Below are 56685 nucleotides of genomic sequence, written 5' to 3'. Positions count from 1 at the left end.
AATTTCAATCCACGCCCCTCGCGGGAGGGGCGACATTTTCCTTTGGAGTAACAAATCTACAATTATCAGATTTCAATCCACGCCCCTCGCGGGAGGGGCGACTGCAAAACAAACAAAGCCAGCGGGAGAATATTTCTGAAAGCTTGGTAAACATTCACATCAAAATGCAAATAAATCGCAGATCTGCAAAGCTTCTCCCTGCAAACGGATTCGATTTCATGCGCGAATACCCCGCGGATTTGATGTGCGCTTGCGATTCGCGTCAGAATGCCATCAGATCTTCCGGGCTGTATGTTTGTTTCGCTCCGTAATGTTCAATGCGATTTTTATAATTGTTCCCCAGATGATAAATCCGCAGGCTGTCTTTCTTTACGTCCATAACAGCAAGCAGCTGACTTTTTACAATACATAATTCCGCAGGAGACAGCAGGCATTCAAAAACGGAATTCTGTACACGCTGCCCGTAATTCACACAGATTTTTGCAACCTTGCGAAGCCGCTTGCTCCCTTTGGCATCCTCGGTATTCACATCGTAGGTAATCAGGACAAGCATCGTCTACCTCCAGACAAACGGTGGGTACTCGTCGATATCGCCGCGAATATATTTGGCCAGCAGCATCGCCTGCACATAGGGTAGCAGGCCCCACTCCACCTTCTCCTGCAAAAACGGATGGACGATTTCTTCTTTCTTTTTCTGTTGCCAAAGAGATAAAAACTTTTTTCGTCCATCCTCCGTGAGCAGGATACCTCCGCTTTCCTTTTCCAAAAAATCTTTGCCGCAAATACTCTTTTTATTGATGCTTGTCAACACAAAGCGGTCGGCGAAGGGGGCGCGGAATTCCTCCAGCAGATCGAGTGCAAGGGAACATCTGCCCGGCCTTTCCGTGTGGTACACGCCGGCATACGCGTCGAGGCCGACGGCCTCCAGTGCGCTGACGCACATGGAGGTCAGCAGACTGTATGAGAAAGACAGCATTGCGTTAACATTGTCCATCGGCGGGCGGCGGGAGCGTCCCCGGTAGAAGAAATCCTCTTTTTGCTGCAGAATCATCTCGTCAAAAACAGAAAAATACAGGCTGGCGCACTCCCCCTCCAAACCGCGGAGCGTGTCGGCGCCCGGGGCGCGGTAAGCATTCACCTTTCCGTTTTGAAGGGCCGAGCCGACCTGCGCAAATTTTTCGGTATCGATCCGCAGGGCATGGTCGCGCACGGCGCGGCTGAGAACCGCGCCGCAGTTCGCGAGCTTTGCGGAGATGATGTTTTTTGCGATGGCCAGCGAGCGCTCCGGATCGTCGCAAACCCGGTACTGCTCGCGGCGCAGAAGGATATTCCCATACGATTTCCCGGTCACCTTGGCCAAAAAGCGTCCGCTCGGTTTGAGAAAGACGAGGGATTTGTTCATCTCGGCACATTTGCCCATCAGCGCCGGGCTGGCACCGACATACCCAAATGCCATGATGCCGTCGATCATGTGCAGCGGCAGACGGCCCAACGTATCGCCATCGCTTTGCACCACAACATTTTCTCCATCCAGAGCAAGGTAGGCGTTTTCCGTTGTGATGTACAGTGTATTTAAAAGCTTTTTCATTGACCCGCCTCCCCGATTCCAAGCGTGCCGTCCAGATATTCCTGAACGGATTTGATCCTGCTCAGCTTCGGCAGACAAAGATTTTTCAGCGAACAGGCATTGCAGCCTTTTGTCATTTTCCCCTTGGGCACATACCCACGCTCGAAATAGCCGTGCATTTCGGCAAACATCGCCCGAACCCGCTCCTTACGTTCCCCCGTGATTTCCACACGCTGCCGACGTTTTGTTTTCCCATAGAAGATAGCCCCGGCGGGGATTTCGCAGCCGAGCATCTCCTCCAGGCAAATGGCCTGCGCCGCCAGCTGAAGGATGTCGATCTCGCCGTCCTTGGGCTCCCCGTGCTTATATTCCACCGGATAAACGGTGTAAAGCCCGGTTCTGCCGTGCAGCGGGATTCCCTTGGCAGACTGCCGGAATTCAACGATATCGCATTCGCCGCTCGCGCCAAGGCTGCGGGAAAAAATCGGCATTCCGCGCGATAAAAAGACGTCTTTTCTGCTCTCGGAGGAATAGCCGTCGTGGCAGTTTGCGTGCAGCAAATCGCCCTCAACCGTGCGAAGATTTTCTTCCCAAAGCTGCTCAATATGGATCAGTGCCCACTGCCGGCGGCAGAACGCAAAATGCTGGATTCCCGACAGCATCAGAAAATCTTCTTCCTCATACCCGGTCATATCCCGTCGATGATGTCCGGCACGAGGCCGTCCAGCGGCAGAAGCGTGATCTCGTAATCCCCTGCGCTCTTTGGGGAGGCGACTCCGTCCTTCAGCGCAATCTGCACCGAATTGTGTACTTTTGCGGAGGAATACTGGCCGATCTTGTTGTTATGCTGCCACCAGTAAAGCCGAAGCACCTCCATGCTGCCGTCCGGCCTGGCGGAAGAGCTGTCGTTGATAAAGAGGGTGCGCAGGCATTCCTTGATGGTGTCGGCATCCTCCTGCGTAAATCCTGTTTTTTCCGCCAGCTGTACATTGATCGCGCCCTTGATCTGATACAGCCCGAATTCCACCATGTGCTTCGAGCCCATGGTGTCGGAGCTTTTCTTGCCGTCGTCGGTCGGCTCACTGTTCACGCTCTTGGTGATCTGCATGCTGTTGATATCCACCGGGGAAACGCTGACCGCCTGACGGATCGAAACCGGACCGCGCACGCCGACCGAAACGCTGTCCTTCTCCTTGTCCTTGCTCTTTTTATACGCGAACACCTGCCCGAACGCCCGAACGTCGAACCATTTGGCGCACGCCTGCGCGGCATAGTCCTCCTTGGAGGAATATGAGGTGATGGTTCGGCCGGCCCGCTCGCTCAGGCTGCCGAACCCGTCGTCGCAGCGCTCCTCCGACTGAACGAAAATGCTTTTGCCCATATCCTGCAGCCGGTTGCGGATTTTCCGTTTGATGCAGACGTCGGAGATTTCCCCGTTGCCGGTATAGGTGGTGCGCGGGCGGTTGCCGTTGAGCGGGTCACCATTGGGGTTTGCGTTTGTCACGGAAATGAGCGCCACAAAATCGATTTTGTTTTCAAGTGCCTTCATCTTTCTTCCTCCTTATTGCTGCCTTTGTCTTGTCTTGGTTTTCTGAATTCCGCCCGCTGCAGGTAATAGCCGATCAAATACAATTCGCCGAGAGGGCGGTTCAGCTGCTCCTGACCGGACTCGGAGATTTTTTCCGCGATCTCCGAAATCAAATCTTTATAGAAGTTTCTGGAGCCGGGGGTCATTCGATGAAAATAGGGATTCAATTGATCCTCAAGTATTTGCCAGGTGCTCATGGGGTGGTTCACAAACGCGCTTTGTAAACGGATCGCGTTGGTATCGCGCGTTTCTCCCTGAGCGAACGTGCTGTGCTCCGCCTGCTCCAGCACGGCCAGCAAGCGCCCGAACAGATAGCTGCGGTCGGTGTTTTCATAATCAATCGCCATGTCGATATGCACTCCCTTTTCTCTGTCAGAATAATATTTCACAACCAGCGCACAGGCGGTGGAAAGAATTCGCTCGCGGTTGCCGGTGGAATAAGCCTGCGGCGTCGATGCGCGGCGAACCACCGCCTGCATGAGATCCCGCGGCAGCGGCTGCCTGTCCAGCATACAGTGCAGAATCCGCTGCGACTGCTCCTTCATCAGCTTGTCGCTTGTTTCCAAAAAGGCGCCCTGTTCCGTGCCGAACGCGCACCGCACAATCTGTTTGTTCGGCGGAGTCAGCACCGTGGTATAGGGCTTTTTCCCGCTGGTAAAGCGCGTAAAAAACCAGCGGCAGGTGCCGTACCAATCGGCCAGCCGGTCGTAAAAATCGGAGCCCTTCAGTTCGTTGTAATAGGTGACCGAAAGACGTCCGGTCGTCGCGGCATCCAGACCGATGACCACGATTTCATCGCTGTTATTCAGCAGATTACGGTAGCCCTCCAGGGTTTGAAACAGGCGTTTTTTGTATTCCGCTTCGGTATAGGCGCGCGGCTCGTCGTCGTCCTCAAGGCCGAACGGGTCCTCCAGATCAATCACCTTTTTCCCGTTCGGGTTCCAGCAAATGTAGGTGCGCTTGTCCTGCGTGCCCGCTGTTACGCCCTGCTGAGCGGCAAGCCAGGTCAGGGCACTGTGTGCTTTCTGGGTGGCCGTGTACCCGACTGTGCACGCCTGCGCGGAGGTGGCAAACCGCCCGCGATACGTAAAATTAGTCTTGTCATTTGAGGAAATCAGCTTTGCGCCGTAGTTGGCGGCCACAATCCCCTTCGGGTGATTGACAGAAATCGTATCGACTTCGCCGGTGACATAGCAAAGGTCCCGCTCCCCGGACTGGGAAGAAGCGTAATACTGAATGTAGCTGTGAAGCAGAGATTCATCCTGCCACACGGCGTCCGGCTCGGCGCCGATCACCCGAAAGCGCACCAGTGCTTTTTCATAAACACTGCCGCTCACCTTTTTACTCAGGAGCTTCCCATCCTCGGCCTCCAGAAGCTTCGCCAGAATCAAATCACGCGTCATCCGCCGTTTTGCGGCGTACTCATAGACGGCCCGCACTTTGGGGTGGGAAAAGGGCGATTCCGCCCAGTCTTTCAGCGCGGCAAGATATTTTTCAAACTTTTCCGCTGCCTTTTTCGTTTCCTTTGGTGAAGAGAGATACTCCCCGAAATCCCCTGCGACATAGGGAAGCATATCGCATAGTGCATGCGGGGCAATTACACTCGCACGCGACGCGGAGCTTTCCGTTACCGGAATGATCGTTTTGGCGTCTTCCCTTTCCACCCGACGAGCGCCGCAAAATTCGCCGTCCGGCTTCACCCATACTTCGAGCTGCGCGTTCGCCGTCATGTGCGCCACCAGAGAAAGCGGCACGCCCTGTGCCGCTTTCCCGGCCATTTTTTCGTTCGCTTCGTAGGTCTGGTACAGCGTATTCATCCATGCCACTCAAATCACCTCGGATTCTATCGGCGCAAAATTATTTTTCTCCGCTCCGAACGGCTTGATCTCCATCTGTCGAATTGGGCGATGAAGGCAATCCCACGGCGGAAGAAAATCGATGACGCCCTGCTTCATCACCGCGCGCCACAGCCGCACGGTCAGCATTCCTCTGGTTTCTTCGGAATACGCTTCGTCGGCATAGGTGATCCCGTGGTACATCATACCAAAATCGAGCTGCGGCGTATCGTCGTAAAAGCCCGCCCCCTCACCGAAAACGCAGGGGCGCACATCGGCCTGGCACTCGCGCGTGCCCAGAAAAATGTCGCGCCGGCCGCCGTGCTCGATCATGCGCTTCGCGATGCTGTGATGCTTGTTTTCGTTGCGGTCCTCCGCGAGCTCCGGCCGATTTTCGTTCCAAATGAAATGCGCCCGTACCTGATAGCGGCAATCCTTTAAATAGGTATAATACGATAAATCGTTGCCGGTTTCATTGGGGCCGTGCTGGTACTTGATTGGCCGGATGCCCTTTGTTTCGGTCTGTATCTGGTTCATGACCCGCACGGAATCGATCACCCAAATGAAGGTCGGTTTCCAAAACACGCTTTGCAAAACGCCCTTCAGCGCCTCGTAGGTGGGCACCTGATAGGTGAATTTTTCGCCCCCCACGCGGGTGATGGGGTCGGAAAACAGAGCGTAATCCCCCAGAACTTCAAACTCGACAATGTTTTTGTGCTGCACCCGAATTCCCTCCTTAATAGATAAAGTTCTCTATCACCAAACCTGTTTTGTCATTGTAGCACTGCTTATTTAAAGCGGTAAATCGTTTGTCGGGCGTCAAAGACAGCATCCCGTAGTCGCTCAGCTTTTGAATTTGATATTGAAACACCTGGATTGTGTAGGGCTTTGCCCTCTCGACACAGCGTTTCAGAAAAGCAAGGTCATAGGCGGATTTTTCAGCAAACAGATCCGCAATCAGTTTGCTGGCCTCATCGTTATACGGCACAATCACATCGGTCGTAGTTTCATCAAACACCTGGAACAGATGCCCGGCGGTTAAAAACGCCTGATTCAAAAAATATTTGCCTTGAAACTCCGGCCGTTCAATATGACGCAGGTTGACCGCGAGCAGATCAAACAGATCTTCGGTCGTACCGTCCGGCAGGCGCTGCGGGAACCCGAATTTTCCCTTGATGTCCGCATCCTGAAACAGGAACCGGTAATACTCCGCGACGCTTTCGCCGCTGAGCAGGTCGCGCTCATACCGGTCGGGGTTTTGGGCAAACCGGTGCAGCAGCTGCAGAGCGCACCGCTGCGCCGCCGCGATCTCCCGCAGCATCCCCAATTTTTCGGCTTCCTGATTCAGATTGACGACGTAGACCGGGCGAATGCCGCCGAAATCGTTGCTGCGGTTGCAGCGCCCCGCGGCCTGCGCAATATTGTCCATTCCAGCCGCCGCGCGGATGACGCTTTCAAACGAAAAATCCACCCCCGCCTCCACCAGCTGAGTGGAAACGCACACCATTTTTTCTCTGCTTTTCAAAGCGTCGTTGATCTTTTTCAGCGTATCGGTTCGGTGCGCCATGCACATGGAGGTGGAAAGGTGGAACACCCTGCAATCATCACAGCGGTGCGCAAGCTCCCGATAAAGCCGGAGCGCGCTTTCCTTGGTATTGCAGATCACCAATAAGGACGACACGCGGCTGAGTATCTCCGCGGAAAAATCGGCCAGCTCCTCCACCGACATACCGTAGGGAGAGGTTTTGTCGATGATTTCGGTTCGTTTGAACACCACAAACGCCTCCGGTTCATACGGCACGATCTCCACGGGGCTTGCATATTGCAGCGGAAAATCCGTCTGCTCAAAGCACGGGGTCGTCGCGGAGGACAGCACGATCGTCGCGCCGCACCCATAGGCCAGAAAGTTCAGAGCCATCGTAAACAGATTCATCGTTTTTGGGGGCAGCGACTGCACCTCATCGATGACGATCACCGCCTGAGATAACGCGCTCATACGGCGTACCGCGCCTGTTTTGTCTGAAAACAGGGTATTCAAAAGCTGTACCAAGGTGGTGATCACGATGGGCGATTCCCAGGTATCGGTTAAAAGCTCGTACTGATTTAGCTCTTCCTTGGTATCGAACAGTTTGACGACATTGGAATGGTGCTCCGTCAGGCTGCTTTTGTCCTGTATGTAGTCCCGGATGACGGCGCTGTTCTGCTCTAAAATGCTCAGCAGCGGAATGACGAACAGAATGCGCTTTTTGTGAAACGCTTTGGCGTGGTGGAGCGTATAGCGCAGGGCCGACAGGGTTTTGCCGGCCCCTGTGGGCAAAGTCAGCCGGTAGATGCCGTCGCCGTGCTGCCGCGCAAACACGCGGCACTGCTCCGAAAACCCGCTTCGCGCCGCGTTGATCGGCGTCTGTGTCCGAAAGCAAGAAACCTTTTGTTCAAAAAAGGAGATCTGCTCCGCCCAAAAGCGGCTGGAGCCGCCGCAATACTCCTGCGGCATTCCGGTCATGAATTCCGCCGTATCCCTGCGGTCGCCGTCGATCACCGCAGACAAAACCATGCGGGCCGCCAGTCCCATCAAAAAGCTGACCTGCGTCCGGTTTTTTCTGAAGCGAGCCCGAAACGCTTCAAACAGCGCGGCAATCTCCTGCTGTGCCAATAAAAACAGCCGGTCTATTTCTTCGGCCGGCGCACACTCAAGGAGAAAGGCGCTCACCGCTTCCTCATAGTCAATTTCCTTTGGGTCCTTCTCCAGCCGGTGCTCAAACCCGCTGGTGTTCTGAGGCGTGACGCAGTCGAACTGCCCGTGGTGCGCCCCGACGGCATATACAATGATTTCACAGGTGACTGTGCCCATCCCCTGCGGCCGGCCCGCATGATACTGTTTCAACAGATAAATACACCCGCAGAACGTATGGTTCACGCTGCCGCGAGCCACCTCTTCCCCCGCGGACGCACGCAAAAGATATTCCTGATAGTTTGCCGTGCATTTTCCCATGTCGTGCAGCAGTCCGGCCAAATAAGCCGTGTTCGGCAGGCCGATCCCTCTCAGCTTTTCGGCGGCATAGCCCGCCACATGCAAGGAATGCTCGGCCACGGTTTGCTCCATTCTTTCGCCGTTGATTTCTGTAATATGGGCCAGATGAGATTTCATAGACGCCTTCCTTTCCATCCCGCCTCCTGATTTCACCCGCTGAACAGGGCGGATGCCCGCTTCTGGTATGAAAGCTCCTTTAAAGCACCGCATGAAGATACCAAATATTTACATTAATGTTATTTTACTGCCCACATGATTATAAATCAACCAAAAAAAGAAAAAATATTTTGTTTTTATATCTTTTGTGATAAAATTAGAGTAAAAAATACAATTAAAAGCAAAATTAAAATACAGAAAAGTTGATTTTACTCAAACTTTAGTTCTATCCTGTTTTCTTCAGAACGCACAAAATCCCCGTTTGCCGGTCAAATCCTGCCTGGCAAACGGGGTTGCTGCGCTACGCGCCGGGGAATCCACCGGCAACGTTATTTTTTATCAAACGCCGGGTTGAACGCGTAGAAGTTTCTGCTGTCCAGATGATCGGTGGTGATCCGCAGACCTTCACCAAAGCGCTGGTAATGAACAACCTCTCTCTGACGCAGGAAGCGGATGGGGTCGATGACATCGGGATCGTCACAGAAGCGAAGAATGTTGTCGTAGGTAGTGCGGGCCTTCTGCTCTGCTGCCAAATCCTCATGCAGATCGGTAATTGGGTCGCCCTTTGACGCAAATGTCGACGCGGAATAGGGTACGCCGCTGGCGTCTACCGGGTAAATTCCCGTGGTGTGATCGACGAAATAGGAGTCGAACCCGGCCTCCTTGATCTGCTCCGGAGTCAGGTTGCGGGTCAGCTGGTAAACGATGGTGCCGACCATTTCGAGATGACCAAGCTCCTCCGTCCCGATATCCGTTAAAATTGCTTTGAGCTCAGGGTACGGCATGCTGTACCGCTGGCTCAGGTAGCGGAGAGAAGCGCCGAGCTCCCCGTCCGGCCCGCCGTACTGTGTGATGATGATCTTGGCCAGAGCGGGGTTGGGGGTTTTAATCTTCACCGGGTACTGCAATCTTTTTTCATAAACCCACATTAGTTGTCAGCCTCCTCTTCAATTTCCCATGGCCACGGGCCAGTGATCCAGGCCCATCGGCTGGTCTGGTTGCTGGTTTCTCCCATCGGGCCGTAGGCGTCCTCGTAATTTTTGGTCAGTTCATCGATCTTCTTGCGGGTGTCTTCCAGTTTCTTTGCCGCCTCGCAGTTGTTGGGGTGTGTGTCCAAAAAAATGTGAAGCTCCCACGCCATAAATCGGTACGCATTGATCTGGCGCATCAGTCGTTCCTGATCTGTCATTTCAGAACACCCCTCTTCCCCGTAAAGGGTTTATCCAGATCCGGGAAAATCGTGCCCTGATCAAATCCCTTTTCAGCCGAATACGTTGCGTCGAATTGCTGGAACGGTATATATGCCATAGCGACCACCGTCTGGGCCGGCAGCGGCGAAACCGCAACGGTCAGTTCGCAGCTCTGCATATTCTGCATGCTCTGTACACCCCGCACGCTCTGCATGCTCTGCGCGTTCGGCATGCTTTGCGCGCTCTGCACGATCTGCACATTCGGTGTGCTTTGCGCATTTGGCGTGCTCTGCGCACTCTGTACGCTCGGCGCATTCGGCGCATTCGGCGTATTGGGCATGCTCTGTGCGCTCTGCGCATTTGGCGTGCCTTGCGCACTCTGCGCGCTTCGCGTCCCCTGCGCATTTTGCGCGCTTTGCGCGTTCTGCATCCCCTGCGCGTTCTGCGCACTCTGCATATTTTGCAAATTTTGCATATATTGCAGGTACTGCAGGTTCTGGTTATCTGTCATTCTTCTCGTGTTCCCCTTTCTCATAATCTAAAGCTTATCCCATACCAGAATATGCCGACAGAATATTCCGAGTGCCTGTTCTCTTTTGAAAATCAGGCGCGATCCGATTCTGCCGCCTGGTGCGGACTTTTCAAAACAGCGGAGGGCATCCCAAAATCGAGATGCCCTCCGCTGTTTATTCTTTTTGCAGCATTTCTTCATAAACCATTCGTGAAACGGTGCCGATGATCTCGCGCCCGTCCCTGTTGGTTGGGTTATCCCTGGTCAGCACCACAATCAGACAGGGCCGTTTCGGCAGCAGAACGATTCCCGCGTCGTGCTCCAGAAAATCCGGATCGCCGCACTTGTGCGCAATTTCCACTTTCTGCGGCAGATACCGCTGCAATCGGCCGCACTGCTGCCGCCGCCGCAGGATGTCGGGTATCAGGCGGCTGGAGGAGCGTCGACGCACCAGGTGAGAATCGGACTGTTTTGCGGCAGATGCCCGTCACATTAAGGGGGCAAACAGATTCAGTACGCTGTTGAGCGCGCGCACATACCATCTTCTGCTGCGGCACTCGGCGTGTACCACCTGCCTGCACTGTAAAAGGGACATGAGGTATTCGTCCCGCATGCTGCCGATGGCCGGGCACCGGAACAGCCAGGCGCCACACTCAAAGTGCATATAGAAGCTGCGGTAATCAAAATTGATCGTCCCCACGATTCCATACTCGTCGTCGCAGACAATCGTTTTCGCGTGATTAAAGCCGGGAAGGAACTCGTAAATCTTTACCCCGTTTCTCACCAGCACCTCATAGTTGGCGCGGGTTACCATGTAAACCAGCTTTTTGTCGGGAATATGCGGCGTGATGATACGCACATCCACCCCACTTTTGGCCGCGTTGCACAGCGCCGTCAGAACCTCGTTGTCCGGGATCAGATACGGCGTGTTGATATACACATACTGTTTCGCGCGGCTGATCAGATTCAGGTACACGTTGCGCCCCACCGGCTCCCAATCCAGCGGATTGTCGCTGTACGGCAGAACATAGCCGCCTTCCTGCGGTTCGCCCGGCTCCTCCTGCACGGCACGGAATTTCTCGTAATCCTCCGTGATCTTCCGCTCGAACCCCCACAGGGAGAGAAACATCACCGTAAAGTTCCACACCGCATCCCCGCGGATCATGATGGCGGCGTCTTTCCACTTGCCAAAGCGCGGTGAAAGATTGATGTATTCATCCGCAAGGTTTACGCCGCCGGTAAAGGCCACCTTGCCGTCGATCACCACAATTTTGCGGTGGTCGCGGTTGTTCATCAGGGTGGAGAGGAACGGCACAAAGCTGTTGAACACGCTGCATTGAATCCCCATTTTCTCCAGGCGGCGGCTGTATTTAAACGGGAGCGTGAACAGGCAGCCCATGTCGTCGTACATCACGCGCACCTCCACTCCCTGCCGCGCCTTCTGCGCGAGAATTTCCAGAACGGTATCCCACATCACGCCCTCACGGATAATGAAATACTCCAGAAAGATGAAGCGCTCCGCTTTCTTCAGCTCTTCCACCAGCGAACGGAACTTTGATTCGCCGTTCGGGAAATAGACCGCGGAGCCGTTGCGGCAGGCCGGGCAATTGGAATAGCGCTGCAAATACCGCACCTGCGCGCCCGCATCCGGATTCTGCTCCATAATTTCCTCCAGAATTTCGGGGTTCGGCCTCAAATACGAGCGAAAGCTCTGGTTTTCCAGCGAAACGCTGCGGCGGATCATGCGGTTGTGGCGGCTGCGCCCGAACATGAGATAAAACAGCCCGCCAAAAATCGGGAACAGCAGAATCGCCACGCTCCAGGCCAGCTTATAGGTGGGGTTCAGCTCGCTGTTGTTGAGAATCCACAGCGTCACCACAATGCTGATGATGTTGCAGAAGCCGTAAAACCACACATAATAATTGCTGAACTGCGTGATCATCAGTACCAGTACCGCAATCTGTACCAGAATGGCCAGAGCGATCATGGAGGTGCGGCTGAGCAGACTTTTGAGTACCTTCTTCATACGGTCCTTCCTTTGCAGAGAACAGGTTTGGGCAGGAACTTTCTTGTCAAACGGGTGGGGATACGCTATAATAAAATTCTACGGCAGGCTCAGGCCGCGGGCTGAGCCTGTGCGCACACTGCGGGAAAGCCCGCAGAGAAAAATGACTCGCCCTCTCGCGAACAGAAAAGCTTCTGAAAAACAGAAGAAAGCCCACCCCGGCACGAGGGACAAGCCCGCACGAGCGGAAACCCCACGCGGGGGCACCCGCTGAAAACTACTCTTTCAGACGAAGATCGAAAGAAAGAAAGCCCGTTCCGGCATAAAGCAAAACAAGCTGACGTTTTATAAGAGGATACTGATAGAGAATCCTCGGTTACTAAAAAGGCAACTTCAAATACTGCCCAAAAGAGATTTATTCTGCTATAATAACAAAACGGCAATGATCTGTCCGCCCGGCGGGGATGTCCCCCGGCGGGCCTGAAATAAAACTTCAAATTCAGGGGAGCACAGAGCCCTGGCTTTTAGAGGAGGCCATCTGATTGAAAGACTATGCCTTGATTACAGACGCGACCTGCGACCTTCCCGCAGAGGTTTTGGAAAAGCTGAACGTTCGGGTCATCCCGATGGAATTTCAGATCGGCGGAACCCTGTATCAGCATTATCCTGATGCGCGGGAAATGAGTCTGACCACTTTTTACGAGCGAATGGCGGCGGGAGAAATTCCGTCCACCTCGCAGATCAACCAGCTCACCTATTTGAAATATTTTGAGGCCATATTGGAGGCCGGTATGGACGTTTTATACCTGAGCTTTACCTCGGGCCTGAGCGGTACTTACCAGTCTTCCCTCATTGTGGCGGCGGAATTGGAGGAAAAATATCCCGGGCAGCGGGTCGTCTGCATCGATTCGCTGTGCGCTTCAATCGGCCAGGGGCTGTTTGTGCTTTTGGCCGCTCAGAAAAAGCAGGAGGGCCTGACGATCGACGAGATGGTCGCCTGGGCCCGGCAGAGCCATCTGCACGTTGCCCAGTGGTTTACCGTGGACGACCTGAACCACCTGCGCCGCGGCGGACGAATCTCGTCTGTCGCCGCGCTGGCGGGCTCGGCGCTCGGCATTAAGCCCATACTGCACGTGGACGGCGAGGGCAAGCTCGTCGCCGCCATGAAAGTGCGCGGCCGCAGAAAATCGATGGACACTCTGATTGAGCGGATCGCCCAAACCGGCATCAACCCTGCAGAGCAGGTTATTCTGGTGGGGCATGGCAACAGCGAAAAAGACGCCCGGCAGTTAAAGAGTGAAATCCGCGAGCGCTTTCGCCCAAAAGAGATCATCCTGTGCGAAATCGGCCCGGTGATCGGCGCGCACGTTGGGCCCGGAATGCTGGCTGTTTCTTTTTGGGCCAGCGAAAACTGACAGTCCTCCACGCCGGGATCATGCGGACCTTTGCGCCGCACCCGGCGTGTGATTGATCCATAATTTGTCAGGAGGATTCTGAAATGCAAAAGAAAGAAATCGCCACGAACAAGGCCCCGGCGGCCATCGGCCCCTATTCTCAGGCTGTGCGGATCGGGGATACGCTATGGACAAGCGGCCAGATTCCGATCGATCCCGCCACCGGCGCTCTGGTGCAGGGCGGCATCCGGGAACAGGGCACCCGCGTATTTGAAAACCTGAAGGCTGTTCTGGAGCAGGCCGGAACAGATTTCTCCAGGGTAGTGAAGGTCAATGTCTTTATCACCGACCTGAACGATTTTGCGGCCCTGAACGAGCTGTATGCCACCTATTTTGATAAGCCCTATCCGGCCCGCTCCTGCGTGCAGGTTTCCGGCCTGCCGAAGGGCGCTCTGGTCGAAATCGAGATGGTCGCCAGTGTGTAACGGTTATTTTTCAAAGCGGATGCCGCCGAAGGCATCTTTCAGAACAGCTGCGGAGAGCTTGAATTTTTCAAGCTCTTCTTCTGTGAGCGAAACCTCCAGGATCCCGGCGACTCCCTCCCGGTTGACGAAGCAGGGAACGCCGATGTACACATCGCTTTCCCCATACTCGCCGCGCAGCAGGGTCGAAACCGTCAGGATGCTGTTTTCGTCGCCGAAGATCGCCTTGGCGATCCGCACCATCGACATGCCAATTCCATAATACGTTGATTTCTTCGCTGCGATAATCTTCTGCGCGGCGTTTTTTACTTCTTCGCCGATATTCTGCAGATCCTCGAGGGAAAATTTCCCGGGCGATTCCTCCACGATTTTCAGAACCGGCTTGGTACCGACCATCGCCTGCGACCACGGCACAAATTCGCTGTCGCCGTGCTCGCCCATCACATAGGCATGTACATTCCGTGGGTCTGTTCTCAGGTAGCTGCCGAGAAGATAGCGCAGACGCGCGCTGTCGAGCGTGGTACCGGAGCCGATCACCCGGCGGGGATCGAACCCGGAAAGCTTCTGGGTCACGTGGGCCATGATGTCTACAGGGTTTGTCGCGATGAGGAAAATTCCGCCGAAGCCCGAATCCACCACCGGGCCGATCACGGAGCGGAACACCTCCGTGTTGCGCTGCAGAAGATCGATGCGGGTCTCTCCCGGGCGCTGCGCCACGCCCGCGCAGATCGCCACAATATCCGCATCCCTGCAGTCCGAATAGGTTCCGGCATAGATTTTCATGTGGGAGCCGGAGAACGCGACGCCGTGGTTCAGATCCATCGCTTCCCCTTCCGCACGCCGGGTATCGATGTCGATCAGCACCAGCTCGTCGCATGCGGTCTGATTCAGCAGCGCATACGCAAAGCTCATTCCGACAAAGCCCGTACCGATCAACACAATTTTTCTGATGTCATTTTTCATAATAATCCCTCCTGCCGGATACAGACCGCAGCCGCCGCCAACACAGCACCGGCGGCTCTTCTCCGCGCCGTTCTGATGCCGGCCCGCACTCAAAACAGAAAATCATTCCGCCCCTTTTCCGCCTTCGGCAGAAAAAGGACATTCCTTCTTTGTGATTGCAGCGGCATGGAAACGCGCGGCACTGTGGTACCTGCGGTTCATTTGTTCTATTGCAGTATACCACCTTTTCCCAGTTTGGAAAAGAGGGAAAGCAACGGGCACCTTCTCCGGCTAAAAATTGAACTTTTTTAGTATATCCTCCTTTTTGCTCTTTACAAAGAACATTTGTTCGTTATATAATAGCTTCACGGCCGAAAGCGCTCTTCCTTTTTTTATTTTGATTATATAAGAGTTGGTTTTCAGCGGGTGCCCCCGCGTGGGATTCCGCTTGCGCGGGCCTGCCCCTCATGCCGGGGCAGGTACTTCCTTTCGTGAAAGGACGAAAGGAAGCAAAGGCCTTCCAAAGGACACCTTTGGAATCCGTTCGGGGAACGGCCCCTGAGAGCACAAACGAAAGCCACTGAAAAGGCACTCCGCTGAAAATGCCCATTCTCCAAGATTTTTCTGGAAATAAGCTATGCAGTCCCTACTGTCGGCGGGCAATTTCAGAGTGCTCTCGTCGGCCCGGATTTTTTTCGTGTGGCTTTGCCGCGTTTATATTTCGCAGCTTATCTGCGGGTACCTCTGCGGCGGAGCCGCAAAGAAATACCAGTTACTTTAAAAAAACAAATCAAAAGCAAAACTACGCATCATAGCGGCAGACAGAGAAGGAGAGATCGCCATGCAGACACTGAAAAAACTGAAAATACTGTCTGACTCCGCGAAATACGACGTGGCCTGCACCTCCAGCGGAGTGGACCGAGGCGCTTCGGAAAACGGCGGAATGGGCAACGCGATGGCCAGCGGAATCTGCCACAGCTTTTCGGCAGACGGGCGGTGCATTTCTCTGCTAAAGGTACTGATGACGAACAGCTGCGTTTACGACTGTAAATACTGCGTCAACCGCAGGAGCAACGACGTGCCGCGCGCCACCTTCCAGCCGCGGGAGCTGGCGGATTTGGCGATGAACTTTTACCGCCGAAATTATATTGAAGGGCTGTTTTTGAGCTCCGGGATTCTGAAAAATCCCGATTACACCTGCGAGCGGATGATCGAGGTGCTGCGCATCCTGCGCGAGGAATACCATTTTAACGGGTATATTCACGCCAAGGCCATCCCCGGCGCGGACAGCCTTCTGGTCGGGCGGCTGGGCGCTCTGGCCGACCGCATGAGCGTCAACATTGAAATGCCGTCGCAGAAAAGCCTTGCGCTGCTCGCGCCGGACAAATCCAAAACGAATATTTTAAAGCCCATGGGCTTTATTACGGGGAAAATTAAGGAGAACGCCACGGAGCTGGTTCGCTACCGCCATACGCCCAAATTCGCGCCGGCCGGACAAAGCACCCAGATGATCATCGGCGCGACGCCGGACAGCGATTTTCAGATTTTAAAGCTGACGGAAGCGCTGTACCAACGCTACGAATTAAAGCGCGTTTTCTTTTCGGCGTATATCCCCGTGTCAAATGACCCGCTGCTGCCTGCGCTGACAGTAAAACCTCCGCTTTTGCGCGAGCACCGGCTGTATCAGGCGGACTGGCTACTGCGGTTCTACGGCTTTGCAGCCGACGAACTGCTTGACGAAACACACCAGAGCTTTCACCCGATGCTTGACCCGAAATGCAACTGGGCGCTGAATCATTTAGAGCTGTTCCCCGTGGATGTGAACCGGGCCCCCTATGAAATGATTTTGCGGGTGCCGGGGATCGGGGTGAAAAGCGCGCGGCGGATCACTGCCGCACGACGCAGCGGAACCTTGCGGACAGACGACCTGAAAAAGCTCGGAGTCGTCATGAAGCGGGCGCGGTATTTCGTCACCGCCGCGGGGCGGGGCGAACGCCCCCCTGCGCTGACCCGTGACGCCGTGCTGCGGGCGCTGGTATCGGATTCCTGCCGGGAACTGTACGAGCCCCAGGGGGAGCAGCTTTCACTCTTTCCCGCTCCGAAGCCGCAGCTCTGGGGAGAGGAGGCGATGCAATGTCTGCCGGGACCCCGCTGACCCGCGATTACCGTTACGACGGCAGCTGGGACGGCCTGCTGTGCTGCCTGTTTGAAACGTACGAGCGCAGGGAGCTGCCGCAGGCTGTATACTCGCATGAGGATGTACAGCAAACCCTGTACCCCGCTGTAGAGATCGTCACCGATCCAAATAAGGCCGGCCGGGTCAAGCACGCGATGCTGCCCAAAATCGGCCCCAGCGCAAAGGAGCTGGCGGAACACGCCTTCCTCACCTGCCTGCCGCAGAAAGAAGTATGGATTCTGCGCTTTCTGCGCCTTGCGTTTCGCCACGGCCCGCCGGTGATGAACATGCTGACGCAGCCCGCCGTGCACACCTTAAATAAGGCTGTGCTTCATCTTCAGCACGAAAGCCACCAGTACCAGGGCTTTGTGCGCTTCTCTGTCTCGCAGGGAGCGCTGTGGTCGGTGATCGAGCCGAAAAACCAGGTGCTGCCGCTGCTGGCCCCGCACTTTTGCCAGCGCTTTTGCAACGAAGCCTTTTTGATCTACGACAAAACCCATGATCAGGCACTGGTTTACCAAAACGGGCGGCACGAGATTCTTCCCCTTCTGGCCTTTGAGCCGCCGGAGCCGGACGAAACCGAGCTGCGCTACCGCAAGCTGTGGCACACCTTTTACGACGCCATCGGCATTCGCGACCGCGAAAATCTGCGCCTGCGCATGACTCATATGCAGAAGCGCTACTGGAAGCACCTGACCGAAATGCAGTACAATCCGTTTCGCTCCGGGCATGCGGAGCCGGAACAGAGCGGCGAAGCACAGAACTTTGCACGGAGTTCTGGCGTTCTGCCGTCGGACTCCGGCTCCATCATGCCCTGATAAGTCTAATATCCGCACAGGGTTCCAGGTCTTGCCTTACCAATCAGGAACTATGGATTTTCGAGACAAAATTGTGCGGAGCAAGGAAAAAAGGCGCGGGAAACGCTCGTATTCCGAGCCGTTTTGATGCTGTGCGGCGCAAACTAAACCGAAAGTAACAGGTTCCTTCATTGGCCAAGCAGGACTTCTTTTTCCCACTGTTTTTGCGGCAGCTCTTGCTTTTCCCGCCGCAAAACGGTACGATACTAAAGCGGGGCTTATCCCGAATACCGGAACCGAAAGGGAGTAAAACATGAGCCAGCTGGAACCGGAACAAAAGAGAATACGGGCGGCCCTGATCGGGGCGGCCTTTATGACCGGCGCGTCATCCATCGGGCCGGGCTTTATGGTGCAGACCTCGCTGTTTACCGCACAGTACGGCCAGAGCCTTGCGGCGGTGGTCGTCGCGATGATCGTCATGGACACCGTCGCAAAGCTCAACATCTGGAGCATATTGGGCATTTCGGGCCTGCGGGGGCAGGAGCTCGCCAACCGGGTGCTGCCCGGCTCCGGAAATGTGATCGCCATTCTGGTCACCTTTGGCGGCTTTACCTTTGCCATCGGCAACGTGGGCGGTGCCGCTCTGGGCCTGAACGCCGTGTGCGGGCTGCCGCTGCAGGCGGGCTACCTGCTTTCAAGCGGCCTTGCGGTTTCCCTATTCCTCATCAAAAACGCGTCGAACGGCATTAACTGGGCCTCTCAGGTATTGAGTGTGATGGTTCTGGTCATTCTGCTGATCATGGCGTTTCAGACGCACCCGCCCATGAACCGCGTGGCCGACGGCCTGCTTTTCCCCGAGCAGCCGGTTTCGCTGCTCGTTCCCCTGATCACGCTGCTGGGCGGCTCCACCGGCGGTTATATTGCCTATTCCGGCGCGCATCGTTTTCTGGATGCCGGTATCTTCGGCCGGGAAAATCTGCGCGGCATTCAGAAAAGCACCCTTCTCACCTGCGGGATCACCGGTCTTTCGCGCATTCTGATCTTCCTGGTGGTGTTCGGCGTCTGCGCCGCGGGCGGCAATGCGGCGACCTACGCAATTGAAGCGGCGGAAAACCCAGCGGCCCAAGCGTTCCTGCTGGGGGCCGGCGAGCTGGGCTCGCGGCTGTTCGGCGTCGCGCTCTTCTGCGCGGGCATCACGACGACCATCGGATCGTCGTACACCTCGGTATCCTTTTTAAAAACGCTGTACCCCGTGGTCGACCGAAATGAGAAATGGTTCATTACTGGATTCATCGTGCTGGCCGCGGTGCTGATCGCAGCGATCGGCAAGGCCACCGCGCTGCTCGTGATTGCCGGGGTCATCAACGGATTTGTGCTGCCGATGACGCTCGCCATCACGCTGTGGAGTATTCGCGACAAGAGCATCGTCGGGGAGGACTACCGCCATTCCCGCGTGCTGACGGTCACGGGAATCGTGATCACGGCGATTACTGCATACGCGGCCTTTCGGGCGCTCCCCTCTTCGCTGGCGATGTTCTATTGAGCGTGGCAGGGGTTTCTGCTTCGCTGCATCTCATTTTTTAAAACGCGGGCCATCGAAAGCTTTGTGATTTCCAGATATTTTAACAACATAAAAAACGCTGCCGTTCCAAAGGAACCGCAGCGTTTCTGTCTTTATGCTCAGATGGACACCTTCATGGCGATCCGGTACAGCTCCGTATCAAATCTTCGGAGCATTTCCAGCGCCTCGGTGATGTCGAAATCCACGATCAGGCCGTTGCGCATTGCGACAACACGATTGCTCTCGCCGTCCAGCAGCAGCTTCACCGCGTGATAGCCCATCTGCGTCGCCACCACACGGTCGCGCAGGGAAGGCGAACCGCCGCGCTGTACATGGCCGAGAATCGTCGCGCGGGTTTCAATGCCCGTATGCTTCTCTATTTCTTTCGCGAGTTCTTCCACATGGCACCCGGCGCCCTCCGCCACCACAATGATAAAGTGGCGCTTGCCGATGCGCTGGGTATACTGCATCCGCTGATAAATATCGCGCTCAAAATCATACGGCTGCTCCGGCACCAAAATCGCCATGGCGCCAACCGCAATGCCGGTATTCAGCGCAATATCCCCGCACCGCCGGCCCATTACCTCAACCACGCTGCAGCGGTCGTGAGATTCCGTCGTGTCGCGCAGGCGGTCAACCATCTCCATCGCGGTGTTCATCGCGGTGTCGTAACCGATGGTGTACTCGCTGCACGCAATATCATTGTCGATGGTTCCCGGCACGCCGATACAGGGAATCCCGGCCTGCGTCAGGTCACGCGCACCGCGGAACGAACCGTCGCCGCCAATGACAATCAGGCCCTCAATGCCCAGCTTGCGGCAGTTTTCCGCCGCCTTCTGCACGCCCTCCGGCGAATTGAACTCCGGACTGCGGGCAGTGTAGAGAATGGTTCCGCCGTTGTGAATAATGTCGGAAACACTGCGCAGGTTCATCTCTTCCACATCGCAGTTCAGCAGGCCGTTATAACCCCTGTGCACCCCAAAAACACCCATTCCGCTTGTGAGTGCGGTTCGAACGACGGAACGCACCGCCGCGTTCATTCCGGGCGCGTCACCGCCGCTTGTGAGTACAGCGATTTGCTTCTTCCCCATCTTTCAGACCCTCCCGAATCAAAATGACATTGTGGTTTTTCTTGCGATTATTCTTACGATACATTAATTATACCATTCCCACGCGGGCGGCACTATGGAGGATAATACCCATAATATGGATAAAAGTTGCATTATTGCACCAACGCAACGTTTTCCCCTCCCAGCAGCTCGCGCAGCGCGCCGAGCAACACCTCGTTGATGCTGACGCGATACTGCATCGGCGCCTGCATCAGCTTTTTGGTATCCTCAAAATACAGGTACAGCGGCGTCGCGCCGTCGAACACCGCGATATACCGCATCGCTTTCCGGTAGCAGAAGCTCTCTTTCGACGGCAGCTTCAAATACAGGCCCGGGCGGCTGGAACGCCGTTTTTCGGCGGGCTGCGCGTTCGCTGCCGCGCGCGGCGCGGAATCGCCGTTCGCCTGCGGCGGCGGGGAAAGCGTATCGCACACCAGCTTTGCGTCCTTTTCTTCCGTCAGGCTCAGCCGGCCCTTTGCCACCACCACATTCCCCTCGGCTACCAGCTCCCCGTGCCGTTCCAGCACATTCGGGAACACCAGAAGCTCGATCGAACCGAACATGTCCTCCAGCATAACAAACGCCATTCGGCTGCCGTTTTTGGTCACCTTCAGCTTCACCGAAGAGATGACGCCCAGCAGTGTGAGAACCTCGCCGTCCTGGTGGCGGCCCGTCTGCTCGTTTGCATCCTCCAGCAGCTCACCGGTGGGCGTTGCGCCAATCTGCTCATACATCTGCAGGTATTTTCCCATGGGATGACCGGAAAGATACATCCCGGTCACTTCCTTTTCCATGACGAGCTTGTCCGCGTCGGAAAAATCCGGCATGGGGTCGATGGAAAAGGCCGGTTCTTCGGACTGCAGCTGCGGCGTATCGAAAAAGCCGAGCTGGCCGTCCACGTTCCGGCGTTTGTCGGAATCGAGCGTATCAAGCACGGACTGAATGCTGGAAAGCATCTGGTTGCGGTTGTAGTCCAGCGAATCCAGCGCCCCGCATTTGACCAGACTCTCGAGTGCGCGGCGGTTCAAATCCTTGCCGTACATGCGCTTGCAGAACTGGTAAAAGGACTCGAAGCTGCCGTTCGTATCCCGCTCCTGAATCAGGCTGCGCAAAAAGCCGTCGCCCAGATTCTTGACCGCCAGCAGGCCGAAGCGGATGTCGTGCCCCGCGACGGTAAAGCCGCGGCGGCTCTGATTGATGTTTGGCGGCAGCACGCGGATGCCCATTCGGGAACACTCGGCGATATACGCGACGATCTTGTTCGTGTTGTCCAGCACGCTGGTGAGCAGCGCCGCCATATATTCGCGCGGGTAGTGGCACTTGAGCCACGCGGTCTGGTACGAAATGGTGGCGTAGGCCGCCGCGTGGGATTTATTGAACGCGTAGGAGGCAAAGCTCTCCATCTCGCCGAAAATCGCCTTGGCGGTCTCTTCCTCCACGCCGCGGCGGATGCAGCCGTCCACCTCCACCGTGCCGTCCTCCGCCACAAGGCCGTACAGGAAAATGGAGCGCTCCTTCTCCATGACCGAGGCCTTTTTCTTCGACATGGCGCGGCGCACAATATCCGCGCGGCCAAAGGAGTACCCCGCCAGCGTGCGGAAAATCTGCATCACCTGCTCCTGATACACGATGCAGCCGTAGGTGACCTTTAAAATATCGGCAAGCATCGGGTGGCGGTAGGTGACCCGCTCGGGATGATGCCGGTTTTCAATATACCGTGGGATGGATTCCATCGGCCCCGGGCGGTAAAGCGAGATGACCGCGATCAAATCCTCAATATTTTCCGGGCGCAGCTGCATGATCACGTTGCGCATGCCGCCCGATTCAAACTGGAACACGCCGTCCGTTGAGCCGGCGGTGAGCATTTCAAACACCTTGGGGTCGTCAAACGGAATCTTTTCGATCGAAAAATCCGGGTCGCTCCGGCGAATCGCTTCCTGCGCGTCATGGAGCACCGAAAGATTTCGCAGCCCCAGAAAATCCATTTTCAAAAGGCCCAGCTCTTCCAGCGTGGTCATGGTATACTGCGTGACGATAGACTCCCCGTTTTTCGCCAGCGGAACATATTCGCTGACGGGGTGATCGGTAATCACGACGCCCGCCGCGTGCGTGGACGCGTTGCGGGGCATTCCCTCCACCATTCGGGCCATATCGATCAGCTCGTGAATCTGGGGATCGGTATCGTAGCGCGTACGCAGCTCGGAGGAGGAGGCAAGCGCCTTTTCCAGCGTGACGTTCGGCCCCATCGGAACCAGCTTTGCCACCGAATCCACCACGTTATAGGGAACCGCCATCGCGCGGCCCACATCGCGAAGGGAGCCTCTGGCCGCCATGGTGCCGAACGTGACGATCTGCGCCACGTGGTCGGCGCCGTATTTTTGCACGACATAATCGATCATTTCGCCGCGCCGCTCGTCGCTGAAATCGATATCGAAATCGGGCATGCTGACGCGCTCCGGATTGAGGAACCGCTCAAACAGCAGCTGATAGCGGATCGGGTCGATTCCGGTGATGCCGACGCAGTACGCGGCAAGGCTCCCCGCACCGGAGCCTCTCCCCGGCCCGACGGGAATTCCGACAGATTTCGCATACCGGATAAAGTCGTAGACGATCAGGTAGTAGTTGACATATCCCATGCTCTCGATCACGCGCAGCTCATATTCCAGCCGCTCGGTGACGGCGGGGTCCGGCTGCTCACCGTACAGGCGGCGCAGGCCGTCGAAGCAAAGGTTGCGGAAGAACTGCACATTGTCTTCCCCGTTCGGCGTTTGGAACGCGGGGAGCTTGGTGTGGCCAAACTCAAATTCCACCTGGCAGCGCTCGGCGATGACAACCGTATTGTCGCACGCCTCCTGCGGGAACAGCGCGCGCATTTCCTCCTCGCTTTTCAGGTAAAACTGATCGGTGGCGAACTCCATTTTGTCGGGATCCTGAATCGTGTGGTTCGTCTGAATGCACAGAAGGATCAGGTGCATCCGGCTGTCCTGCTGCCGGATATAATGACAGTCGTTCGTCGCGACCAGCGGAATACCGGTCTCTTTGGACAGGCGCAGCAGGCCGTCGTTGACGATTTTCTGCTCGCGGATACCGTGATCCTGCATCTCGAGATAAAAGTTCCCCTCGCCGAAAATGCCGCGGTACCGCAGAGCGGTTTCCCGCGCGGCGGCGTAATCGTCGTTTGTCAGCTGGCGGGGAATCTGCCCGGCCAAACACGCCGAAAGCGCGATCAGCCCCTCGCTGTGCGCCTCCAGCAGCTCCAAATCGACCCGGGGCTTGCTGTAAAAGCCCTCCGTCCAGGACTGGGAGACAATCTGAATCAGATTCTGGTACCCCGTATTGTTTTCGCACAGCAGCACCAGATGATACGGCTCGTTGTCGAGCCCATGCACCTTATCAAAGCGGGTGCGGCGCGCCACATACACCTCGCACCCAATGATCGGGTGCAGCCCGTTTTGTTTTGCGGCACGGTAAAAATCCACCGCGCCGTACATCACGCCGTGGTCGGTAACGGCCACCGCCGTCTGCCCCTGACCCTTGACCGCCTCCATCAGCGGCCCGATACGGCAGGCACCGTCCAGCAGGCTGTATTCCGTATGCAGGTGCAAATGCACAAATCCCATGTGCCTGTCCTCCTTTCTGAAGACTTTTTATGCGAGCTTCGCCGCATTTATTTTTCGCAGCTTATCTGCGGGTGCCCCGCGTGGGGATTTTGCTGGCGCGGGCTTGCCCCTCGCGCCAGCAAAAACCTGCGGTACAGCCGCAAAGAAAAAATTACCGTTTAAAAAGCAAGCGCAAAAAGCACTCTGCCCACCCCAGCACTAGAGGTTCAGCCTCCATACAATCCGACGGTCAAAGCAAAAAAGCCTTGACCGTCGGGAATCACTTCAATTTTTCGGCTTCCTCCATCAGCCGCCGAAGCCGATGATTGACCCCCGACCGGCTGACCGGCGTTTGGAACAGCTGCCCCAGCTCCCGCAGAGAAAGCTCGGGGTTTTTCAGCCGAAGCTCCGCCGTTTCCTGAAGCTCCTCCGGCAGAACCGCAAGCCCGACCGTATCGCGGATTTTCCGAATCGCCTCCACCTGGCGCACGGACGCGCCTACGGTCTTATCAATATTCGCCGTTTCAAAATTGGTTTTGCGGTTGACGTTGTTGCGCACCTCTTTGAGCATGCGCACCTGCATCAGCTCCATGGCAGCGCCGCCCGCACCCAAATAGGCCAGCAGGTCGGCGATCCGGTCGCCGCCCTTGATATACACCACAAACGCGCCCTTTCGGTTGATGAGCGCCGGGTGAAAATCCATCCCCTCGCGCAAAAGCGTCATGATATCCTTCGCAAGATTCATATAAGGCAGGATCAGCTCCAAATGGTAATCCTTATTCGGGTCCGACACCGTGCCGCAGGACAAAAACACGCCCCGCAGAAACGCCGCTTTGCAGCATTCATTCTCCAGATTGGCCAGATTCACCCGCAGGCTGATCTCCTTCCCGCTGTGACCAAACGCGGAAAGCACCTGACGGCGCTGGCTTTCCTCCTGCACGATCAGCGCGTAGCTGCGGCGGCGATACGAAACCGCCGTGCGCACCTCCACAATCGCGCCTGTGATCTGAGCCGCAAGCTGCGCGGCCCGGCGCGCCACCATGGGGTGCTCCGTCACAAGGGAAACCGAAACCGGAGAAAAGCTTTTTGCACACAGCAAAAGGCCATAGCATTCCGCTTTTTCACAGCAGGACTGTTCCGGCTCGATTCTGCACATTTCCGATTTTGCATCATACGAAAACGACATGGCGCTCTCCTATTTATGAATGTCTCTATGGTTGACGCTGGCCCGCTTCCCGTTTTCCAGAAGGTGATTGTACAAAAGCTGCGCAAGCGCCACCGAACGGTGTCGGCCGCCGGTGCAGCCGACCGCGATGACCAGCTGGCTCTTGCCCTCGTCGCAGTAAAGCGGCAGCATGTAATCGATCATATCGAGAAACCGGGTGACGAATCCCTTCGTCTGATCCCACTTCATGACGTACTCGCGCACCGGCTCATCCAGGCCCGTCTGGCGCTTTAATTCCTCCACGTAAAACGGATTCGGCAGGCACCGCACGTCAAACACGAGATCCGCTTCCGGCGGGAGACCGTATTTAAAGCCGAACGAAACGCAGTGAACCATCAGCGCCGCGGAGGCATCGCCCAGAAACAGGCTCGAGATCCGCTCCTTGAGCTGGGCCGGAGACAAAAACGATGTGTCGATAATGTAATCGGAACACTCCCGCACCGTCTTTAAAATCTGGCGCTCCATCTGCACGGCCTGCTCCAGAGAGCCAAGGTATTCCTCGGCCAGCGGGTGCTTGCGCCGCGTTTCCTTAAAGCGGTTGATCAAAACGGAGTCGCCCGCATCGAGAAACAGAATCTTATATTTCTTTCCCTCTTCACGCATCAGCGCCAGCGTTTCGGAAAGGCTGTCGAACAACGTGCCCCCGCGGATATCCGTTACGGCGGCAACGCGCTGAAACCCTTCCTTCGCCTGACTGCAAAGGTCGTAAAAGGTGGGGATCAGCTTCGGTGGAATATTGTCCACGCAGTAAAATCCGATGTCCTCCAGCGCGTTGACGGCTCTGGACTTTCCCGCGCCGGAAAGCCCGGTTACAATAATAAATTCCATTTGAAATTCCCCCTCGCTTCCTGCTCATCCGCCGCAAAGCGATGGACCCTTGGCGGCCCTCTCCCCTCCTTCGGCGGGGAGAGAAACCAGAGCTCCCACTGCTGCATCACAGATTGGCATCACACCCCGGTTACTGCCCGATTTTTCGTATCTCACACTCCAGCTCTACGCCCGTTTGCTTGAAAACGGTCGATTGAATCACGGAAATCAGCCGCAGGACATCTTCACATGTGGCGTCGCCCTGATTCACAATAAAGCCCGCGTGCTTGCTGCTGACGGCCGCACCGCCGACACTCCGGCCCTTAAGGCCGCACTGCTCGATCAGAGTGCCCGCGAAATGATCCGGCGGGCGTTTGAACACGCTGCCCGCGCTGGGCATTTCCAGCGGCTGCTTGGAACGCCTGCGGCCGATCAGATCGTTCATCTTTGCGCGGATTTCCTCCGGGTCACCGTCACGAAGCTGCAAATTCAAAAACAGAATCGCAGACTGATTATCGCTGTACGCGCTGTGCCGGTAAGAGAGCTCCAGCTCCGCCCCCGCCAGCGCACCGAATTCGCCGCCGTGCGTCATATGCTCGCAGGATGACAGGATATCCTTCATTTCGCCGCCGTATGCTCCGGCGTTCATAAACGCGGCGCCGCCCGCCGTGCCGGGAATCCCCCACAGGAATTCCGCGCCCGAAAGCGAATGCTGCAGCGCAAAGGTGCACAGCGCCGAAAGCGGAGCGCCCGCGCCGCACCGCACCTGCTGCGGCTGGGGCTGCGTGATCTCATTGAATTCGCCGGTCAAAGCGATTACCATGCCGCGGATTCCCGCATCGCTGACCAGCATGTTCGAGCCGTTCCCGATCACCAGATACGGCACCTCCAGCTCATTGGCGCGCCGCGCCATCTGACTGAGACACTCTCGGCTGCCGGCAGAAACAAACAGATCCGCCGGGCCGCCGATGCGGAACGTCGTGTGCCGGCTCATTGGCTCGTGAAAAGAATAGGGGCAGCCAAGCTGCTGTGCCATTGCACCCAATTGTTCGATCTGATCCATAGATGCCTCCTAGTGATTATTGACCGCAGGAAATACCGGAGCCCTCCGCTCCGGCATCACAAATCAAAATCAAGCTTTTTTTCGGTCGGCTCCAGCATTGCAGAATCCAGGCCAAGGCTGCTCAGCAGCTCCTGCGCGGCATTGTAGCCCATCTTTTTCTGACGGTTGTTCATGGCGGCCACCTCGATGATCACCGCAAGGTTGCGCCCCGGCTTCACCGGAATCGTCAGAATCGGCACCCGAATGCCCAAAATCTCCGTGTAATCATTCTCAAGACCCATGCGGTCGTAATTCTTGGAGCTGTCCCATTGTTCCAGACTGATGACCATGTCGATTTTCTCGGTGACCTTGACGGCGCCCATACCGAAAATGCGCCGGGCATTGATAATGCCTATGCCGCGCAGCTCGATAAAATGACGAATATTTTCCGGCGAGGTGCCCACCAGAGATTTTGCCGACACCCGGCGGATTTCCACCGCGTCGTCGGCGATCAGGCGGTGGCCGCGCTTAATCAGCTCGATGGCTGTTTCGCTTTTGCCGACGCCGCTGTCGCCCACCAGAAAAATGCCTTCGCCGTAAACCTCTACCAGCACGCCGTGACGCGTGATGCGCGGGGCCAGCTCAACGTTGACATACGACACGAGCGCGGCCATCAGGTCACTTGTCGGCTCGGAGGAACTGAACACCGATACGCCGTAAATCTGAGCCGCTTCCAGCAGCTCGGGCATCGGCTCAATATCGCGCGCCACAATCACCGCCGGCGATTTTTTCGACAGCAGCTTATTGAGGGAAACCTGCCTCTCCTCCGGCGAAAAACTGCTCAAAAAAGCCGTTTCCGTATTGCCCATGATCAGAATGCGGTGAGAATCAAAGTAATCCAGAAAGCCGTTGAGTTCCAAACCCGGGCGGTTCACCTCGCGGGAAGAAATCAGCAATTTTTCCGGGTCGATCGGCATATAAACAGGACGAAGGGAAAGCTCTTTTATCACCTTGGAAAGCGGAACCGTATATGTTACCTGTGAACCATGGTTGTCGTAGCCGCTCATCATTTATCACTCCTATATTTTCTGCCGTCTGAACGAAAGACCCTGCCGCGGCCTCTGCCCGTTTCAAACGTCGGGAATTCTGCCGTAAACCAAATTCGCTTTTGCCGCGCTCTTATTTGTTAATATTGTTAATGTTATTATAGCTTAAAAACGTGCAGAATTCAATGATTGCGCGCCTGAAACTCAATTTGCCCAAACTGGCAAAAGAAATGACTGAACATGGAAATTTTATGTTATAATAATCTCACGGCGAAAGCAAAGCTTTTTTGCGGCTTCGCCGCGGGGAAAATCCTTTTTTCGTCAGTTCGCCCCGGCATGAGGGGCAAGCCCACGCAAGCGGAATGCCCACGCGGGAGTACCCGCTGAAAACCAGCTCTTTCAGACCAAATAAAAAGCACCCGCACCTGAAACAGAAAACTTTTCTTTCAGTCAAGACAAATTTATTCTGCTATACTAATAATAAAAAGGGGCCACAATCGCACGTCTGAATGCAAATTATCGGCTTCTTCAAAAAACGGAATGCACTTTTCCTGCAAAACGATACAGCGGCATGGCTGCGGAGCGATCTGTCTGTGCAAAAGGCGCTCGCGCCCTCCGCTTTATCTTGTGTTGAAAACCAGAGTTTTGATGATTTGCGGATCGGTCAGAGCCGACGGATTTGCCGGGCGGCCCGGCTGACCGGAACGGGAGGAATTATGAAAATCGCCATTTTTACTGAAACATATCTGCCCCAGACCTCCGCGGTAGAAACGCAGGTTCTGCTGCTCGCCCAATCTCTCATCCGCCTGGGGCATGAGGTATTGGTGGTCAGCACCGACGTGGAATCGGAAGAATGCTATCTGGAGCAGCACACCCTGTTCGGGCCGGCCAAGCCCTCCGACACGATCTATGGGCAAACGGGCCAGCGGACCAAGCTGAACCGGTTAAAAGAGTTCATCGATGATTTTGATCCGGATGTGATCCACCTGTTTACCTTCTGTTCCGTGGGCGGGCTTGGGCTGAAATACGCCCTCTCACACGATCTGCCGCTGATCACGACGGTGCAGAGCACTCACGACATCAGCGAGGGCTTTTACGGCAGGGGACTCCGCCGCCTGCTGGGCAAACGGCTGTGCCAAAGCACATACCGCAAAGCATTGGCCTTTTCGGATTTGGTAACGAGCCCCTCGCAGAAAATCCTGCGCAACATCCGTCCTCTGTGCAAACACCGCCAGCTGACCGTTTCGCCCCTTTGTATCGACACCGAGCAATTGCGTGAAAAATCGCCGGAGGGCGAGAAGACGGAGGCGATCCGCCGCCGTCTGGGAATCACCGGGAAAACTGGGGTTCTGTTTGTCGGAACGCTGGGGAAAGATAACGGAGTGGATGCCCTGCTCGACCGCTGGGCTGCCTTGAGCAAGAGCCAAAACAAGCTGCATCTGGCAGTCGTCGGCACAGGCCCGCAGTTTGACGAGCTGAAGAACAAGGCCAATCTGCTGGGAATTTCCTCTCGGGTCACATTCGCCGGCGAGGTTCCGCGCGAAAAGATTCCTCTTTGCTACCAGGTTTGCAGCGCGTTTTTCAGCGCGTCCGAATCCGACGCCATGAAGGCCGCCCCGCTCGAAGCCATTGTCAGCGGGCTGCCGGTCATCCTGCCAAAAAACAGCGCCTGTGCGGAGCTGCTGGTGGACGGAGTCAACGGCTTTGCATATGATTCGGAAACCGACATTGAAAAAATCCTGCGCAATTTCGCCTCTCTTTCCCCGGAAAAAGAAGCGGCTATGAAAAAGCTGGTGGCCCGTACGATGGGTGACCTGACTCTTGAGGAGCAGGCCAAAAGCTTTTTGAGCTTTTACGCGCTGACGCAAAAGCACCATTACAAAACAGCAGAAAAGCTGGAATGAATCTGCGAAGCCGTCTGAAGCCGAGCCGAATGACAGCAAGGGAAAAATACTGGTTCCATAATATGCGGCAAACTATTGCTTTTACCGGTATGATCTGGCAGCAAAAAGAGGAACAGCACCCTTCATTCTAAATCAAAAAGTCGAAGCAGCCAACCCCTTTTGGGGTGACCGCTTCGACTTTTTTGCAGGGGTGTTTTGCACAGCCCCTTTTCATCTGTTGTGTAAGCTCAGCGGGAAGATGCCGCCGCCTGCTGTTTCTTCTGCTGCTTGTGCTTCTGCCACATGACATACAGCGGGCCGGCGATGCAGATTGAGGAATAGCAGCCGGTAATGATACCCACCATCATCGGCAGAGCAAAGGTCTGCACGGAATCCAGATTGTACATCACGCTGACGATATACACTACCGCGATTGCGGCAAAGGTGCAGGCCGCGGTGTACAAAGAACGGGTCAGGGTCTGGTTGATGCTGGTGTCTACCAGAGTGCCGTAATCGGCCTTCGGGCCCATCAGCTTGCGGTTTTCACGGATACGGTCGTAAATGATGATCGTATCGTTCAGCGAATAACCGAGAATGGTCAGCACAACCGCAATGAAGTTATCATTGATCGGCATGCGGAAAATGACAAATGTGAAGTACACCATCGTCACATCGTGCAGCAGGGCGATGATCGCCATGGCACCCGCCGAAGCACCGCCGATCTTCTTAAAGCGGAACGCAATGTAGACGATCAGCAGCAAAGCCGCAACCAATACGGACAGCAGGCACTTGAAGAAGAAATCGCGGCCCATCACCGGGTTGACGGAGCTGGATTCCACCACGGCGAACTTCGCGTTCGGGTATTCCTTGGCCAGCGCGGCGGCCACCGCCTGCTGGCGCTCAACCGTCAGAGATTCTGTGCCGGAGAAGGAAATCGACACATTATTGATGGCTTTGCCGTCGTTTGCGGACTTAACGTCCTCGTTGATGTTAACGGTAACAGGCTTGTTCGTCGTAGACTGAACGATATCCTGCACCTTCTCCTGATCGATGGTGCCGGTATAGGAATACTTGATCAGCGCACCGCCGGTGAACTGAATGTCGAGCTGGGTGCCGAAAATAATGTTGAAGATCAGACCGATCGCCATCAGGCCCAATGAAATCGCAAAATAAATTTTGCGGTTCTCGTAAAAACGAATGTGAAAAGTTTTCATTTATCGGCACCTCCATACAGCCACTTGCTGCGCGCGAACCGGAACCCGGAGATCGATTTGGTCATCAGGCGGGTTGCGGTAACACCCATGATAAAGTTGCCGATCGTTCCGATCAGCAGGGTATATCCAAAGGAATAGATAGCCCCTGTGGTGGAGGAACCGAACAGAGCCGAGAACAGGTTGGTGGGCCCGAATACCAGCATCAGAATCGCGGCGACGATAATCACGGTGATGTTGCCGTCGAAAATCGCCCAGAAGCTGTTGGCGTTGCCCTTCTGAATCGCTCCGTCCAGCGTTTTGCCGGCCCACAGCTCTTCTTTGATTCTGGTGGCGGTGATGATGTTCGCATCCACGCCCATGCCGATGGAAAGGATGATGCCGGCGATGCCGGGCAGCGTCATCGTAAAGCTATTGAGGAAGGGGAAATATCCCGAAACGGCCGCAAACGACAGGGCAACCTGTCCCATCAGCGCGATCACGGCGATCAGACCGGGCAGGCGGAACATGAACAGCATGAACAGACACACCAGTGTAAACGCGATCACACCGGCCCAGCGCATGGCGTCCAGCGAGCTGCTGCCGAGGGACGGGCTGATCGTCTGGAAGTTGGTGGTCGTCAGCTTGAACGGCAGAGCGCCGGCACTGATCTTCGCGGCCAGGGAGGAAGCCTCCGCGGCTGTGAAGTTGCCCTCGATCGTGCATTTGCCGTCCGTAATCGCCTCTTTCACGTTCGGGTCGGAAATCATCACGTCGTCCATCCAGACCGAGATGGTTTGTCCGACCAAACGCTCCGTTGCCTCAGCAAATTTGGCAGATCCCTCTTTGCTGAATTCCAGCGCCACGAGATACTCGGTTTTGCCGGAATCGGGATTCTGATATACCTGCGGCTGAGCCGACACAACATCGTCGCCCTGCAGGATGATCGTATCCTTTGTCGTGCCCTTGGGCGTTTTATAAACCGGTTGACCGTCGGAGCCGGTTTCGGTGGTCGTGTATTCGGCCCCTTCGCGGAAGGTGAGCAGCGCGGTCGCGCTCAGCTCCTGAATGGCCGCTTCAGGGTCAAAATTCTGTTCGCCGCTTTTCCAGGGGAACCGGACAATAATACGGTCGTTATGATCGTCGGTATAGATCTCGTAATCCGTAATATTGTTGTTTACCAAACGCAGTTCAATCGTCGACTTTGCCGCGTTGAGCTGCTCCTCGGTCGCTCCTTTTCCGGTATCGGGTGTAAAGGTCGCCTCTACCCCTCCGCGGATGTCGATGCCCCATCGAATGTCGCCCGCACCTTTTACATATGTAGTGCGATTGTCCCCGTTTTGCGCATATACCCCAAAAATGGCGGTGTAGGTAAAAAGCAGGATCAGGAGGGCGACGACGAAAAACACCGGTTTTCCTACTCGCTTCATGCAAATATCCTCCAATAGCATTAAGGTTTCCGCGGCTGCGTTCCGGGTGGAACCGCAGCCGCGTACATAACAAAGCTTATTATAGGATGATACCCGCAAAAAGTCAATGGAAAAGCCTTGGATTGCCATTCGTTATCCTGACGATTTTGCGGAAGAGTGGCTTATTCTGCGGCAGAGCCCAGCAGCTTTTCCAAAGCGGCCAGCCGGGTGCTGACGCAGAACACAGCGATGGCCTTTTTCATCTCTTCCAGAGACGGATACGTGGGGGCTACGCGGATGTTGGTATCCTTAGGGTCTTTGCCGTAGGGGAACGCCGCTCCCGCGCCGGTGAGAACCACGCCGGCCTCCTTGCACAGCTGAACCACACGCTTTGCACAGCCTTCCATCACGTCGACGCTCACAAAATAGCCGCCGTTCGGATTCGTCCAGGCGGCGATGTTTTTGTCGCCCAGCTCGCTGCCGAGCGTGTCGAGCACCACCTGGAATTTTGGCGCGATGATCTCTTTATGGCGCTTCATCTGCGCATGGATGCCGTCCAGATCGCGCAGGTACAACAGGTGACGCATCTGGTTGAGCTTGTCGGGGCCGATGGTCTGAAAGGAAAGATGCTTTCTGAAATCCTGATATGTTTTTTCTCCCGCTGCCATTGCGGCAATGCCCGCGCCCGGGAATGTAATTTTGGAGGTGGAGCAGAAAAACACCGGCAGCTCGGTGTTCCCGGTCTTTTCGCATTCCGCGTACAGATCAAGCAGCACGTCGGGGGTGTCGGTCAGGTCGTGAACGCAGTACGCGTTATCCCACATCACGCGGAAATCCGGCGCGGCGGGCTTCAGCGCCGCGATGCGGCGAACCGTGTCGTCGGAATAGGTGATTCCCAGCGGGTTTGAATACTTCGGCACGCACCACATGCCTTTCACGGTGTCGTCTCCGGTGACAAGGCGCTCGACCAGATCCATATCGGGGCCGCCGTCGACCATCGGAACCAGAATCAGCTCAAAGCCGAAATATTCCGTGATGGCAAAGTGGCGGTCATACCCGGGGGAGGGGCACAAAAACTTGATTTTCTCCTGCTTGCCCCAGGGCTTACAGCCGGAAAAGCCGTGCGTCATGCCGCAGGAGATGAAATCGAACATCATATTGAGGCTGGAGTTGCCGCCGATGATGACGTTCTCGGGGCGCACCTGCATCATCTGCGCCAGAATTGCGCGCAGCTCGGGCACGCCCTCGGGCATACCGTAATTGCGCAGATCGTCCCCGGTGGAAGCGATCATGTCGGAGTCTGACGTGAGCACGTTGAGCATATCCATAGAAAGATTCAGCTGTTCGGGAGAGGGCTTTCCTCTGGCCATATTCAGCTTCAGACCCTGTGCCTTGAAAGCATCGTACTGTTGCTGAACCTTTTGCTTTTCCTGTTCCAGTTCCTGTCTGGACAATAAACCATATTCCATTTGAGCATCTCCTTTTCCAAACCTGCATAAATGATATTGAAAGCATTATCATTCTAATATATTCAGATTAAAAACGCAAGTTAAATTTATCTTTCCTGCATTTTTGTTATATTGGGCAAGTTTTTCACAAAAAAGTAGAGCAAATTGCTTTTTTCGGGAACTTTCCTTCTCATATTGAGCTTGTGTAAAAATAATGAATCACACAGTTATGCCCCTTCCATTAAAGACAGAAGGGGCATAACTTTTTTCACTCTAACATTATAGAGCGTTCGTATTAAAACTCCGCGGAACCGGTGGTGCGCGGGAAGGGAAGAACATCCCTGATATTGGAGACGCCGGTCAAATACATCACCAGACGCTCAAAGCCCAGGCCAAAACCCGCGTGTTTGGCCCCGCCGTAGCGGCGCAGATCGAGATACCACCAGTATTCCTCCTCGGAAAGTCCCGTTTCGCGCATGCGGCGCTGCAAAAGCTCCAGCCGTTCCTCTCTCTGGCTTCCGCCGATGATCTCGCCGATGCCGGGCACGAGCAGATCCATGGCAGCCACGGTTTTGTCGTCGTCGTTCAGGCGCATGTAGAACGCCTTGATCTCCTTCGGGTAATCCGTGACGAAAAGCGGTTTGCCGAACACCTGCTCGGTCAGGTACCGCTCATGCTCGGTCTGCAGGTCGCAGCCCCACGAAACGGGGTATTCAAACCGGCTGTTTTCGCGCTCGAGCAGTTCCACCGCCTGTGTGTACGTCACATGGGCAAAGTCCGATTCCGCCACATGGCGCAGGCGCTCCAAGAGGGCGGTATCGACAAAACGGTTGAAAAAGTCCAGCTCCTGCGGGCAGGAATTCATCACAGAACGAATCACATAGCGGAGCATGTCCTCCGCCAGGTGCATATCGTCCGAAAGATCGGCAAACGCGATTTCCGGCTCAACCATCCAAAACTCCGCCGCGTGGCGCGCCGTATACGATTTTTCGGCGCGGAAGGTGGGGCCGAAGGTATATATTTTGCCGAACGCCAGCGCCATGCATTCCCCCTCCAGCTGGCCGGACACGGTCAGCGAGGTGTGGCGCTGGAAGAAGTCCTCGCTGTAATCCACGGAGCCGTCCTCACACAGGGGCGGATTGAGCGGATCGAGCATGGTGACATGGAACATCTCCCCCGCCCCCTCGCAGTCGCTGGCGGTGATCAGCGGGGTATTGGCGTAGACAAAGCCACGCTCCTGAAAGAAGCGGTGAATGGCAAAGGCCGCGACAGAGCGCACGCGAAACACAGCGCTGAACAGATTGGTGCGCGGGCGCAGATGCGCGATGGTACGCAGAAATTCCACGGAATGGCGTTTCTTTTGCAGGGGATATTCGGGCGCTGAGGGCGCCTCCACCGCAATCAGCGACGCGTGCAGCTCGCAGGGCTGCTTTGCCTGCGGCGTCGGCACCAGCGTACCGGTCACACAGAGCGCCGCACCCACGTTCTGCTTTGCGATCTCCGCAAAGTTTTCAACCTTCTGCGCCTCAAACACAATCTGAAGCCCCGCAAAGCTGCTGCCGTCGTTCAAATCAATAAACCCAAGCGCTTTGGAATCCCGAATGCTCTTGACCCAGCCGCAGACGGTAATTGTTTTTTCTGCGTATTCCTGAGGATCGGCAAGAACTTTCGCAATTTCGATTCGTTCCATTCCATCCATACCTCCTGATTTTTTCATGATTCGTCCCTCTGTCATCCAAGCTTTCAAAAAACCCGGACGGCAGGAGGGCGCGTATGATTTTCGTTATTACGGACGCAGAGCGCCGTTACAATATTTTTCAAAGGAAAGACCTGCACCACAAACTTCTCTGCGGTTATAATAGCATATTTTGGGGCAGAAGAACAGGTTCTTTTCTCGAACTCCTTTTGCGGGTGTTATTTTGTGCGGCTTTGCCGCATTTATTTTTCATCGCTTATCTGCGGGCAATACAACCTCCCTTACGCATTTGCTTCCTTTCTTTTCGTCAAGAAAGGAAGGGCCGCCACGGCCTGAGGGGCAGGCTGACGATAAATGAAATTATCCCGCAGTGAAGCCGCACCGGAAAGCCGCCCTATCCTTTCGGAATAAAAGACGAAACGCTCGGTCTGAGGAGCGAACCGATCAAAAGAATTCCCTTATGGGGCCACTCACGGAAAAATGATTTTCTCATATCAAGATAAAAATGGAACCGGACTTCCTAATTATAAAATCAATTGTATATCCGCATGGCGAATAAAATACTCTGCGTTTTCAAAAAAGACAAAAACAAATAAAAAATTTTTGCCCGATATTGAAAAATAGACTTGATTTTTGTAATAAGTTTCGCTATAATAACATAGTCGCCAGCCCGGCAGCGGGCTTGAATGCCATACGGAGAGGTATTCTAATGGTAAGGAGCCACATTGGAAATGTGGTGTGCCGCAAGGCATTGTGCGTTCGAGTCGCATCCTCTCCGCCACAATAAATCCAAAAGTGAGATTCCTTTCAGCGGAATCGTGCTTTTGGATTTTTTTTGCTTCAGCTCAAATAATCGAGTGATCTCTCCCGAAAAAACAATCGTTGGGATTCGCAATATGAATACGTTTAGAATATTTTTATACAATTTTTACTGTTTGTATTTTAATCTGCGGCAAAAGAGAGGCTTTCAAAGAAACGAAAGCCTCTCTTTTGTTATGGAGGATATGAAAAAGAGTTACACACAGGCATCGCCAAACTCTCTGCCCGAAAGGGGAATGGAGTTATTTCGGCTGCTTTCCAATATAAGCGAGAATTCCTCCGTCCACATATAAAATGTGTCCGTTTACAAAATCGGAGGCGGAGGACGCAAGGAACACCGCCGGCCCGATCAAATCGGACGGCTCGCCCCAGCGGGCCGCCGGTGTTTTGGAAATGATGAAGGAATTGAACGGGTGGCCGTTTTCGCGCAGCGGGGCCGTCTGCGGCGTGGCAATATAACCCGGGCCGATCCCGTTGCACTGAATATTGTATTCTCCGTACTCCGACGCAATGTTTTTGGTCAGCATTTTCAGGCCGCCCTTTGCGGACGCATACGCCGAAACGGTTTCTCTGCCGAGCTCGCTCATCATGGAGCAGATGTTGATGATTTTTCCGCCGCCGTTTTGAATCATGCCCGGAATAACGGTTTTGGCAACGATAAACGGCGCGGTCAAATCCACGTCGATTACCTCACGAAATTCGGCGGCGTCCATTTCACACATGGGAATGCGTTTGATGATGCCGGCGTTATTGACCAGAATATGGATGGGGCCCATGTTTTTCTCAATATCGGCGATCATCTCTTTCACCTGAGCCTCGTCGGTCACGTCCGACACATAACCCACGGCGTCGATTCCCGCCCTGGCGTATTGCTCCTTCGCCTTCTCCACCGAATCCGCATGGATCCCGTTAAACGCGATTCTGGCGCCGGCCGCGGCCAGCCCGCCGGCAATCGCAAAACCGATGCCATAGCAGCCGCCGGTGACAAGCGCAACCTTTCCTTTCAGGGAAAACATCGTCTCTATTTCCATTGCTGCATCTCCTTTTATTTCAGCGCGGTGATGTCCACCGTATCCATATCGTCAAAGGCCTGATTCTCGCCGCCCATCGCCCAGATGAAGGAATAGTTGCAGGTTCCGCAGCCGGAATGGATACTCCAGCTGGGGCTGATGACCGCCTGCTCGTTCCGCATCACCAGATGCCGGGTTTCCGTAGGGGTGCCCATAAAATGGAACACCGCATTGTCCTCCGGAACATCGATATAGGTGTAAATCTCCATGCGGCGCTCGTGGGTATGCACCGGCATGGTATTCCACACACTGCCCGGCTCCAGAATCGTCAGACCCATGGAAAGCTGGCAGGTTTTCAGTACATCCGGGTGAATAAACTGGTTTATCACTCTCCTGTTGGCGGTCTCAAGGCTGCCGAGCGGCTTCTTTGCCGCGTCGGCAATGCCGATAAACGTAGTTTGATAGGCGCAGTGAGCCGGAGCGCTCACCATGAAGTATTTCGCGGGGTTCGCATCGTCCTCGCTGGAAAAGGTAACGTTGCGAGTGCCCATGGTGATATACAGGCAGTCCTTGCAGCCCATGGTAAAACGCTGGCCGTCGGCTTCGATCACACCCGCCCCGCCAATATTGAAAATGCCGATCTCCCGTCTCTCCAAAAAGAATTCGGTGCCAAAGCTGGCCCAGACGTCAATCCCTTTGTCGATGGGCAGCGTTTCCCGCACGGGCATGCAGCCCAAGGTCACCATACGATCCACATGGCTGTACACCGCAACCACCTCGTCCGGCACATACAGGTTATCAATCAAAAATTCAGACCGCAGTTCTTCTGTTGTATACCTCCTGACGTCTCTTTGATTGGCCGAGTAACGAATATCCATAAAAAACTCCCTTTCTCCGGGTAATTTTGCAGATCCAATTGCGTCGTTCCCACACTTTCAAGCTGACGGGCTTTTTGCCCGTGCAGACGAAAGAAGAAACCCGGGCAGAAATCACCCCGAAAAGCCCTTTCTTCCCATGGAGCCGCTTCAAACCGCAGGAACCGACAGGACTTTGTTTTAGAAATCAATCGAAAAATCTTGTATACTTGAATACAAGCTGACCGGAAACATTCGCCTGTGATCATCATATACCACCCCTAAGATCTCTGTCAAGAGTGCAAAAAGACAAATCGAGCTCATCGTTTTGTTTATTTCCCTAAAAATATGGAGTAAAAACTAATAAAATAATCTTACTTGTCCATTTCTACCGCTGCAAGCATTCTTTTTTCTTCTGAAATAAAAAGGCAAGGGTTTCATGAAATCTTTATGAAAACCCGTTCTTTTTATAGATTCATTCTCGCCCCGCTAACAAATTAGATAAAAAATTTAAAAAAAATAAAAAAGTATTGACAAATAGGTTCTATCGGGTATATAGTCATATCAGAAATCAAACGAAAAATCACTTCTGGTGTTGCTATCTTGCATTCAAGTATACAAGTGTTGATCATCAATACCAGGAAACGAGGGAAATCTTGAACACTTATTTGAAATCGATGAGCAGCGACGACATTTACCACGCGCTCAAAGACGACATTTTGAACCTGAGGCTCAAGCCGGGCCAGATGATCAGTGAAAATGAGATCGCGAACAGCTACCATGTTTCACGCACTCCGGTAAAAACCGCCTTTTTACGTCTGAAGGGAGAAAAATACATCGAAATCCTCCCCCAGAAGGGCAGCTTTGTCACGCTGCTGGATATGCAGTACATCAAAGACATCATTTACATGCGCTATGTTCTCGAGGTGGACGTCATGAAAACCATTCTGGAACAGGGGCCGTACGACGATTTGATGCACGAGCTGAAATCCAACCTGCAAAAGCAGCTGATGATGATTGAGCACGATAATCCCAATCCCCAGAATTTCTACGATATTGACAGCCAGTTTCACTACCTTCTCTTTCAGAAAGCGGGCCGCACAAAAATGTGGGATATTATTCAGGACTGCCAGGTGTATTACACCCGTTTTCGCATTCTGGATACGCTGACCACCTCCCGCTATCTGCAGCTGTACCAGGAGCATATTGAACTCTATAAGCTTCTGGAGGAAAAAGACCTGGGCGCACTGCAAAAGCACATGTACGAGCATCTTCACGGGAACCTGAAGGTGCTCTCCCAGAAAATCGACGGCGAATTCAAAGAGTATTTTATTCCGAGCGACCAATCAAAGCCTTGATAAACCGGATTTGACAGGCTTCGGAACATTGGGCTGGGGCCTGTTCAAAATACGAAACTGTCATTTAACATTTAAGGAGGGTCTGTCATTGAATAAGAAGTTTTTATCGGGCGTACTGTCTTGTGCGCTGGCCAGTTCCATGCTTTTGACCGGATGCCAGGGTGCGTCCACACAATCCAAAGCGCCGGAAAGCACCGGTGGAGCCAGCAGCGCCGCTGCTGCCGGGCAAATCACCAGCGACCCCGTAGAGCTGCGTTTCTCCTGGTGGGGCTCCGACAACCGCCACAAGGCCATTCAGGAAGTGATTGCGCTGTACGAAAAGAAGCACCCCAACGTGAAAATCAAAGCGGAATACGGCGCGTGGGACGGCTGGCAGCAGAATATTCTGACCCAGCTGGGCGGCCAGACCGAGGCGGATATTATTCAGGTGAACTACAACTGGGTGCATTCCTTCGGCAAGGGCAAGAACGTATTTTTAGACCTGAACACCGTCAGCGATTACCTGAAGCTTGACAACTGGGATTCCAACTACCTGAAGGCGATGGAGGTCGGCGGAGAGCAGGCGGCCGTTCCCCACGGCATGACAGCCCGCGCTTTCCTTTACAGCAAGCCGTTATTTGAGCAGTCGAAGCTTTCTTACCCCACTACATACCAGGAGCTGATGGATGCCGGTAAGGTCATCGGCAAAAACAACACCGCTACAGGCGCGGAAAACAAGTATGTACTGCTGAACATCGGCAAGGAATGCCCCGACCTGTTCATTGCTCAGATGCTCTACAACAAGACCGGCAAGGTCATGCAGGTAGCCGGCAAGGTGCAGTATACCGAGCAGGAGGTTGCGGCCGCGCTGGAGCAGTACAATGCGTTCGCAAAATCCGGCGCCATGCCCACCTTCCAGCAGCAGAACGCGATGGCCAACGAATCCAACCCCGATTGGACCAGCGGCCGCGGCGGCAGCATTTATGAGTGGATCGGCACCATGGACAAATACCTGAATTCCTACAAGGGCGGCAAAGCCAAAGAAGAAATTGCGGTTGCCCCCTACCTTGTGGAAAAAGCGGGTGAGACCCCGAACATCTATGTAAAGCCGAACCTTGGCTATGCGATTTCAAAGAACAGCAAAAACCCGCAGGTAGCGGCGGATTTCCTCAACTTCTTCTTCACGGATGAAGAGGCCGTAACCGCTCTTGGCACCAGCATCGGCATTTCCTCCAACTCGGCGACTCTCGCGATTCAGGAAAAGGCCGGACTGCTCAAGGGCATCATGAAGGACGGTTACGACATGCTGGCAAAATACCCGCAGACCGTTCTCGACCCCTATTTCGAGGATTCCAACGTGCGCGGCGCCCGTTATGCCGCTCTGGAAGCATACCGTTCCGGTAAGCTCAGCTCCGCCGAGGCTGCGAAGCAATATATCAGCAAGCAGCAGGAAGAGCTGGATAAACTCTTCAAATGAGGGCCGGTAGAAAAAGGAACTTCGCGCCCTATCTGATGCTCATACCCTGGGTGATTGGGTTTATCATCTTCAAGATTTATCCCATCGTCATCTCCTTTGTGTACTCGCTGATGGAATACCCCATTCTGGGGGACCCGGAATTCATCGGGTTCGACAACTACGTCCATATCTTTACGAACGACGACGTGTTTGCGTCCTCCATCGCGGCGACACTCAAATATGTTTTGATCGGTACCCCTTGTGTTCTCGTCACTTCTTTCTTTGTGGCATATATTCTGAATTTCAAACTCAAAGGCGTAAACCTGTTTCGCACCGCATATTACATTCCCTCCATTTTAGGGGGGAATGTAGCGGTCTCGATTTTGTGGATTCAGCTTTTCGACATCAACGGGCCGGTCAACATGCTCTTGGGCATCTTTGGCGTGAATCCTATCTTTTGGCTTACAGACGAAAGCTTTGCGGTGATTACACTGATTCTGCTGAAGACCTGGCAGTTCGGCTCTACCATGCTGATCTTTCTGGCGGCGCTCCAGAACGTTTCCCAGTCTCTGTATGAGGCGGCGAATCTGGACGGAGCCACAAAGCTGCAGCAGCTGTTCCGCATCACGCTTCCGATTATTACCCCCATGCTGCTGTTCAACATGGTAAACGTGCTGGTAAAGGCGTTTCAGGAATTCAACTCCGCCTATCTGATTACAAAGGGCGGCCCGAACTATACAACCTACTTTTTGAACGTATACATTTACGATCAGGCCTTTATGAACGGAAATTACGGCTATGCCAGTGCTCTCACCTGGATTTTACTGATGATTATCGGTGCGCTGACGGCCCTGGTATTCTCGTCCTCAAAATACTGGGTCTACTATAATGATTAAGGGGGACGGAACATGAATCGAGTCAGTCGTTTTTCACTCAACGCGGCATTCCGGTACGGCGTACTGATCGTGATCGGCGTTTTTCTGATCTACCCTCTTCTCTGGATGGTAGGCTCCAGCTTTAAAGAGAATCTCGATATTTTCGGCACACTGGCAATTCTGCCGCCGAAGGGGCGAGGCACGCTGGAAAATTTCAAATCGGCCTGGCAGATCAAAAGCGACCACACCCTGCCGTTTTATTTTGGGAACACAATGAAATTTCTGATTCCCAAAACGATTTTTACCATTGTTTCTTCCACAATCACCGCCTATGTGGTGGCCAGAAAGAAATTCGTGGGCAAAAAATTTGTGTTCACGGCAATCATCATCACCCTGCTGATGCCCGAGCTTGCATTCCGCATCCCGCTGTACCTTTTGTTCCGGGATGTCGGTCTGCTGAACACCTTTGCGGCCTTGTATGTGCAGGATATTTTCGCGGCGGGCACCTGCTCCTTCTTCATCTTTATGGAGATTCAGTTTATGCGTTCGATTCCGAGAGAGCTGGACGAAGCGTCCGTCATCGACGGCTGCAGCGACCTGCAAACTCTGATTTACGTGATCGTACCGATTTTAAAGCCCATCATCATCACGGTCGGCCTGCTCTGCTTTATGTGGGGCATGAACGACTTCCAGGGCCCGTTGATTTACCTGCGCACCCCGGATAAAATGGTGATGTCGATGATTTTGAAGCAGCAGCTCGACGGCGACACCATGGTCGTTTACGGTAAGCTGTTCGCGGCTTCTTTCATGGCGCTTCTGCCCATGATCGCCATTTTCTTCGCCGGCTCCCGCTACTTTGTAGACGGCGTTGCCAACTCCGGCGGAAAAGAATAAGATCCCTTATATGATACCGTGATTTTCTCCCCCGCCCCCGGCGGGGGAGAAAAAACGGTTTTCCGCCCCAGTCAGTCAAATCGCCGCACCCTTTTTCTGAAGAAGCTCGCGGAGGCTGTTACAGACAAATTCAAAACAGGAGGAACAACCATGAGATTCATCCGATTTTTGGCACAAATGGTCGACTGGCTCGTCAGCCTGGCCGCTCTGGTGGTTTCATTCCTTATCGTTCTGCCCGTTCTGAAGCAATTGCTGCACAACACCGTCCTCTCGGCGCTATTGACGCTGCTGACGGCAGTTCTTCTCGCGGTTGCCATACAGATTCCGTTCTGGAACGTGAATCAGACGGCAGGGAAGGCCTTCTTCGGGCTGGAGATTCAATCCAGCAACGCGGACCGCCCCCTCACTGTTTCAATTATAGTGCAGCGGGAAATTTTCTGTAAGCTGATGAGCTGTTACCTGATCTGCCTCCCCATGCTGTGGGGAAGCCCGGGCGGGCACGAGGCAGCCACGGAAACACAGGTGGTGCGCAGAAGAAAATCTTCCGCCTGTTATAAAAAGTAGAGGTATTTGGTATGCTGAACGTACTCACCACTACTCCCTTCGGCTTTGTGCTGGAGCTGGAGCAGGACGGCTGCTTCTTTACCCCGCAGCCCTATACCCTGTTGGTAAACGGCACGCCCCGCCTAACCGGAAGCGACCCGGTGATCAGCCTGTTCGGCCTGAGGCCCGACACGGAATACCGGGTGGAAGTCCGCGGCCTGGGGGAGCCCGCCGCCGCGGTGATCCGCACCGAGCGCTGCGGGTTTGCCATTCATATCAAAGACTATAACGCCGCAGGAGATGGCATCCGCAACGATACGGCGGCCATTCATGCGGCGATTTATTCCGCTCCGCCGGGCTCCGTCGTGATCTTCCCGCGCGGGGAATACCTGGTGGAGCATATTTTTCTCAAGAGCGGCGTAGACCTGTATCTGGAGGAGGGCGCCGTTGTGCGCCAGAATCCGAACCGGGACGCTCTGGCCATTGTAAAAGGCTACCAGAAAAGCTACAATTACACCGACGCCGTGATCAACGCCTCGTGGGAGGGGAACCCGCTTGATTGCTTTTGCAGCCTGATCTACGGCAAGGATGTTCGGCAGGTGCGGATTTACGGAAACGGCGTCTTAAACGGCGGCGGGATGGAAGGCGGCTGGTGGAACGAGCCCAAGAAAAAGAACCGGGCATTCCGCCCGCGGAATATTTCTCTGGTGAATTGCAGTGACATTGCCGTCTGCGGCCTCACCAGCCGAAACAGCGCCGCGTGGAACATCCACCCCCTGTATTCTAACAACCTGTCCTTTTACGGCCTGACGATTCAAAGCGACCCCCATTCCCCGAACACGGACGGCCTGAACCCGGAAAGCTGTGAAAATGTGCAGATCGTCGGCTGCCGCTTTCAGGTGGGCGACGACTGCATCGCCATCAAGTCCGGCAAGCTGTTTCTGAGCCGCCGCCATCTGCGCCCCAGCAGGGGGATCGCCGTGCGGCGCTGCCTGATGGAGGAGGGGCACGGCGGCGTGGTGATCGGGTCTGAAATTTCATGCGGCGTTCAGAATGTTCTGGTGGAAAACTGCCTGTTTCGCCGCACCGACCGGGGCTTTCGCATCAAAACGCGGCGCGGGCGCGGGAGCACCTCCGTAGTGGACGGCGTTCGCTTTTCCCATGTGAAGATGGAGCAGGTCTCCCACTGCTTTGTGGTCAACATGTTCTACCACTGCGACCCGGACGGCCACAGCGATTTGGTGCAGTGCAAAGATGCCCTGCCGGCAGGGCCGGAAACGCCCGCCGTGCAGAACATCACCCTCTCCGGCATTTGCGCCGACGGAATTGCGGGGAGCGCCGTTTTTCTGTACGGCCTGCCGGAAAGCCCCATCCGCAATGTGAAAATAGAAAACAGCCGGTTCCGGTTTGCAGAACAGCGGCTGCTGGAATGCCCTGATATGATGGACGACCCCGTTCTGATCCCCAATCTGGGGATTTACGCCAGACATGTGCGGGGGCTGACTTTTAAAAACAATCAAATGGAAGGCACCCACGTGGACGAAATCGAACGGGAGGAGAAAGCATGATGGGATACCCTGAGGTAATGGATTTTTTGGAAGATCTTCTCCGGCGTTCCTCCCCCACGCGCCCGGCCTGGAACCAGGAGGCCCTGCTGGAAAACCGCGAGCCAGGCTGGAACTACGTTGACGGCTGCATGCTCAAAGCCGTTCTGGACCTGTACCGCGCCACCGGTGAAAGCCGCTACGCGGAGTTTGCGGAACAGTATATGGACGCTCTCATCGACACGCGGGGTGTGATTTCAGGCTACCGCCCGGAGGATTACAACTGCGATCATATCAACGAGGGCAAGGTACTGTTCGACCTGCTCGACCTGACGGGCAAGGCAAAATACCGGGGAGCCATCGATCAACTCTATTCCCAGCTGCGGCGTCAGCCGAGAACGGCGGAAGGAAACTTCTGGCACAAAAAAATGTACCCGAATCAGGTCTGGCTCGACGGCCTGTATATGGTACAGCCGTTTTACATGGCCTATGAGCGACGGTTCCATGAGAACCGGAACTATCGCGACGTTTTCACCCAGTTTGAAACCGTGTTTCACCGGATGCGCGACGCTTCGAGCGGCCTTTTGTACCACGGCTACGACGAATCGAAAAAAAGCTTTTGGGCAAACCCCGAGACTGGGTGCAGCCCGAACTTCTGGACCCGCTCGCTTGGCTGGTACGCCATGGCGCTGGTCGATACCGCCGAGCAGATGGACGAAATGTTTTTCTATGAGTACCAGACGCTTCAGGAACAGCTTCGCCTGTTGATCGATTCCCTGCTGCGCTTTGAAAACCCCGAAACCGGGCTGTTCTACCAGGTGACGGATGCCGGAAACCGCCCGGGCAATTATCTGGAAACCAGTGGCTCGTGCGCCATAGCCTATGCCATTCTGAAAGCGGTTCGCCTGCAGTATTTGCCGGAATATTATTTTGAGGACGGCAAGCGGATTTTTGAAGGGGTTCTCAGACATAAGTTTATCAAAAACGGGGACGGTTACGAGCTGAAGGATATCTGCCTTGTGGCGGGGCTTGGAGGATACCCCAGCAAAGGGGACTACAAGGTGCGCGATGGCAGCTTTGCCTATTACATCTCCGAACCAAAGGTGAGCAACGACGCCAAGGGAGTCGCCCCGTTCCTGTTCGCCTTTGCGGAGCTGCTAAGAAAGGAACGGGAGAGCGTATGAAAATCGGCGTAAGAGCGCATGACTTCGGGCGGATGAGCCCCGAAGATCTGCCATCCTGCATTCACAAGGCGGGGTTTGAGGCGGTGCAGCTCGCACCCACCAAGGCCATTCTCGGCATTCGCGGCTGGGGCGACATCACCCCCGCCGATCTGACCGCCATTCAGACCGGCTTTGCGCGCAATCAGGTAGAGATCAGCATTCTGGGGTGTTACATTGAACCCGCCCTTCCCGACAAACAGGCCAGAATGCAGCAGGTGGAAAACTTTCTGCTGGCCCTTTCGTATGCGAAAGAGCTCGGCGTTCCCTTTGTTGGGACGGAAACCACCCGCCTTGACCCTTTTACCGAAGAAACCTTACGCCCGGAGCGCTACCGAAACCTGAAGGACAGCGTGCTGAGAATGGTGGAGCACGCGGAACGCCTGGGTGTGCAGGTGGCGATCGAGCCTGTGGCCGACCACACGCTGAACACTGCCGGGCTGACCCGCCTGCTGCTCGATGAAGTGGGCTCCGATTGCCTGAAAGTAATTTTTGACCCCGTCAATTTGATTCTGGAGCACACCGCCGAACGGCAAACGGAAGTGTATGAGGACTTTTTCCGGCTGCTGGGCGAGGAAATCGCGGTGGCCCACATCAAGGACATTGTATTCGATCACGGCGAAAAGGTCTGGCGCAATATCGGCCAGGGCAGCATTGACCTGAACTGCGTATTCCGGTGGCTGCGGCAAAACAAGCCGCAGATTGCCGCGCTGCGGGAGCATGTTCACCCCGAGAGCAGCGGAATCGATCTTGCCGCTATGAAACAGCTTGCAGGGATTTCTTCTTGATTCCTCCATAGAAAGAACATCGGCCACAGCTTCCCCTGTGGCCGATGTTCTTTCTTCTTAACAAACTCCAAAACCAAAAGCGCGCGGGAAGCCGCCCTGCTGTTCCCACTTTTCCGCAAAGCCGCATGGTAACAGACAAATTCCAAGCCCGCCTTTTGCGGCCCGCGCGCCTTATGTTTTTTGTTATGCAAGTGTGGTGCCGCCCTCAAATAACACGACGTCGTGGATCGGGTCGACCTCCGGCCGCTCTTTCTGTTCGATCTGATAGACCAGAGAACTTACAATCGACTGCGAAAGCGCGGCGTAATTCTGGCACACCGTTGTCAATCTGGGGTAAACAAGCTCCGCAATTTCCGTGCCGTCATAGCCAACAATTTTCAGCTCCTGCGGCACGCGAATCCCGCGCGACAATGCCGCCCGCAAAATTCTGGCCGCTATGTAATCTATGGCGAAAGCGCCGTCCACGCCCGAAGCGACCGAAAAAATCTTTTTTTCCGCTTTGGCGTATTCCTCACAAATAGACCCTTGCTTTTTCAATTCGTAGGTCGTGCACTTTATACCGTTTTCCTCCATCAGCCTTTGAAAAGCTTTGTGGCGCTCCTGTGAGTTCGTTTTTATTCGGCGGTCACTCATAATCTGCACCACGTTCTTACACCCGTTTTCTATCAGCTTTCGCGCGGCCAGCTCCCCGCCCCTCCGGTGATTGGAGCTGACATTCGGAATCTGGTCGCCAAGCTTCATGTCGATGGATACCATGGGAAGCACCACCTTTCGGTACTCGGAGGTATCCAGCGCATGGCTCCCGATGACGATGCCGTCTACCTTGTTCTGGCGCAGCATCGCCAGGCATTCCCTTTCTTTGTTCGCCTTTTCCTCCGTATTGCACAGCAGCATTTTGTAGCCCCGGCTGCTCAGCTCCATTTCAATATATTTGGCCAGGCACGCAAAAAAAGGGCGGCTAACATCCGGTATGAGCAGCCCGATTACAAAGGTTCTTTGCCAATACAGATACCGCGCGATCTGATTCGGATAATAATTCAGTTCTTCAATGGCCTGATTCACTCGCTGGTACATTTCCTGCGATATGTATCCGCGTTTATTCAGCACACGGGAAACCGTCGTTACCGATACACCGGCCTTTTCAGCCACATCTTTAATCCCTGCCATAACGAACCCCAAGTCTCCTTTATCCTTAATAAACTCCAAAATGAAAGCATTTTGAAGCGCACGGAGAACCACCGGCATTGCCGGCGGTTTGTCGCCGTTCCCAATCAATGAGCACCGAAAGGAGCACTGTGTGAATTCCTCCGCGGTTTGAAAATCAGAGGTTTTCAACTTCATTGACTCTATCGTTCTCCTCCTCTTGTATGCAAGTTGTTTAACCATACTATAATTCAGAATGGAGGAGCATGTCAATCGACTGTCAATCAAATTCACATAAAAATGCACCTAAGCATGGGGCCTCGTACTATTTTATCATCAAAAAAAATATTTGAGATTCCCAATCAGATCCATTCCTGATTTGCCGGAAAAGCTTCATGGATTGGATTCTCTTTGCCCTTGCCCCTATTTTCATCGAAGCGCGACATATATTGTAAAAAAGGAGTCGCAAAAAGCCGATCAAAGCTTTTCGGAACTCCTTTTGTATGGTACCTTGAAATCCCCTACGGAAAGAAAATGCCTGATCTTCCCCACGCCATGTTTCAAGTACAGCAATTAAAATTGATCCGCAATTTTTACCTGCCGGCCAACGCCGGAGCATTATCTCCACAAGGAGATGGGGAAAGGCTGCAAAGCGAGGTGGTGTCAAAAAAATCCGTGTGCACGACCTTCGGCACTCACACGCCAGCCTGCTTATCGAGCTAGGCTTCTCACCTTTTGTTAATTGCCGAGATTAGGCCACGAAAACATTGAAACAACGCTGAATTCCTATTTGTATTTATATCCTCACAAGCAGGCTGAATTGGCTCAAAAACTTGAAAATATAGGGTTTTAGCATCTCAACATCATAGAGACAATAAAAGAGCCCAGAAGGCCAGTGTTTACAAGGCTTTCTGGGCTTTTACCGTCTATTCCCACTCGCTCCTGAAAAAGAAATCTTAAACAGTTTTGCTTATGAGATTTAGCTCAGATTACTTGAATTATTTTCATTATTCAGATGGCATGGGCTATCTGATTTTTTGTTGCCATAGTGTTGCCACGAAACGCAAGAACAACGAGAGACTTTATGGCTCTCCCATCATCATTTTATAGTGAGCTTCGTGCCCCATTTTGAAAAATACTTCTTTAAATATCTGTTTGTATCGGTCTATCGAATCTGTGTAGCTGTCGATATACAAATCATCGGGAATGGTATGTGAGCCGTCATTGATCCAACTCAACAAAGAACGGCAGATCATTTTTTCTTCTATAGTTGAGAAAGAATCTACGATTGTGTCATCCTTCGTTTTACCAAGAATACTAAAGTAGTTTTCTAAAATTCTTCGCATAATATTTTGCGTTGTAATAAGCGAAGCGTTTGTGTTACTTTTTAATTCTTCCCACAGTAATTCATACGACGTTTTGATCGGATTGTTTCTTTCGTATGCCTTGATAGAGGATATGTTATTGTCCTTACTTATAATCCAGAAATGTATATCATTGCAAACTTCGGTTCTACGATCAATAAAAGCGGTTTCCTTGTGGAAAAACACATTATGCGTGAGAATGAAAATCTGCTCTACATCAGAATTCCCCTCACGAACATCTTTTATTAAGCCTTTAACCAAAGAACTTACTATGTATAAAACTGTACTATCAAGGCTGCAGATCGGGTCATCCAATACCAAAACCTTACGATTAGATACTTTTGCAACATCGACGGAGCCTTTTGCAAACTGCAAAAAATACAAGAACGATATAAATGTTTCTTCGCCCTCGCTTAATGTATTGGTGGCAAGGGTGCCATCCATACGCTGTATTTGATATGCGTTTGGTTGAGCTGGAGACGGTACAATTTTGAAATTAGTAAAACCATAGCTTTTCAAAGAACGATTGATCTCATCAACCGTCGGCTGAACGCTTGTTATGTTCTTTCCGGCTTCCACAATTTTGCCGTCCAAATCATCCAACTGTTGCTTGCATACGTCGATTCCTTTTTGGATCCCTTTTTTAGCTTTAGCAAAGGTTTCAATATCATTCAAATACCCTGCAATTAACGCTTCGTTTTCATCCATTAAAAACGCCCAAATATCAGCTACAAGAGTGTTCTTTTCGGATGTATAGTTATCAACCATTTCATTATGCTTAGCAATAGCCACATTTCCGTCAATAACTAATTGTTTTAATGAACTTATTGTTGCAGCTGCTTCAGTTAGCGAAATGATTCTGCCAGGTTCCTTTTCCTTGATGAGCATCTCTGCTTTATTCTTGGAAAAATGTCCATTAAGCAACTCTATAATCGAATCGAGCTTACTTGCCTCAATTCCCGCTGCAGGATAAGCTCCAAGGCTTGTCCGAAGCGTATTGATGCGCCTCAACAATTCGTCAGTATAAGAACCATATTGGCTAATGAACTGCTTTATTAGGTTGACATCCTGTTCGTATTCGCCACTAAAGAAAGCATCAAGTTGATTTTTCAACTCATCTGTGATGGTTTGCTTTTGACAAAACGGACATATTCCGTCTTTTCTCAAATGTTTTCTTCCTTGGTTTACCCAGTCAGCATTATCTAAAAGCTCAATAAGTCGTCCGATAGGAAGATCTTTGTTGCCGACAATTACTTTGCTCCAAATCGCGGATGTTTCAATCCCAACAATTTGCTCAACGATATTATCGAGAGCAAATGGAATGATAGGACATTTTTCAGGTTTCTGTGCAAATAATGTTTTAGCTCGCAAAAGTAGAGCATCTCTTGTTTCGGTGGAGGAATGCGATATTTGGTGCCGTCTAAGCACCTCATCTCGAAAACGTTCTTTATTGTTCCTAAAACCGCTGAAAGCCTCTTGAAAATCTGCTTCATTGGGTTTTAAAATTCGTTCCCACACAGTATCTCTAAACGTTGCTTTGTATGCGATTTCTTCTTGAATCTTCTTTTGGAGCGTATTACCTCGTGTTGTATAGTCTTCGTTCTTTTTAGAGCGTTGCTCTTTCATTTCTTCAAGAGCTTGTATATCTTCGATTGTTGCTTGACCAAGTGTAAATACACCGGCAATGTTCTCCTTGAAGTTTCTTACACGAAATTCACGATTGTATACAACCACATCAACTGCAGCATTGTTTTCCCATTCAATTTCACATTCACGATATTGCGATCCAGTTGGATTATACAAGAAATTGCTGATTGTGGATTTTCCACTTCCATTGGGACCATAAAAGAAATTGACCTTTTGACAATTTTCGATTGAGGTGCCCACTGATGGATAAGTGGCACAATTCTTTAGTTTTATTGCTTTTATCACAGGGGGCACCTACTTTCATTGCAATTAGAATCAACAAATACTACAAGCGTTATTTACACGCTCTGATTCTTACGAGTCATTCTACGGTTGCACATTTTTTCCCAAATACTATGGAGCAAACTGATTTCATATTCAGATAAACCAAGCCCCTCTTGGAGCAAGATGGTATCTGTATATTTCAAGATTTTATCAATCTCTCCATTGCGCTGCCAATGATCAATTTTTTGCAAATCTAACCGTTCGGCTATTTGCATAGGAATACGGATTCTTCGCATTTCTCCTGGCTCAAAAGTTAGGACACCTCCGCCATAACTTCTGCCAAGTGTTTCACTAAGAGCAAACGTGTATGTGTTCAAAAAGGCCGCTGCAACTTGTCTTCCATCAATGCCCTCTAAGAATCTTACCTTGTGAAGAGTATCAGTGACGAGAGCTTTTTTTTCGTTGAGAATCATCCTTGGATACAAATGCGCCTGGCGAATTAGGAAAGCATCCGCACACCAAGTCTGTGATACATGATACCACTTTGGTCTTATACGGCATTTATAATTCTTGTTGAAGCCTTTTTCTTCCCCCCACTGGATATATACCTTCTCTTCATCAGACAAGGTATCGAACTCCTTATTTCCGGGAGCAAAGAAAAACACCTTTTTTCCTAACTCAGTCAGATTGTTATAATCCTCATTTGTTAATTGCACACCTTTTAATTGCTCAGAACGGCTAATGATAGGGATAACGCTTTGTTGAAGATTAAATTTTTCTACTGTTACCCGGTTCATGACAAAAAAGTCATTCTCGCCACTTACAAGACCAACATTCACTTCAAATAAATCGGTTGCATTGGAAATTCTCGGATCACTATTAAGCCGTTTCAGCAGTTCCAACTCTTCGTTGGATAAATAGTATTTCACCCATTTGTCACGGCTATGGTCGAGTTCCTTTAGCTCGGTATTCTCCAAGCATGTTTGACCTTGCGCAACCAAATCTGCCATATCCTCCAGTTCTACAACACGAATGCCATGTTTATCGCAGCCTCTTTCACCCAACAGAAGAATAACTTCCTGCTGTATGTCATCAAAGACCAGTCGTTTGAACGTAACAAGTGTTAGCTTATCAAAAAACGTACTGAGGAACTGTCTTGCTTCAGCAGCGTAATCAACCTGGAATAGTTCAGCGGGAATAACCATTCCTACTCGACCAGTTGGCTTTAATGCCTTACAAGAAAGCACTAAGAACGGGAGCCAAATGTTTGTTAGGCGGTTGGGCTGAAATCCATGTTTATTCATCAAAGCAAATGCAACTTTACGATATTTCTCTGTAAAATGCTGATAGCGAATGAAAGGCGGATTTCCAACTATCACATCGAATTGAGTCTGGTCTTCAATGCTCTCTTGGTAGTATGTGAAAAAGTCTTTACAGACTACTGTTGTACCATACTGCGCAGATTTTTCAGCCTCAATATCATCCAATTCAATCCCAAGCACATTGTTCTGAATTTGCTCATCCGTAGCACCCAACTCTCTATAACGAGTGGTTATAGCACTCAAAAAACTACCGTCACCACAGCTTGGCTCCAAGACAGAATCAGAAGTTTTACGGATTGCCCAGTCTGCAATAAATTCAGAAATTTTGTCGGGGGTATAGTATCCGCCTCTTAATTTGTTATATCCGTCAATCGGTTTCATACCTGTTCCTCGACTTCCTGAGATTCCACCTGATAAAGCTCATCGATTGCGCTATTTAGTTCAGCGTTGATTGCCGTGATGGAGTGTTCCAAAACTGTACGACGAGCGGCATTAGGAGCAGAAGCTAGTTGTTCCTTTAACTGCATGATGTTTTGCACCATATCAACAATCTGCTGATGTTTGGCAGCTTCGGTAGGATTTTCAAAATCAATCTTGTAAATCGGCAAGGTCGCAATAAACTGCTTCCCATGAGAATAGTAATCTCCTCTAAAGGTACTTGCTCTACTTTTCACAAGGAGCTCCATTAACCAATGGTTCAAAATTGCCTGGATGTAGAAAATGGATTCCTGAGACGTAGCTTTCTTTTCTATACCATAGAAAGGACCATTTCCTCCACCTGTAAAGACAACCATGTCATTATCATAGACATAATTTGAGCTTGTAGACAGCACAGGCCAAACAAGATGTTCTCCAGAGAGGAACCTTCTTAAAGATTGGCTACGTCCGAACGCAAACCAATTTTCGGTAGTACGTCCGGGCATATTACGTTCATTCAACTTGTCTTTGAAACAATTCAAATATGCTAATGCATGAGGGAAGTTCTCTGTCATTTCGGCCAAACTATATAGAACCGGCCTTCCGTTTACCGACTTATACGGGAATATGATGTAGCTATTTGCTTCTATTTTCTCGTAACTGACAAGCTGCGTATCATATATGCTTTTGCGCAAAATCCCTTTCTCTATCTGGAACTCACGCCCCTGTCTATCGTGCGAGTAAATGAAATTCTCGTCTTCACGATCAGCGTGGATAATATAGATTTGATCAGCGCTTGTTTGAACACCAACAAAAATGTCAACCAAAGTAGAAAGGGAAACACAAGATTGCGAGATCTCTTCCAAATGCGCAACGATATTTTGAGGCAAGAACGACCACGGCTGACCACTAATGTAAGCAGCCGGATAGGTCAAGCATTCTGTATCATGATTGAATAAGAACTGATTCCAATCCTGAACAAAACCAATTTGGAATTCTTCGTGACCTTGCTTAGATAATACCAAGATGCAGGTGTAAGTGCTTCTGTTTTCAAAAACTTGATGAGTTCCGAAATGCAGAATTTTCTTAACATTGGAATTTGCAGAAAGCAATTCTCTCAATTTAGCGCCTGACTTGATATTCATAAACTTGTGCGGGACTATATAACCCAGCATTCCGCCATCGTTTAACAGTGCAAGTCCTTTTTCAATAAACAGATAATACTATCAGTTTGTGCGGTTACATAGGGAGAATGGCTGCTCTTATAAAAATCATACTCTTCTCGGGAATAGTGCACCATATTCTGGACACGAATATAGGGCGGATTACCGATAATTGCATCAAACTTTCGGTTGCCAAACTCAGCATTCCAATCGAACATCTTTAATTTGTTCATCAAAGAAACATTCTGATAAACAGATCGATCAAAACGTGCATAAGCCATATTCACAAGGCTATTGCCATTTTTGATATTCTCGTCCAAATTAGGAAGGATGCGTTGATTAGTACGCTGATGAAAAGCTTCTGCCTCCTCCAAAGACGAATTTTCCAATGCCTTTAGCAGCAAGCTAAACTTTGATACTTCTACAGCAAGAGGGTCAATATCAACGCCGAAGATGTTATTTTTCAAAATGGAGCGTTTTTTCTCGTAAGAAAGTATATAGTTTGTACTGCCAGCCAGTTGATAAATATCGCCTCTTCGCTCAGCATTTTCTCTATCATGGTTTCGATAATACTCAATATGATAGTTTACAATGTATTCAAATGCCGACAGCAAGAAGTTGCCAGACCCACAGCAAATATCTGCAATGCGATACTGAGCTACTTCCACGGGAGTTTTATTTTCATACAGAGGACGAAGCGTTTCTTCGATAATAATATCGGTGATGTTTTTGGGGGTGTTGACTGCACCCTGGGAGTCAACTACTTCGGGCTTTTCTTGCGTCTCAATATGTCCATCTTCTCGAATTACAAGATCCTCATCCAAGAACAGTTCATAAATCTGACCAATAATATACGGGTCAATTACACCAAACTCATAGGAGTTATTGGGGTAATACAAGCTTTGAAAGATCTCGATAATAACTGAGTCAGACACCGTAAGCCGATCCTCTTCTAAGAGTTCAAATAAGCCTGAATCGTATTTCTGGTCTGCCGCAGCGAACATTGTTCTTAGATCTTGGTATGTCGTAATAGCTTTCAGCGACTCATAGTTCTCGAAACATCTATCCTCACAAATGCGAAGGAAAATTGTTCTATCAAGAACTCGCTGGACGAAAATGTTGAGTGTTTCTGCATCAACGTTTGGATTGTTGCGCAGAATATCCTCACCAAGCATCATTCGCCAGATTCTAATCTGATCCAAGAAATACTGATCGAACGGTTCACGACGAAGAGCACCCTGAATGTTACCGAAATGGCGCTCAAACTGTCCGGTCAAGACTGCTTCTTTGGACAGCATGTTGTAAATTTCCTCAAAACGTTCCACATATTCGTCGAAGTGGTAGTGAGCAATCATTGCAACACCAATGTCATCGCCTTCTCTCGGACGAACAGAACAATCATAGATATATAGATCGGTGAAATTGGTCAACACTGAGACTTTTAAGTTTCCGCTCCATCCATATCTGCGCAACTGGAATGCCGGTGCGGCATCAATAGTAAGGTTTACCGCAGGTTTCTTTGTCTCAAGGAAATATAGAACTTCCGTTCCTACTTTGAAAGAATAATCTGGTTTTTTACTACGATGGACGCCATCTTCCTCGACAACAACGGTAGCCTCATGGGTAACTTCACGCAAGTGTTGTGGCAAACCACGTTCGTTATCTACATCCCATCCAAGGAGTTTGAAAAAGCGGTTTACAAAGTCAACACGGACTTGAGTCTCGTTATAGGTTGCCCTCTGGAATTGCGGATAATTATCACTGTATGTCTGAACAAGCTCAGCAACTTGTTCAGTTAGTGTAGCCAGCATCTCTGGTGTCATTTCTGCAATTCCTCACTTTCTGGTAAAAAGTCCATAATATCGCCAACGTTACAGTTGAGAGTAGCGCAAATCTTCATAAGGCTTTCCATTGAAACGAATTCATTTTTCCCCATTTTAGCAATGATGTTAAAACTGATTCCAGCAGTTTCTCTCAAATCAGTTCGGTTCATTTTTCTATCAATAAGAAGCTTCCACAACTTATCATAGCTAACAGGCATACCAAAAACACTCCCCTCAATAGAAAAACTAAATTCCGGTTGGATGGGCAGTCGGGCTGAAGTTACTCTTGCAAAAAAGCACCCGGAAGTAACTCTTACAAACATTGCAGCAGCTCTTGACTCACACCCAACGGTAACTTACAATAATAATACTTTACCTATGCGCAGGATAGGGCAACGCTGAGGAGCGACCTGAGCGGCGCATAGGGTTTGCGGGAAGGCAGCATCTTCAACAGGTGCTGCTTTTTTGCTGCCTTTCTGGAAACAAAAGCGATAAACCTCGGGGTTTAAGGGG

At 52.7% G+C, this 56685-nt stretch carries 46 protein-coding genes and 1 tRNA gene; 16 read left to right on the top strand and 31 right to left on the bottom strand.

The genetic code is table 11. The features are described 5' to 3' along the window. Positions 1-262 precede the first annotated feature (262 nt). From cas2 to cls, 12 genes are all read right to left on the bottom strand, one after another. Positions 263-553, bottom strand: a complete 291-nt coding sequence (gene cas2, locus G340_RS0116100) for a CRISPR-associated endonuclease Cas2 (protein ID WP_020074671.1) — start codon at positions 551-553, stop codon at positions 263-265. Positions 554-556: 3 nt separating this feature from the next. After that, on the bottom strand, positions 557-1588 hold the full coding sequence (gene cas1c, locus G340_RS0116095; RefSeq protein ID WP_020074670.1) for a type I-C CRISPR-associated endonuclease Cas1c: 1032 nt from the start codon (positions 1586-1588) through the stop codon (positions 557-559). Further along, entirely contained in the window at positions 1585-2259 is a 675-nt protein-coding gene (cas4, locus tag G340_RS0116090) for a CRISPR-associated protein Cas4 (protein WP_020074669.1), read from the bottom strand. Before cas4 ends, cas1c begins: the two co-directional genes overlap by 4 nt. After that, a complete protein-coding gene (gene cas7c / locus G340_RS0116085; protein WP_020074668.1) occupies positions 2256-3116 on the bottom strand; it encodes a type I-C CRISPR-associated protein Cas7/Csd2 in 861 nt (286 codons plus the stop codon). Before cas7c ends, cas4 begins: the two co-directional genes overlap by 4 nt. Continuing rightward, positions 3113-4972 carry a type I-C CRISPR-associated protein Cas8c/Csd1 gene (gene cas8c / locus G340_RS0116080; RefSeq protein WP_020074667.1) on the bottom strand — a complete coding sequence of 620 codons (1860 nt, stop codon included), beginning with the start codon at positions 4970-4972 and terminating at the stop codon, positions 3113-3115. The genes cas7c and cas8c overlap by 4 nt, the downstream gene beginning before the upstream one ends. 9 nt (positions 4973-4981) lie before the next feature. Next, entirely contained in the window at positions 4982-5713 is a 732-nt protein-coding gene (gene cas5c, locus G340_RS0116075) for a type I-C CRISPR-associated protein Cas5c (protein ID WP_020074666.1), read from the bottom strand. Positions 5714-5726: 13 nt separating this feature from the next. After that, complete coding sequence (locus G340_RS0116070) at positions 5727-8138, bottom strand: CRISPR-associated helicase/endonuclease Cas3 (protein ID WP_020074665.1); 2412 nt, start codon at positions 8136-8138, stop codon at positions 5727-5729. 368 nt (positions 8139-8506) lie between these two features. Continuing rightward, positions 8507-9106: a manganese catalase family protein gene (locus G340_RS0116065; protein WP_020074664.1), complete on the bottom strand. Its 600-nt coding sequence runs from the start codon at positions 9104-9106 to the stop codon at positions 8507-8509. Continuing rightward, positions 9106-9366 (bottom strand): spore coat protein CotJB, encoded by a 261-nt coding sequence (locus tag G340_RS0116060; RefSeq protein WP_020074663.1) that lies wholly within the window; start codon positions 9364-9366, stop codon positions 9106-9108. Before G340_RS0116060 ends, G340_RS0116065 begins: the two co-directional genes overlap by 1 nt. Then, positions 9363-9878 (bottom strand): spore coat associated protein CotJA, encoded by a 516-nt coding sequence (locus G340_RS18555; protein ID WP_020074662.1) that lies wholly within the window; start codon positions 9876-9878, stop codon positions 9363-9365. Before G340_RS18555 ends, G340_RS0116060 begins: the two co-directional genes overlap by 4 nt. Before the next feature lie 175 nt (positions 9879-10053). Continuing rightward, complete coding sequence (locus G340_RS0116050; RefSeq protein ID WP_326522435.1) at positions 10054-10329, bottom strand: serine hydrolase; 276 nt, start codon at positions 10327-10329, stop codon at positions 10054-10056. 36 nt (positions 10330-10365) lie between these two features. Continuing rightward, a complete protein-coding gene (gene cls, locus G340_RS0116045) occupies positions 10366-11904 on the bottom strand; it encodes a cardiolipin synthase (protein WP_020074660.1) in 1539 nt (512 codons plus the stop codon). A 521-nt stretch (positions 11905-12425) separates the two neighbouring features. On the opposite strand from cls, the gene G340_RS0116040 reads away from it, so the two are divergent. Beyond that, positions 12426-13298, top strand: a complete 873-nt coding sequence (locus G340_RS0116040) for a DegV family protein (RefSeq protein WP_020074659.1) — start codon at positions 12426-12428, stop codon at positions 13296-13298. A gap of 83 nt (positions 13299-13381) precedes the next feature. Beyond that, the gene (locus G340_RS0116035; RefSeq protein ID WP_020074658.1) at positions 13382-13762 is read left to right on the top strand and encodes a RidA family protein; all 381 of its coding nucleotides are present in this window, start codon (positions 13382-13384) and stop codon (positions 13760-13762) included. A gap of 3 nt (positions 13763-13765) precedes the next feature. On the opposite strand, the gene G340_RS0116030 is transcribed toward G340_RS0116035, so the two are convergent. Then, positions 13766-14722 carry an L-lactate dehydrogenase gene (locus tag G340_RS0116030; protein WP_020074657.1) on the bottom strand — a complete coding sequence of 319 codons (957 nt, stop codon included), beginning with the start codon at positions 14720-14722 and terminating at the stop codon, positions 13766-13768. Positions 14723-15542: 820 nt separating this feature from the next. On the opposite strand from G340_RS0116030, the gene G340_RS0116015 reads away from it, so the two are divergent. The 3 genes from G340_RS0116015 (at position 15543) to G340_RS0116005 (ending at position 19217) form a co-directional block, all read left to right on the top strand. Continuing rightward, entirely contained in the window at positions 15543-16856 is a 1314-nt protein-coding gene (locus G340_RS0116015; RefSeq protein ID WP_020074654.1) for a putative DNA modification/repair radical SAM protein, read from the top strand. Further along, positions 16835-17695 carry a TIGR03915 family putative DNA repair protein gene (locus tag G340_RS0116010; RefSeq protein ID WP_020074653.1) on the top strand — a complete coding sequence of 287 codons (861 nt, stop codon included), beginning with the start codon at positions 16835-16837 and terminating at the stop codon, positions 17693-17695. Before G340_RS0116015 ends, G340_RS0116010 begins: the two co-directional genes overlap by 22 nt. A 292-nt stretch (positions 17696-17987) precedes the next feature. Beyond that, complete coding sequence (locus G340_RS0116005; RefSeq protein WP_020074652.1) at positions 17988-19217, top strand: NRAMP family divalent metal transporter; 1230 nt, start codon at positions 17988-17990, stop codon at positions 19215-19217. Positions 19218-19354: 137 nt separating this feature from the next. Here G340_RS0116005 and pfkA read toward each other — a convergent pair whose 3' ends face one another. From pfkA to hprK, 6 genes are all read right to left on the bottom strand, one after another. Beyond that, positions 19355-20326 (bottom strand): 6-phosphofructokinase, encoded by a 972-nt coding sequence (gene pfkA, locus G340_RS0115995; RefSeq protein ID WP_020074650.1) that lies wholly within the window; start codon positions 20324-20326, stop codon positions 19355-19357. Between the two features lie 131 nt (positions 20327-20457). Then, the gene (locus G340_RS0115990) at positions 20458-23964 is read right to left on the bottom strand and encodes a DNA polymerase III subunit alpha (protein ID WP_020074649.1); all 3507 of its coding nucleotides are present in this window, start codon (positions 23962-23964) and stop codon (positions 20458-20460) included. A 259-nt stretch (positions 23965-24223) separates the two neighbouring features. Beyond that, entirely contained in the window at positions 24224-25129 is a 906-nt protein-coding gene (gene whiA, locus G340_RS0115980; protein WP_020074647.1) for a DNA-binding protein WhiA, read from the bottom strand. Between the two features lie 9 nt (positions 25130-25138). Further along, positions 25139-25996, bottom strand: a complete 858-nt coding sequence (rapZ, locus tag G340_RS0115975) for an RNase adapter RapZ (protein ID WP_020074646.1) — start codon at positions 25994-25996, stop codon at positions 25139-25141. Positions 25997-26126: 130 nt separating this feature from the next. After that, positions 26127-27038: a UDP-N-acetylmuramate dehydrogenase gene (gene murB, locus G340_RS0115970; protein ID WP_020074645.1), complete on the bottom strand. Its 912-nt coding sequence runs from the start codon at positions 27036-27038 to the stop codon at positions 26127-26129. Positions 27039-27094: 56 nt separating this feature from the next. Beyond that, positions 27095-28084 carry an HPr(Ser) kinase/phosphatase gene (gene hprK / locus G340_RS0115965; protein ID WP_020074644.1) on the bottom strand — a complete coding sequence of 330 codons (990 nt, stop codon included), beginning with the start codon at positions 28082-28084 and terminating at the stop codon, positions 27095-27097. Positions 28085-28779: 695 nt separating this feature from the next. Between hprK and G340_RS0115960 the strand changes: the two genes are divergently transcribed. After that, positions 28780-29967 (top strand): glycosyltransferase, encoded by a 1188-nt coding sequence (locus tag G340_RS0115960; RefSeq protein WP_154653252.1) that lies wholly within the window; start codon positions 28780-28782, stop codon positions 29965-29967. Between the two features lie 227 nt (positions 29968-30194). On the opposite strand, the gene secF is transcribed toward G340_RS0115960, so the two are convergent. The 4 genes from secF to asnS form a co-directional block, all read right to left on the bottom strand. Then, a complete protein-coding gene (gene secF, locus G340_RS0115955; protein WP_020074642.1) occupies positions 30195-31160 on the bottom strand; it encodes a protein translocase subunit SecF in 966 nt (321 codons plus the stop codon). Next, positions 31157-32566, bottom strand: a complete 1410-nt coding sequence (secD, locus tag G340_RS0115950; protein WP_027104046.1) for a protein translocase subunit SecD — start codon at positions 32564-32566, stop codon at positions 31157-31159. Before secD ends, secF begins: the two co-directional genes overlap by 4 nt. A 161-nt stretch (positions 32567-32727) precedes the next feature. Then, positions 32728-34014 (bottom strand): aminotransferase class I/II-fold pyridoxal phosphate-dependent enzyme, encoded by a 1287-nt coding sequence (locus tag G340_RS0115945; RefSeq protein ID WP_020074640.1) that lies wholly within the window; start codon positions 34012-34014, stop codon positions 32728-32730. Positions 34015-34288: 274 nt separating this feature from the next. Further along, positions 34289-35683 carry an asparagine--tRNA ligase gene (asnS, locus tag G340_RS0115940; protein ID WP_020074639.1) on the bottom strand — a complete coding sequence of 465 codons (1395 nt, stop codon included), beginning with the start codon at positions 35681-35683 and terminating at the stop codon, positions 34289-34291. An 83-nt stretch (positions 35684-35766) separates the two neighbouring features. Between asnS and G340_RS0115935 the strand changes: the two genes are divergently transcribed. Together G340_RS0115935 and G340_RS0115930 are read left to right on the top strand one after the other, a co-directional pair. After that, on the top strand, positions 35767-36063 hold the full coding sequence (locus tag G340_RS0115935) for a hypothetical protein (RefSeq protein WP_020074638.1): 297 nt from the start codon (positions 35767-35769) through the stop codon (positions 36061-36063). Positions 36064-36384: 321 nt separating this feature from the next. After that, positions 36385-36470, top strand: a tRNA-Ser gene (locus G340_RS0115930). 280 nt (positions 36471-36750) lie between these two features. Here G340_RS0115930 and G340_RS0115925 read toward each other — a convergent pair. Beyond that, positions 36751-37539 carry a gluconate 5-dehydrogenase gene (locus G340_RS0115925; protein ID WP_020074637.1) on the bottom strand — a complete coding sequence of 263 codons (789 nt, stop codon included), beginning with the start codon at positions 37537-37539 and terminating at the stop codon, positions 36751-36753. 14 nt (positions 37540-37553) lie between these two features. After that, the gene (gene kduI, locus G340_RS0115920) at positions 37554-38396 is read right to left on the bottom strand and encodes a 5-dehydro-4-deoxy-D-glucuronate isomerase (RefSeq protein WP_027104045.1); all 843 of its coding nucleotides are present in this window, start codon (positions 38394-38396) and stop codon (positions 37554-37556) included. 632 nt (positions 38397-39028) lie between these two features. Between kduI and G340_RS0115915 the strand changes: the two genes are divergently transcribed. The 8 genes from G340_RS0115915 (at position 39029) to G340_RS0115880 (ending at position 47029) form a co-directional block, all read left to right on the top strand. Further along, positions 39029-39730 (top strand): GntR family transcriptional regulator, encoded by a 702-nt coding sequence (locus G340_RS0115915; protein WP_020074634.1) that lies wholly within the window; start codon positions 39029-39031, stop codon positions 39728-39730. Between the two features lie 88 nt (positions 39731-39818). Beyond that, the gene (locus G340_RS0115910; protein WP_020074633.1) at positions 39819-41186 is read left to right on the top strand and encodes an ABC transporter substrate-binding protein; all 1368 of its coding nucleotides are present in this window, start codon (positions 39819-39821) and stop codon (positions 41184-41186) included. Between the two features lie 35 nt (positions 41187-41221). After that, a complete protein-coding gene (locus G340_RS0115905; protein ID WP_407635368.1) occupies positions 41222-42061 on the top strand; it encodes a carbohydrate ABC transporter permease in 840 nt (279 codons plus the stop codon). Positions 42062-42073: 12 nt separating this feature from the next. Further along, complete coding sequence (locus tag G340_RS0115900) at positions 42074-42934, top strand: carbohydrate ABC transporter permease (protein ID WP_020074631.1); 861 nt, start codon at positions 42074-42076, stop codon at positions 42932-42934. Between the two features lie 150 nt (positions 42935-43084). Further along, positions 43085-43498, top strand: a complete 414-nt coding sequence (locus G340_RS17030) for an RDD family protein (RefSeq protein ID WP_033402342.1) — start codon at positions 43085-43087, stop codon at positions 43496-43498. Between the two features lie 11 nt (positions 43499-43509). Continuing rightward, positions 43510-45045 (top strand): glycoside hydrolase family 28 protein, encoded by a 1536-nt coding sequence (locus G340_RS0115890; protein ID WP_020074629.1) that lies wholly within the window; start codon positions 43510-43512, stop codon positions 45043-45045. After that, positions 45045-46205: a glycoside hydrolase family 88/105 protein gene (locus tag G340_RS0115885; RefSeq protein WP_020074628.1), complete on the top strand. Its 1161-nt coding sequence runs from the start codon at positions 45045-45047 to the stop codon at positions 46203-46205. Before G340_RS0115890 ends, G340_RS0115885 begins: the two co-directional genes overlap by 1 nt. Next, positions 46202-47029, top strand: a complete 828-nt coding sequence (locus G340_RS0115880) for a sugar phosphate isomerase/epimerase family protein (RefSeq protein ID WP_020074627.1) — start codon at positions 46202-46204, stop codon at positions 47027-47029. The genes G340_RS0115885 and G340_RS0115880 overlap by 4 nt, the downstream gene beginning before the upstream one ends. A gap of 183 nt (positions 47030-47212) precedes the next feature. Here the strand turns inward: G340_RS0115880 and G340_RS0115875 are convergent, their stop codons facing one another. The 6 genes from G340_RS0115875 to G340_RS0115850 all read right to left on the bottom strand — a co-directional run bounded on the left by G340_RS0115875 (position 47213) and on the right by G340_RS0115850 (position 56390). Then, positions 47213-48196, bottom strand: coding sequence for a LacI family DNA-binding transcriptional regulator (locus tag G340_RS0115875; protein ID WP_027104044.1), 984 nt, complete (start codon positions 48194-48196; stop codon positions 47213-47215). A gap of 1058 nt (positions 48197-49254) precedes the next feature. Further along, a complete protein-coding gene (locus G340_RS0115865; RefSeq protein ID WP_081626971.1) occupies positions 49255-51468 on the bottom strand; it encodes an AAA family ATPase in 2214 nt (737 codons plus the stop codon). Positions 51469-51521: 53 nt separating this feature from the next. Beyond that, positions 51522-53150 (bottom strand): Eco57I restriction-modification methylase domain-containing protein, encoded by a 1629-nt coding sequence (locus tag G340_RS0115860; protein ID WP_020074623.1) that lies wholly within the window; start codon positions 53148-53150, stop codon positions 51522-51524. Continuing rightward, on the bottom strand, positions 53147-54361 hold the full coding sequence (locus G340_RS17670) for an Eco57I restriction-modification methylase domain-containing protein (protein ID WP_081626970.1): 1215 nt from the start codon (positions 54359-54361) through the stop codon (positions 53147-53149). The genes G340_RS0115860 and G340_RS17670 overlap by 4 nt, the downstream gene beginning before the upstream one ends. 11 nt (positions 54362-54372) lie before the next feature. Beyond that, positions 54373-56172, bottom strand: a complete 1800-nt coding sequence (locus tag G340_RS17665) for an Eco57I restriction-modification methylase domain-containing protein (protein WP_081626969.1) — start codon at positions 56170-56172, stop codon at positions 54373-54375. Beyond that, positions 56169-56390 carry a helix-turn-helix domain-containing protein gene (locus tag G340_RS0115850; protein ID WP_020074622.1) on the bottom strand — a complete coding sequence of 74 codons (222 nt, stop codon included), beginning with the start codon at positions 56388-56390 and terminating at the stop codon, positions 56169-56171. Before G340_RS0115850 ends, G340_RS17665 begins: the two co-directional genes overlap by 4 nt. Positions 56391-56685 lie beyond the last annotated feature (295 nt).

It is taken from the genome of Faecalispora sporosphaeroides DSM 1294 (assembly GCA_000383295.1).
GTDB lineage: Bacteria > Bacillota > Clostridia > Oscillospirales > Acutalibacteraceae > Faecalispora > Faecalispora sporosphaeroides.
This window is presented reverse-complemented; position numbering and strand designations above follow the sequence as displayed.

Coding starts and splice junctions, on each gene's coding strand:
- cas2 (WP_020074671.1), bottom strand. CDS start 553: ATGCTTGTCCTGATTACCTACGATGTGAATACCGAGGATGCCAAAGGG.
- cas1c (WP_020074670.1), bottom strand. CDS start 1,588: ATGAAAAAGCTTTTAAATACACTGTACATCACAACGGAAAACGCCTAC.
- cas4 (WP_020074669.1), bottom strand. CDS start 2,259: ATGACCGGGTATGAGGAAGAAGATTTTCTGATGCTGTCGGGAATCCAG.
- cas7c (WP_020074668.1), bottom strand. CDS start 3,116: ATGAAGGCACTTGAAAACAAAATCGATTTTGTGGCGCTCATTTCCGTG.
- cas8c (WP_020074667.1), bottom strand. CDS start 4,972: ATGAATACGCTGTACCAGACCTACGAAGCGAACGAAAAAATGGCCGGG.
- G340_RS0116070 (WP_020074665.1), bottom strand. CDS start 8,138: ATGAAATCTCATCTGGCCCATATTACAGAAATCAACGGCGAAAGAATG.
- G340_RS0116065 (WP_020074664.1), bottom strand. CDS start 9,106: ATGTGGGTTTATGAAAAAAGATTGCAGTACCCGGTGAAGATTAAAACC.
- G340_RS0116060 (WP_020074663.1), bottom strand. CDS start 9,366: ATGACAGATCAGGAACGACTGATGCGCCAGATCAATGCGTACCGATTT.
- G340_RS18555 (WP_020074662.1), bottom strand. CDS start 9,878: ATGACAGATAACCAGAACCTGCAGTACCTGCAATATATGCAAAATTTG.
- cls (WP_020074660.1), bottom strand. CDS start 11,904: ATGAAGAAGGTACTCAAAAGTCTGCTCAGCCGCACCTCCATGATCGCT.
- G340_RS0116035 (WP_020074658.1), top strand. CDS start 13,382: ATGCAAAAGAAAGAAATCGCCACGAACAAGGCCCCGGCGGCCATCGGC.
- G340_RS0116030 (WP_020074657.1), bottom strand. CDS start 14,722: ATGAAAAATGACATCAGAAAAATTGTGTTGATCGGTACGGGCTTTGTC.
- G340_RS0116015 (WP_020074654.1), top strand. CDS start 15,543: ATGCAGACACTGAAAAAACTGAAAATACTGTCTGACTCCGCGAAATAC.
- G340_RS0116010 (WP_020074653.1), top strand. CDS start 16,835: ATGTCTGCCGGGACCCCGCTGACCCGCGATTACCGTTACGACGGCAGC.
- G340_RS0116005 (WP_020074652.1), top strand. CDS start 17,988: ATGAGCCAGCTGGAACCGGAACAAAAGAGAATACGGGCGGCCCTGATC.
- pfkA (WP_020074650.1), bottom strand. CDS start 20,326: ATGGGGAAGAAGCAAATCGCTGTACTCACAAGCGGCGGTGACGCGCCC.
- G340_RS0115990 (WP_020074649.1), bottom strand. CDS start 23,964: ATGGGATTTGTGCATTTGCACCTGCATACGGAATACAGCCTGCTGGAC.
- whiA (WP_020074647.1), bottom strand. CDS start 25,129: ATGTCGTTTTCGTATGATGCAAAATCGGAAATGTGCAGAATCGAGCCG.
- rapZ (WP_020074646.1), bottom strand. CDS start 25,996: ATGGAATTTATTATTGTAACCGGGCTTTCCGGCGCGGGAAAGTCCAGA.
- murB (WP_020074645.1), bottom strand. CDS start 27,038: ATGGATCAGATCGAACAATTGGGTGCAATGGCACAGCAGCTTGGCTGC.
- hprK (WP_020074644.1), bottom strand. CDS start 28,084: ATGAGCGGCTACGACAACCATGGTTCACAGGTAACATATACGGTTCCG.
- G340_RS0115960 (WP_154653252.1), top strand. CDS start 28,780: ATGAAAATCGCCATTTTTACTGAAACATATCTGCCCCAGACCTCCGCG.
- secF (WP_020074642.1), bottom strand. CDS start 31,160: ATGAAAACTTTTCACATTCGTTTTTACGAGAACCGCAAAATTTATTTT.
- secD (WP_027104046.1), bottom strand. CDS start 32,566: ATGAAGCGAGTAGGAAAACCGGTGTTTTTCGTCGTCGCCCTCCTGATC.
- G340_RS0115945 (WP_020074640.1), bottom strand. CDS start 34,014: ATGGAATATGGTTTATTGTCCAGACAGGAACTGGAACAGGAAAAGCAA.
- asnS (WP_020074639.1), bottom strand. CDS start 35,683: ATGGAACGAATCGAAATTGCGAAAGTTCTTGCCGATCCTCAGGAATAC.
- G340_RS0115935 (WP_020074638.1), top strand. CDS start 35,767: ATGATTTTCGTTATTACGGACGCAGAGCGCCGTTACAATATTTTTCAA.
- G340_RS0115925 (WP_020074637.1), bottom strand. CDS start 37,539: ATGGAAATAGAGACGATGTTTTCCCTGAAAGGAAAGGTTGCGCTTGTC.
- kduI (WP_027104045.1), bottom strand. CDS start 38,396: ATGGATATTCGTTACTCGGCCAATCAAAGAGACGTCAGGAGGTATACA.
- G340_RS0115905 (WP_407635368.1), top strand. CDS start 41,222: ATGCTCATACCCTGGGTGATTGGGTTTATCATCTTCAAGATTTATCCC.
- G340_RS0115900 (WP_020074631.1), top strand. CDS start 42,074: ATGAATCGAGTCAGTCGTTTTTCACTCAACGCGGCATTCCGGTACGGC.
- G340_RS17030 (WP_033402342.1), top strand. CDS start 43,085: ATGAGATTCATCCGATTTTTGGCACAAATGGTCGACTGGCTCGTCAGC.
- G340_RS0115890 (WP_020074629.1), top strand. CDS start 43,510: ATGCTGAACGTACTCACCACTACTCCCTTCGGCTTTGTGCTGGAGCTG.
- G340_RS0115885 (WP_020074628.1), top strand. CDS start 45,045: ATGGGATACCCTGAGGTAATGGATTTTTTGGAAGATCTTCTCCGGCGT.
- G340_RS0115880 (WP_020074627.1), top strand. CDS start 46,202: ATGAAAATCGGCGTAAGAGCGCATGACTTCGGGCGGATGAGCCCCGAA.
- G340_RS0115875 (WP_027104044.1), bottom strand. CDS start 48,196: ATGGCAGGGATTAAAGATGTGGCTGAAAAGGCCGGTGTATCGGTAACG.
- G340_RS0115860 (WP_020074623.1), bottom strand. CDS start 53,150: ATGAAACCGATTGACGGATATAACAAATTAAGAGGCGGATACTATACC.
- G340_RS17670 (WP_081626970.1), bottom strand. CDS start 54,361: ATGCTGGGTTATATAGTCCCGCACAAGTTTATGAATATCAAGTCAGGC.
- G340_RS17665 (WP_081626969.1), bottom strand. CDS start 56,172: ATGACACCAGAGATGCTGGCTACACTAACTGAACAAGTTGCTGAGCTT.
- G340_RS0115850 (WP_020074622.1), bottom strand. CDS start 56,390: ATGCCTGTTAGCTATGATAAGTTGTGGAAGCTTCTTATTGATAGAAAA.